This window comes from Pseudomonas sp. Leaf15, assembly GCF_001421425.1.
Lineage (GTDB): Bacteria > Pseudomonadota > Gammaproteobacteria > Pseudomonadales > Pseudomonadaceae > Aquipseudomonas > Aquipseudomonas salomonii.
The window spans coordinates 1-55683 of record NZ_LMKI01000037.1; the positions used below are offsets into that span (position 1 = coordinate 1).

General features: G+C 57.2%; 59 protein-coding genes, 4 tRNA genes and 1 rRNA gene (1 of these 64 only partly in view). 57 read left to right on the forward strand and 7 right to left on the reverse strand.

The window, feature by feature from the left end; genetic code table 11:
* Positions 1-77: 77 nt before the first annotated feature.
* The 50 genes from rrf (at position 78) to bfr (ending at position 35904) form a co-directional block, all read left to right on the forward strand.
* A 5S ribosomal RNA gene (rrf, locus tag ASE80_RS28670) occupies positions 78-193 on the forward strand.
* Between the two features lie 286 nt (positions 194-479).
* A complete protein-coding gene (gene birA, locus ASE80_RS28675; protein ID WP_056861889.1) occupies positions 480-1439 on the forward strand; it encodes a bifunctional biotin--[acetyl-CoA-carboxylase] ligase/biotin operon repressor BirA in 960 nt (319 codons plus the stop codon).
* A complete protein-coding gene (locus ASE80_RS28680) occupies positions 1429-2178 on the forward strand; it encodes a pantothenate kinase (RefSeq protein ID WP_056861890.1) in 750 nt (249 codons plus the stop codon). The genes birA and ASE80_RS28680 overlap by 11 nt, the downstream gene beginning before the upstream one ends.
* Positions 2179-2185: 7 nt before the next feature.
* Positions 2186-2632 (forward strand): hypothetical protein, encoded by a 447-nt coding sequence (locus ASE80_RS28685; RefSeq protein WP_056861891.1) that lies wholly within the window; start codon positions 2186-2188, stop codon positions 2630-2632.
* 142 nt (positions 2633-2774) lie between these two features.
* Positions 2775-2859: transfer RNA gene (locus ASE80_RS28690), tRNA-Tyr, on the forward strand.
* 24 nt (positions 2860-2883) lie between these two features.
* Positions 2884-2957: transfer RNA gene (locus ASE80_RS28695), tRNA-Gly, on the forward strand.
* A 26-nt stretch (positions 2958-2983) separates the two neighbouring features.
* Positions 2984-3059: transfer RNA gene (locus ASE80_RS28700), tRNA-Thr, on the forward strand.
* A 161-nt stretch (positions 3060-3220) separates the two neighbouring features.
* Positions 3221-3296, forward strand: a tRNA-Trp gene (locus tag ASE80_RS28705).
* A gap of 45 nt (positions 3297-3341) precedes the next feature.
* A complete protein-coding gene (secE, locus tag ASE80_RS28710) occupies positions 3342-3710 on the forward strand; it encodes a preprotein translocase subunit SecE (RefSeq protein WP_056861892.1) in 369 nt (122 codons plus the stop codon).
* Between the two features lie 9 nt (positions 3711-3719).
* A complete protein-coding gene (nusG, locus tag ASE80_RS28715; RefSeq protein WP_003176436.1) occupies positions 3720-4253 on the forward strand; it encodes a transcription termination/antitermination protein NusG in 534 nt (177 codons plus the stop codon).
* 117 nt (positions 4254-4370) lie between these two features.
* Positions 4371-4802 carry a 50S ribosomal protein L11 gene (gene rplK / locus ASE80_RS28720; RefSeq protein ID WP_003176435.1) on the forward strand — a complete coding sequence of 144 codons (432 nt, stop codon included), beginning with the start codon at positions 4371-4373 and terminating at the stop codon, positions 4800-4802.
* Positions 4802-5497 (forward strand): 50S ribosomal protein L1, encoded by a 696-nt coding sequence (gene rplA, locus ASE80_RS28725; RefSeq protein ID WP_003232403.1) that lies wholly within the window; start codon positions 4802-4804, stop codon positions 5495-5497. Before rplK ends, rplA begins: the two co-directional genes overlap by 1 nt.
* A gap of 199 nt (positions 5498-5696) precedes the next feature.
* The gene (gene rplJ / locus ASE80_RS28730; RefSeq protein ID WP_056861893.1) at positions 5697-6197 is read left to right on the forward strand and encodes a 50S ribosomal protein L10; all 501 of its coding nucleotides are present in this window, start codon (positions 5697-5699) and stop codon (positions 6195-6197) included.
* A gap of 78 nt (positions 6198-6275) precedes the next feature.
* Positions 6276-6641 (forward strand): 50S ribosomal protein L7/L12, encoded by a 366-nt coding sequence (gene rplL / locus ASE80_RS28735; protein ID WP_010566858.1) that lies wholly within the window; start codon positions 6276-6278, stop codon positions 6639-6641.
* A gap of 219 nt (positions 6642-6860) precedes the next feature.
* Positions 6861-10934 (forward strand): DNA-directed RNA polymerase subunit beta, encoded by a 4074-nt coding sequence (rpoB, locus tag ASE80_RS28740; protein ID WP_017135961.1) that lies wholly within the window; start codon positions 6861-6863, stop codon positions 10932-10934.
* Positions 10935-10998: 64 nt separating this feature from the next.
* Positions 10999-15198, forward strand: a complete 4200-nt coding sequence (rpoC, locus tag ASE80_RS28745) for a DNA-directed RNA polymerase subunit beta' (protein ID WP_017135962.1) — start codon at positions 10999-11001, stop codon at positions 15196-15198.
* A 217-nt stretch (positions 15199-15415) separates the two neighbouring features.
* Entirely contained in the window at positions 15416-15787 is a 372-nt protein-coding gene (gene rpsL / locus ASE80_RS28750; protein ID WP_002555494.1) for a 30S ribosomal protein S12, read from the forward strand.
* 118 nt (positions 15788-15905) lie between these two features.
* Positions 15906-16376, forward strand: a complete 471-nt coding sequence (gene rpsG, locus ASE80_RS28755; RefSeq protein ID WP_002555493.1) for a 30S ribosomal protein S7 — start codon at positions 15906-15908, stop codon at positions 16374-16376.
* 30 nt (positions 16377-16406) lie between these two features.
* Entirely contained in the window at positions 16407-18512 is a 2106-nt protein-coding gene (gene fusA / locus ASE80_RS28760) for an elongation factor G (RefSeq protein WP_015886136.1), read from the forward strand.
* A 30-nt stretch (positions 18513-18542) separates the two neighbouring features.
* Entirely contained in the window at positions 18543-19736 is a 1194-nt protein-coding gene (gene tuf, locus ASE80_RS28765; protein ID WP_003176426.1) for an elongation factor Tu, read from the forward strand.
* A 159-nt stretch (positions 19737-19895) separates the two neighbouring features.
* Complete coding sequence (rpsJ, locus tag ASE80_RS28770; RefSeq protein ID WP_003186070.1) at positions 19896-20207, forward strand: 30S ribosomal protein S10; 312 nt, start codon at positions 19896-19898, stop codon at positions 20205-20207.
* 81 nt (positions 20208-20288) lie between these two features.
* A complete protein-coding gene (gene rplC, locus ASE80_RS28775) occupies positions 20289-20924 on the forward strand; it encodes a 50S ribosomal protein L3 (RefSeq protein WP_003194649.1) in 636 nt (211 codons plus the stop codon).
* 12 nt (positions 20925-20936) lie between these two features.
* Positions 20937-21539 (forward strand): 50S ribosomal protein L4, encoded by a 603-nt coding sequence (gene rplD, locus ASE80_RS28780; protein ID WP_017135963.1) that lies wholly within the window; start codon positions 20937-20939, stop codon positions 21537-21539.
* Entirely contained in the window at positions 21536-21835 is a 300-nt protein-coding gene (rplW, locus tag ASE80_RS28785) for a 50S ribosomal protein L23 (protein WP_002555488.1), read from the forward strand. The genes rplD and rplW overlap by 4 nt, the downstream gene beginning before the upstream one ends.
* Positions 21836-21849: 14 nt before the next feature.
* Positions 21850-22674 carry a 50S ribosomal protein L2 gene (rplB, locus tag ASE80_RS28790; RefSeq protein ID WP_003176423.1) on the forward strand — a complete coding sequence of 275 codons (825 nt, stop codon included), beginning with the start codon at positions 21850-21852 and terminating at the stop codon, positions 22672-22674.
* 16 nt (positions 22675-22690) lie between these two features.
* Entirely contained in the window at positions 22691-22966 is a 276-nt protein-coding gene (rpsS, locus tag ASE80_RS28795; protein WP_002555486.1) for a 30S ribosomal protein S19, read from the forward strand.
* An 11-nt stretch (positions 22967-22977) separates the two neighbouring features.
* A complete protein-coding gene (gene rplV, locus ASE80_RS28800) occupies positions 22978-23310 on the forward strand; it encodes a 50S ribosomal protein L22 (RefSeq protein ID WP_003103908.1) in 333 nt (110 codons plus the stop codon).
* Between the two features lie 13 nt (positions 23311-23323).
* Positions 23324-24010 carry a 30S ribosomal protein S3 gene (rpsC, locus tag ASE80_RS28805; protein WP_003176422.1) on the forward strand — a complete coding sequence of 229 codons (687 nt, stop codon included), beginning with the start codon at positions 23324-23326 and terminating at the stop codon, positions 24008-24010.
* A gap of 12 nt (positions 24011-24022) precedes the next feature.
* A complete protein-coding gene (rplP, locus tag ASE80_RS28810; protein WP_003232424.1) occupies positions 24023-24436 on the forward strand; it encodes a 50S ribosomal protein L16 in 414 nt (137 codons plus the stop codon).
* Positions 24436-24627, forward strand: a complete 192-nt coding sequence (gene rpmC, locus ASE80_RS28815; RefSeq protein WP_002555481.1) for a 50S ribosomal protein L29 — start codon at positions 24436-24438, stop codon at positions 24625-24627. Before rplP ends, rpmC begins: the two co-directional genes overlap by 1 nt.
* 2 nt (positions 24628-24629) lie before the next feature.
* Positions 24630-24896, forward strand: coding sequence for a 30S ribosomal protein S17 (rpsQ, locus tag ASE80_RS28820; protein WP_003176419.1), 267 nt, complete (start codon positions 24630-24632; stop codon positions 24894-24896).
* Between the two features lie 23 nt (positions 24897-24919).
* Positions 24920-25288, forward strand: coding sequence for a 50S ribosomal protein L14 (rplN, locus tag ASE80_RS28825; protein WP_002555479.1), 369 nt, complete (start codon positions 24920-24922; stop codon positions 25286-25288).
* 11 nt (positions 25289-25299) lie between these two features.
* Positions 25300-25614: a 50S ribosomal protein L24 gene (gene rplX / locus ASE80_RS28830; protein WP_003176416.1), complete on the forward strand. Its 315-nt coding sequence runs from the start codon at positions 25300-25302 to the stop codon at positions 25612-25614.
* 20 nt (positions 25615-25634) lie between these two features.
* Positions 25635-26174, forward strand: a complete 540-nt coding sequence (rplE, locus tag ASE80_RS28835) for a 50S ribosomal protein L5 (protein ID WP_003176415.1) — start codon at positions 25635-25637, stop codon at positions 26172-26174.
* Positions 26175-26187: 13 nt separating this feature from the next.
* Positions 26188-26493, forward strand: coding sequence for a 30S ribosomal protein S14 (gene rpsN, locus ASE80_RS28840; RefSeq protein ID WP_003176414.1), 306 nt, complete (start codon positions 26188-26190; stop codon positions 26491-26493).
* Positions 26494-26701: 208 nt separating this feature from the next.
* A complete protein-coding gene (gene rpsH / locus ASE80_RS28845) occupies positions 26702-27094 on the forward strand; it encodes a 30S ribosomal protein S8 (protein WP_010566853.1) in 393 nt (130 codons plus the stop codon).
* 12 nt (positions 27095-27106) lie between these two features.
* On the forward strand, positions 27107-27640 hold the full coding sequence (rplF, locus tag ASE80_RS28850; protein WP_003176412.1) for a 50S ribosomal protein L6: 534 nt from the start codon (positions 27107-27109) through the stop codon (positions 27638-27640).
* Positions 27641-27650: 10 nt separating this feature from the next.
* A complete protein-coding gene (rplR, locus tag ASE80_RS28855; protein ID WP_017135964.1) occupies positions 27651-28001 on the forward strand; it encodes a 50S ribosomal protein L18 in 351 nt (116 codons plus the stop codon).
* Between the two features lie 3 nt (positions 28002-28004).
* On the forward strand, positions 28005-28505 hold the full coding sequence (gene rpsE / locus ASE80_RS28860) for a 30S ribosomal protein S5 (RefSeq protein WP_003176409.1): 501 nt from the start codon (positions 28005-28007) through the stop codon (positions 28503-28505).
* A gap of 2 nt (positions 28506-28507) precedes the next feature.
* Entirely contained in the window at positions 28508-28684 is a 177-nt protein-coding gene (gene rpmD / locus ASE80_RS28865; protein WP_003176408.1) for a 50S ribosomal protein L30, read from the forward strand.
* A gap of 3 nt (positions 28685-28687) precedes the next feature.
* On the forward strand, positions 28688-29125 hold the full coding sequence (gene rplO / locus ASE80_RS28870) for a 50S ribosomal protein L15 (RefSeq protein ID WP_003176407.1): 438 nt from the start codon (positions 28688-28690) through the stop codon (positions 29123-29125).
* Positions 29126-30454, forward strand: coding sequence for a preprotein translocase subunit SecY (secY, locus tag ASE80_RS28875; RefSeq protein WP_016969470.1), 1329 nt, complete (start codon positions 29126-29128; stop codon positions 30452-30454). It begins immediately after the preceding gene.
* 28 nt (positions 30455-30482) lie between these two features.
* Positions 30483-30599: a 50S ribosomal protein L36 gene (rpmJ, locus tag ASE80_RS30565; protein WP_002555468.1), complete on the forward strand. Its 117-nt coding sequence runs from the start codon at positions 30483-30485 to the stop codon at positions 30597-30599.
* Between the two features lie 129 nt (positions 30600-30728).
* Positions 30729-31085 carry a 30S ribosomal protein S13 gene (gene rpsM, locus ASE80_RS28880; RefSeq protein WP_003210063.1) on the forward strand — a complete coding sequence of 119 codons (357 nt, stop codon included), beginning with the start codon at positions 30729-30731 and terminating at the stop codon, positions 31083-31085.
* 30 nt (positions 31086-31115) lie between these two features.
* Positions 31116-31505 (forward strand): 30S ribosomal protein S11, encoded by a 390-nt coding sequence (gene rpsK, locus ASE80_RS28885; RefSeq protein ID WP_002555466.1) that lies wholly within the window; start codon positions 31116-31118, stop codon positions 31503-31505.
* An 18-nt stretch (positions 31506-31523) separates the two neighbouring features.
* The gene (rpsD, locus tag ASE80_RS28890) at positions 31524-32144 is read left to right on the forward strand and encodes a 30S ribosomal protein S4 (protein WP_003210056.1); all 621 of its coding nucleotides are present in this window, start codon (positions 31524-31526) and stop codon (positions 32142-32144) included.
* A gap of 22 nt (positions 32145-32166) precedes the next feature.
* A complete protein-coding gene (locus ASE80_RS28895; protein ID WP_003176403.1) occupies positions 32167-33168 on the forward strand; it encodes a DNA-directed RNA polymerase subunit alpha in 1002 nt (333 codons plus the stop codon).
* Between the two features lie 41 nt (positions 33169-33209).
* Entirely contained in the window at positions 33210-33596 is a 387-nt protein-coding gene (gene rplQ / locus ASE80_RS28900; protein WP_007918448.1) for a 50S ribosomal protein L17, read from the forward strand.
* A 248-nt stretch (positions 33597-33844) separates the two neighbouring features.
* Positions 33845-35284 carry a catalase gene (locus tag ASE80_RS28905; RefSeq protein WP_371920518.1) on the forward strand — a complete coding sequence of 480 codons (1440 nt, stop codon included), beginning with the start codon at positions 33845-33847 and terminating at the stop codon, positions 35282-35284.
* Between the two features lie 155 nt (positions 35285-35439).
* A complete protein-coding gene (bfr, locus tag ASE80_RS28910) occupies positions 35440-35904 on the forward strand; it encodes a bacterioferritin (RefSeq protein ID WP_015886133.1) in 465 nt (154 codons plus the stop codon).
* 65 nt (positions 35905-35969) lie between these two features.
* Here bfr and uvrA read toward each other — a convergent pair whose 3' ends face one another.
* The gene (uvrA, locus tag ASE80_RS28915) at positions 35970-38804 is read right to left on the reverse strand and encodes an excinuclease ABC subunit UvrA (RefSeq protein ID WP_056861895.1); all 2835 of its coding nucleotides are present in this window, start codon (positions 38802-38804) and stop codon (positions 35970-35972) included.
* 178 nt (positions 38805-38982) lie between these two features.
* Here uvrA and ASE80_RS28920 point away from each other — a divergent pair, with 178 nt between their 5' ends.
* Together ASE80_RS28920 and ASE80_RS28925 are read left to right on the forward strand one after the other, a co-directional pair.
* A complete protein-coding gene (locus ASE80_RS28920; protein WP_056861896.1) occupies positions 38983-40377 on the forward strand; it encodes an MFS transporter in 1395 nt (464 codons plus the stop codon).
* Between the two features lie 9 nt (positions 40378-40386).
* Positions 40387-40914 (forward strand): single-stranded DNA-binding protein, encoded by a 528-nt coding sequence (locus ASE80_RS28925; protein WP_056861897.1) that lies wholly within the window; start codon positions 40387-40389, stop codon positions 40912-40914.
* Positions 40915-40981: 67 nt separating this feature from the next.
* Here ASE80_RS28925 and ASE80_RS28930 read toward each other — a convergent pair whose 3' ends face one another.
* Entirely contained in the window at positions 40982-41890 is a 909-nt protein-coding gene (locus ASE80_RS28930) for a LysR family transcriptional regulator (RefSeq protein ID WP_056861898.1), read from the reverse strand.
* 102 nt (positions 41891-41992) lie between these two features.
* Between ASE80_RS28930 and tam the strand changes: the two genes are divergently transcribed.
* Positions 41993-42754 (forward strand): trans-aconitate 2-methyltransferase, encoded by a 762-nt coding sequence (gene tam / locus ASE80_RS28935; RefSeq protein WP_056861899.1) that lies wholly within the window; start codon positions 41993-41995, stop codon positions 42752-42754.
* A 17-nt stretch (positions 42755-42771) separates the two neighbouring features.
* Here the strand turns inward: tam and ASE80_RS28940 are convergent, their stop codons facing one another.
* Entirely contained in the window at positions 42772-43335 is a 564-nt protein-coding gene (locus ASE80_RS28940; protein WP_056861900.1) for a cysteine hydrolase family protein, read from the reverse strand.
* Between the two features lie 248 nt (positions 43336-43583).
* Here ASE80_RS28940 and ASE80_RS28945 point away from each other — a divergent pair, with 248 nt between their 5' ends.
* Both ASE80_RS28945 and ASE80_RS28950 read left to right on the forward strand, forming a co-directional pair.
* A complete protein-coding gene (locus tag ASE80_RS28945) occupies positions 43584-44693 on the forward strand; it encodes a DUF3182 family protein (RefSeq protein WP_056861901.1) in 1110 nt (369 codons plus the stop codon).
* The gene (locus ASE80_RS28950; protein ID WP_017135976.1) at positions 44683-45438 is read left to right on the forward strand and encodes an alpha/beta hydrolase family protein; all 756 of its coding nucleotides are present in this window, start codon (positions 44683-44685) and stop codon (positions 45436-45438) included. Before ASE80_RS28945 ends, ASE80_RS28950 begins: the two co-directional genes overlap by 11 nt.
* Positions 45439-45550: 112 nt before the next feature.
* On the opposite strand, the gene ASE80_RS28955 is transcribed toward ASE80_RS28950, so the two are convergent.
* The 3 genes from ASE80_RS28955 to ASE80_RS28965 are packed head-to-tail and all read right to left on the reverse strand — an operon-like array spanning position 45551 to position 48535.
* The gene (locus ASE80_RS28955; RefSeq protein WP_056861902.1) at positions 45551-46507 is read right to left on the reverse strand and encodes a lysylphosphatidylglycerol synthase domain-containing protein; all 957 of its coding nucleotides are present in this window, start codon (positions 46505-46507) and stop codon (positions 45551-45553) included.
* Complete coding sequence (gene clsB / locus ASE80_RS28960; RefSeq protein ID WP_056861903.1) at positions 46497-47759, reverse strand: cardiolipin synthase ClsB; 1263 nt, start codon at positions 47757-47759, stop codon at positions 46497-46499. Before clsB ends, ASE80_RS28955 begins: the two co-directional genes overlap by 11 nt.
* Positions 47756-48535 (reverse strand): endonuclease/exonuclease/phosphatase family protein, encoded by a 780-nt coding sequence (locus ASE80_RS28965; protein ID WP_056861904.1) that lies wholly within the window; start codon positions 48533-48535, stop codon positions 47756-47758. The genes clsB and ASE80_RS28965 overlap by 4 nt, the downstream gene beginning before the upstream one ends.
* Before the next feature lie 240 nt (positions 48536-48775).
* Here ASE80_RS28965 and ASE80_RS28970 point away from each other — a divergent pair, with 240 nt between their 5' ends.
* A complete protein-coding gene (locus ASE80_RS28970) occupies positions 48776-50884 on the forward strand; it encodes a mechanosensitive ion channel family protein (RefSeq protein ID WP_056861905.1) in 2109 nt (702 codons plus the stop codon).
* A gap of 112 nt (positions 50885-50996) precedes the next feature.
* Here the strand turns inward: ASE80_RS28970 and ASE80_RS28975 are convergent, their stop codons facing one another.
* Positions 50997-55244: a DEAD/DEAH box helicase gene (locus ASE80_RS28975; RefSeq protein ID WP_056861906.1), complete on the reverse strand. Its 4248-nt coding sequence runs from the start codon at positions 55242-55244 to the stop codon at positions 50997-50999.
* A 167-nt stretch (positions 55245-55411) separates the two neighbouring features.
* Between ASE80_RS28975 and ASE80_RS28980 the strand changes: the two genes are divergently transcribed.
* Positions 55412-55683, forward strand: partial view of a sugar nucleotide-binding protein gene (locus ASE80_RS28980; protein ID WP_017135982.1) — the 5' end (the start) only. It continues 613 nt past the right edge of the window; only the first 272 of its 885 coding nucleotides appear in the window; its start codon is at positions 55412-55414; its stop codon lies off the right edge, out of view.

A 55683-nucleotide genomic window follows, 5' to 3' on the forward strand; every position in this document is an offset into this window, starting at 1 on the left:
TCACAAAACACCGAAAGCTGTCACATACCCAATTTGCTGAAGCGAAGCCAACTGGCTACGACTCAGTACCCGAATTTCTTGACGACCATAGAGCATTGGAACCACCTGATCCCATCCCGAACTCAGTAGTGAAACGATGCATCGCCGATGGTAGTGTGGGGTTTCCCCATGTGAGAGTAGGTCATCGTCAAGATTAAATTCCGAAACCCCGCCGATGGTAGTGTGGGGTTTCCCCATGTGAGAGTAGGTCATCGTCAAGATTAAATTCCGAAACCCCTGATTGCTAACGCAATCAGGGGTTTTGTTTTGGGCGGTCGAAAAGCGGGCAAAGCTTGCTCATGTTTAGTGTTAATCACAACGCGCCCAGGCTGAGAGGCCGCGAACGCTTTCGTGCCACCGCCCGTGCTAAATCCCGTCCTTTCTATGCAATGACCTTGCGCATGGCTATCATGCGTGCCTCATTGTGAGGCGATGCTTGCATGCTGACGTTGTTAACACTTCTCAAAGATGGTCGATTCCACTCCGGAGAGGCGCTGGGTGCTGCCCTGGGTGTCAGCCGCAGTGCTGTTTGGAAGCAACTCCAGCATCTGGAGTCCGAATTGAACCTGCCCATCCATAAAGTTCGTGGCAGGGGGTATCAGCTGGCATCTCCATTGGTGTTCTTGAATGCTGAAGAAATTCAAGGGCACGCTCCAGCTTTGACGTGGCCTGTTTACATCTCGGATTCCATAGACTCCACCAATGCGGAGGCCTTGCGCCTCGTCGACGCCGGTTGCGCGGCGCCATTTCTGGTGCTTGCGGAGCAGCAGACGGCAGGAAGGGGTAGGCGGGGTCGTAAGTGGGTCAGCCCGTTCGCTCAAAACCTGTATTACAGCCTCGTATTGCGCATTGACGGAGGGTTAAGGCAGTTGGAGGGGCTTAGTCTTGTCGTGGGATTGGCGGTCATGCAGGCGCTGCGTGAGCTGGGTGTCCAGGCTGCTGCATTGAAATGGCCGAACGACGTCCTGGTTGGGCAGAAAAAAATTGCCGGCATCTTGCTGGAATTGGTAGGGGATCCCGCTGATGTTTGCCACGTTGTGCTCGGTGTAGGGATCAACGTAAATATGCAGAAGGCCGCAGAGGTCGATCAGCAGTGGACGTCGGCGCAGCTGGAGACAGGTTCCCCTGTCGACCGTAATCACTTGGTCGCACGGCTTGGGCTGCAACTGCAAAGTCACCTGGAGCGACACAAGGCTTCGGGCTTTGCTGCGCTCCAGGAAGAGTGGGAGCGAAATCATTTGTGGCAGGGTAAGGCCGTATCTCTTATCGCGGGTGTTAACCAGATTGATGGTGTGGTGCTGGGTGTTGATCACCAGGGCGCGCTTCGGCTGAGTGTCGAGGGTGCCGAGAAAATATACAGCGGCGGTGAGCTAAGCCTGAGGTTGCGTGATGATTCTTGAGCTCGACTGTGGGAATAGCTTTATCAAATGGCGTGTGCTCGATTCGCCTACGGCCAGGGCGTCCGCAGAGGGTGTTGTCGGCTCGGACCTTGAATTGATCGAGGGCCTGAAGGCAATCCCGGGACTGTCATTGACGCGTTGCCGCCTGGTGAGTGTTCGGGCCGCTGAGGAGACCGGGCAGCTGGTTGAGGCTTTGCAGGGGGCATTTGGGGTTGCTGTGTCTTGTGCTGCTTCGGCGAGAGAAATGGCGGGTGTACGTAATGGTTACGAAGAGTTCGAGCGTCTTGGGCTAGATCGTTGGTTGGCAATGCTCGGTGGTTTCAAGCTGGCACCAGGTGCCTGCCTGGTGCTTGATTTCGGTACCGCCGCCACTGCGGACTTTATTGCTGCCGATGGTGAACATCTTGGCGGTTTCATTTGCCCGGGAATGCCCCTTATGCGCAGCCAGTTGCGAACGCACACGCGCAAGATCCGCTACGACGATATTGCGGCGGAGCAGGCCCTGGCGCGCCTCTCGCCAGGTCGCACGACTGTTGAAGCCGTTGAGCGGGGTTGTACGCTGATGCTCAGAGGGTTTGTTTTGACCCAGCTTGAGTTGGCTCGAAGTTATTGGGGAGATGACTTCACGGTTTTTCTGACTGGCGGGGATGCTGACCTGGTCTCCGATGCCGTGCCTCACGCTCGTTTTGTTCCTGATCTGGTTTTTGTTGGTCTGGCGATGGCGTGTCCTTTGTCCTGAGGTATTTATGCGTTGGCTGTTTTTGCTTTTGCTCGTTCTCAATGCCTTCTATTACATCTGGCATCAACAGGAAGCCCCGTTGCGCGCTAAAGATGTAACGCCTCTGAGCCTTTATAAGGGCTCTCAGCAGGATATTCGCCTATTGAGTGAATCCTCTGACCCCATGATTCGACGCGATCGAGTAAAAGCGCCTGACGCACAAAATACCTGCCTATACATTGGTGGCTTTGCTGATCAGCGTCAGGCTCAGTCGGTCGAGCAGCGCCTCATAAGCCTGGATATAAAGGTCAAAGTGCTTCTCCTCCATACGCCTGATGCCTCCGGTTATTGGCTGCGTGTGGCCCCTGAAAGCAGGAGGCTGGCTGACGATCTGCCGTTTGAAAACCTTGCTAAGGAATTCAATGAGTTAAAACATAAAATAATGTTGTGCGAAGGCGTTGCAACTGTCGAATAGTTTGCATAGAATGGCGCCCGCTTCGCAGTGAAGACCTTTACGGTCTACAAGGTGAAGTGAAGGTCAACGCAGCTAACCTCATATTTTTAATGAGAAAATGCTTGACAGAAGGCCGGCGTGATGTAGAATGCCGGCTCGCTTAGGAGGGGTTCCCGAGCGGCCAAAGGGATCAGACTGTAAATCTGACGTCTACGACTTCGAAGGTTCGAATCCTTCCCCCTCCACCATTTTTAGCGTGAGCTGCAAGCTCCGCGGGTATAGTTTAGTGGTAGAACCTCAGCCTTCCAAGCTGATGATGCGGGTTCGATTCCCGCTACCCGCTCCAAGTTTGCAGGTTGTGCGATGTGTTTTGCTCTTGTAGCTCAGTTGGTAGAGCACACCCTTGGTAAGGGTGAGGTCAGCGGTTCAAATCCGCTCAAGAGCTCCATATAACAAGGCAGATATGAAAATATCTGCCTTTGTTTTAACAGCTGCCTCGGCTTGTTGGTGTCGCATTTGGCTTTATGGCTAAGTGATTTCAGGTCTAGTGGGGTTGGTTGTTGTAAAGTCTTTTTCAGGCCTGCATAATGGTCGGCCTGATTTTGTTTTAGGTCAGTAGCTCAATTGGCAGAGCGACGGTCTCCAAAACCGTAGGTTGGGGGTTCGATTCCCTCCTGACCTGCCAGATTCACGTGGTGTGTCTGGCTTTCTTTTCACAGGATCTTCATAGATGACTCCTAAGGCTGAAGCTCAAAGCTCTCGTTTCGATCTCGTCAAGTGGCTCGTGGTAGTCGCATTGGTGGTCGTAGGCGTTGTTGGCAATCAGTGCTACTCTGCTTCGCCGATCCTGTACCGCGTACTCGCTTTGCTCGCTCTTGCTGCTGTAGCTGCCTTTGTAGGCCTGCAGACTTCCAAAGGCAAGTCTTTCGCGGTCCTGGTAAAGGAAGCTCGCACCGAAATTCGTAAAGTCGTTTGGCCGACTCGCCAAGAAACCACGCAGACCACGTTGATTGTTGTGGCTGTTGTTCTGGTTATGGCGTTGCTGTTGTGGGGGCTTGATTCCCTGCTCGGCTGGCTTGTTTCCTTGATTGTTGGCTAAGGGTGTCCCGTGGCTAAGCGTTGGTACGTTGTGCATGCTTACTCGGGTTACGAGAAGCATGTTATGCGCTCTTTGCTAGAGCGCGTAAAGCTCGCAGGCATGGAAGATGGCTTCGGCGAAATTCTGGTTCCCACTGAAGAAGTGGTTGAAATGCGGAATGGGCAGAAGCGCAAAAGCGAACGCAAGTTCTTCCCTGGCTACGTGCTGGTTCAGATGGACATGAATGAAGGTACTTGGCACTTGGTCAAGGACACTCCTCGTGTCATGGGTTTCATCGGCGGTACTGCTGATAAGCCTGCTCCGATCACCGACAAAGAGGCAGAAGCAATTCTGCGTCGCGTTGCTGACGGTAGCGACAAGCCTAAGCCGAAGACGTTGTTCGAGCCGGGTGAGGTTGTTCGTGTCACAGATGGTCCGTTTGCTGATTTCAACGGCACCGTCGAAGAAGTTAACTACGAAAAGAGCCGGATCCAGGTCGCAGTGCTCATTTTCGGTCGCTCTACTCCGGTAGAGTTGGAGTTCAGCCAGGTCGAGAAGGTCTAGCTGAGCAAGCATCCCAACCCCGCAGCCTTAGGCTGTGGGGTTTTGTCGTCACTGGGATAAACGCGCAAGTAACCGGGGAGCCTTTCGAGGCGTTTGAACCCGTAATTGGAGTGCCTCATGGCCAAGAAGATTACCGCTTACATCAAGCTGCAAGTGAAGGCCGCTCAGGCCAACCCAAGTCCACCTGTCGGCCCGGCTCTGGGTCAGCACGGCGTGAATATCATGGAATTCTGCAAGGCCTTCAACGCCCGTACTCAGGGTCTTGAGCCAGGTCTGCCGACTCCAGTGATCATCACTGTATACAGCGACCGTAGCTTCACTTTTGAAACCAAGTCGACCCCGGCTTCGGTTCTGCTGAAGAAAGCTGCCGGTCTGACTAGCGGTTCCGCTCGTCCTAACACCGTTAAGGTTGGCACCGTAACTCGTGCTCAGCTGGAAGAAATCGCGAAAACCAAAAACGCGGATCTGACTGCAGCTGATATGGATGCAGCCGTGCGTACCATCGCCGGTTCTGCTCGTAGCATGGGCCTTAACGTGGAGGGTGTGTAATGGCTAAGCTGACCAAGCGCCAAAAGGCTATCGCCGGCAAAATCGAAGCAGGCAAGGCCTACAACTTTGTAGACGCCGCTGCCCTGCTGACCGAGCTGTCGACTGTCAAGTTCAGCGAGTCCGTTGACGTTGCTGTAAACCTGGGCGTTGACCCACGTAAATCCGACCAGGTCGTTCGTAGCGCTACTGTGCTGCCACACGGTACTGGCAAGACTGTACGTGTTGCTGTCTTCACCCAAGGCCCGGCAGCTGAAGCTGCTCTGGCCGCCGGCGCTGATCGCGTTGGCATGGACGACCTGGCTGCCGAAATGAAAGGCGGCGACCTGAACTACGACGTAGTAATTGCTTCCCCGGATGCAATGCGCGTTGTAGGTCAGTTGGGTCAGATCCTCGGTCCACGTGGTCTGATGCCTAACCCTAAAGTCGGCACCGTAACCCCAGACGTAGCTACCGCGGTTAAAAACGCCAAGGCTGGTCAGGTTCGTTATCGCACCGACAAAAACGGCATCATCCACACCTCCGTTGGCAAAGTCGGCTTTGATGCCGTCAAGCTGAAGGAAAACGTTGAAGCCCTGATCGCTGATCTGAAGCGTATCAAGCCAGCTTCTTCGAAAGGTATCTACGTCAAGCGCGTTACCCTGAGCACCACTATGGGCCCAGGTCTGGTCATCGACCAAGGCTCGCTGGACGTATAAGAAACACATTGGCGCGAGAGATCGCGTCAATTGAAAAAATTGGGGTCCCTGCCTGGCGGGGGCTATCCAAGACCGTAGGCGGCGCAAGCCTTAAACCTCAAGCCTACGCAGATGGTGCTCCCGGTTCCTTACCGAATCAGACACCAAAACGACATCCGGCTTCGGCCAGATGAAACGGTAACAAGCAGGAGTTAAACCCGTGGCAATTAATCTCGAAGACAAGAAGGCCATCGTCGCTGAAGTCAACGAGGCTGCCAAAGCTGCTCTGTCCGCTGTCGTGGCTGATGCCCGTGGTGTGACAGTAAGCGCTATGACCGGACTCCGTAAAGAGGCTCGTGAAGCTGGCGTATACGTACGTGTTGTACGTAACACCCTGCTCAAGCGCGCTGTTGCTGACACTGAATACAGTGTCCTCAACGACGTGTTCACCGGCCCGACTCTGATCGCGTTCTCCAAGGATCACCCGGGTGCTGCTGCCCGTTTGTTCAAGGAATTCGCCAAGAGTCAGGATAAGTTCGAGATCAAGGCAGCTGCGTTCGAGGGCAAGTTCCTCGCAGCTAACCAAATCGACGTACTGGCAACACTGCCGACCCGTAACGAAGCTATTTCTCAGCTGATGAGCGTGATTCAAGGCGCTACCAGCAAGTTGGCTCGTACTCTGGCCGCAGTTCGCGAGCAAAAAGAAGCTGCCGCAGCCTAAGGCTGAGCACCTCCTTTCGCGTATTTTTGTTTATTTCGATGGCCGCGTAGGCCGTCCCCCAATTCAGGAAATACAGTAATGTCTATCTCCCAAGAAGATATCCTCAACGCCGTAGCTGAAATGTCGGTTCTGCAGGTTGTTGAGCTGATCAAAGCTTTCGAAGAAAAATTCGGCGTTTCTGCTGCCGCTGCTTCCGCTGGCCCAGCTGTTGCTGCTGTTGCTGCTGAAGAGCAAACCGAATTCAACGTCATGCTGCTGGAAGCTGGCGAGAAGAAAGTAAACGTGATCAAGGCAGTTCGTGAACTGACCGGTCTGGGCCTGAAAGAAGCCAAGGCTGTAGTTGACGGCGCTCCTGCCCAGGTTCTGGAAGCAGTGTCGAAAGACGCCGCTGACAAAGCTAAAGCAGTGCTGGAAGAAGCAGGCGCTAAAGTCGAGCTGAAGTAAGCATCGACCTTGCGTCTCCAGCCCAAGCGTTAAGCTGAAGGCTGATGGCTGGTGGCTCTTGCCACCGGCCTTTTTCCGTTCTTGGCTGTCGACTCGGTCGCCGCCAATTACGCGCTGTAACCACCCGATGCGGTGGTGCAAACCATGGGGTTTGCAAGATTTTCTGGCTGCTCCCGTCGGAGGGGCCAAACAAGCAGGTGACCAAGCTGGGGAACGCTGATGGCTTACTCATATACTGAGAAAAAACGTATCCGCAAGGACTTTAGCAAGTTGCCGGACGTCATGGATGTCCCGTACCTTCTGGCTATCCAGCTGGATTCGTATCGTGAATTCTTGCAGGCGGGAGCGACCAAAGATCAGTTCCGCGACGTGGGCCTGCATGCGGCCTTCAAATCCGTTTTCCCGATCATCAGCTACTCCGGCAATGCTGCGCTGGAGTACGTGGGTTATCGCCTGGGCGAACCGGCATTTGATGTCAAAGAATGCGTGTTGCGCGGTGTTACGTACGCCGTACCTTTGCGGGTAAAAGTCCGCCTGATCATTTTCGACAAAGAATCGTCGAACAAAGCGATCAAGGACATCAAAGAGCAAGAAGTCTACATGGGCGAAATCCCACTGATGACTGAAAACGGTACCTTCGTAATCAACGGTACCGAGCGTGTTATTGTTTCCCAGCTGCACCGTTCCCCGGGCGTGTTCTTCGACCACGACCGCGGCAAGACGCACAGCTCCGGTAAACTCCTGTACTCCGCGCGGATCATTCCGTACCGCGGTTCGTGGTTGGACTTCGAGTTCGACCCGAAAGACTGCGTGTTCGTGCGTATCGACCGTCGTCGCAAGCTGCCGGCCTCGGTACTGCTGCGCGCGCTCGGTTACACCACTGAGCAGGTGCTGGACGCTTTCTACACCACCAACGTGTTCAGCCTGAAGGATGAAACCCTCAGCCTGGAGCTGATTGCTTCGCGTCTGCGTGGTGAAATTGCCGTTCTGGACATTCAGGACGAAAACGGCAAAGTGATCGTTGAAGCGGGTCGTCGTATTACTGCGCGCCACATCAACCAGATCGAAAAAGCCGGCATCAAGTCGCTGGAAGTGCCTCTGGACTACGTCCTGGGTCGCACCACCGCCAAGGTTATCGTTCACCCGGCTACAGGCGAAATCCTGGCTGAGTGCAACACCGAGCTGAACACCGAAATCCTGGCAAAAATCGCCAAGGCCCAGGTTGTTCGCATCGAGACCCTGTACACCAACGACATCGACTGCGGTCCGTTCATCTCCGACACGCTGAAGATCGACTCCACCAGCAACCAATTGGAAGCGCTGGTCGAGATCTATCGCATGATGCGTCCTGGTGAGCCACCAACCAAAGACGCTGCCGAGACCCTGTTCAACAACCTGTTCTTCAGCCCTGAGCGTTATGACCTGTCTGCGGTCGGCCGGATGAAGTTCAACCGTCGTATCGGTCGTACCGAGATCGAAGGTTCGGGCGTGCTGTGCAAGGAAGACATCGTCGCGGTACTGAAGACTCTGGTCGACATCCGTAACGGTAAAGGCATCGTCGATGACATCGACCACCTGGGTAACCGTCGTGTTCGCTGCGTAGGCGAAATGGCCGAAAACCAGTTCCGCGTTGGCCTTGTGCGTGTTGAGCGTGCGGTCAAAGAGCGTCTGTCGATGGCTGAAAGCGAAGGCCTGATGCCGCAAGACCTGATCAACGCCAAGCCAGTGGCTGCGGCGGTGAAAGAGTTCTTCGGTTCCAGCCAGCTTTCCCAGTTCATGGACCAGAACAACCCGCTCTCCGAGATCACCCACAAGCGCCGTGTTTCCGCACTGGGCCCGGGCGGTCTGACCCGTGAGCGTGCAGGCTTTGAAGTTCGTGACGTACACCCGACGCACTACGGTCGTGTTTGCCCGATCGAAACGCCGGAAGGTCCGAACATCGGTCTGATCAACTCCCTGGCCGCTTATGCGCGCACCAACCAGTACGGCTTCCTCGAGAGCCCGTACCGCGTGGTGAAAGACGCTCTGGTCACCGACGAGATCGTATTCCTGTCCGCCATCGAAGAAGCTGATCACGTGATCGCTCAGGCTTCGGCCACGATGAACGACAAGAAAGTCCTGATCGACGAGCTGGTAGCTGTTCGTCACTTGAACGAGTTCACCGTCAAGGCGCCGGAAGACGTCACCTTGATGGACGTTTCGCCGAAGCAGGTAGTTTCGGTTGCAGCGTCGCTGATCCCGTTCCTGGAACACGATGACGCCAACCGTGCGTTGATGGGTTCCAACATGCAGCGTCAAGCTGTACCAACCCTGCGTGCTGACAAGCCGCTGGTAGGTACCGGCATGGAGCGTAACGTAGCCCGTGACTCCGGCGTTTGCGTCGTGGCTCGTCGTGGCGGCGTGATCGACTCCGTTGATGCCAGCCGTATCGTGGTTCGTGTTGCCGATGATGAAGTTGAAACTGGCGAAGCTGGTGTCGACATCTACAACCTGACCAAATACACCCGCTCGAACCAGAACACCTGCATCAACCAGCGTCCGCTGGTGAGCAAGGGTGATCGCGTTCAGCGTAGCGACATCATGGCCGACGGCCCGTCCACCGACATGGGTGAACTGGCACTGGGTCAGAACATGCGCATCGCGTTCATGGCATGGAACGGCTTCAACTTCGAAGACTCCATCTGCCTGTCCGAGCGTGTTGTTCAAGAAGACCGTTTCACCACGATCCACATTCAGGAACTGACCTGTGTGGCACGTGATACCAAGCTTGGGCCAGAGGAAATCACTGCAGACATCCCGAACGTGGGTGAAGCTGCGCTGAACAAGCTGGACGAAGCCGGTATCGTTTACGTAGGTGCTGAAGTTGGCGCAGGCGACATCCTGGTAGGTAAGGTCACTCCGAAAGGCGAGACCCAACTGACTCCGGAAGAGAAGCTGCTGCGTGCCATCTTCGGTGAAAAAGCCAGCGACGTTAAAGACACCTCCCTGCGTGTACCTACCGGTACCAAGGGTACTGTCATCGACGTACAGGTCTTCACCCGTGACGGCGTTGAGCGTGATGCTCGTGCGCTGTCCATCGAGAAGACTCAACTCGACGAGATCCGCAAGGACCTGAACGAAGAGTTCCGTATCGTTGAAGGCGCGACCTTCGAACGTCTGCGTTCCGCTCTGGTAGGCCACAAGGCTGAAGGCGGCGCAGGTCTGAAGAAAGGTCAGGACATCACCGACGAAGTACTCGACGGTCTTGAGCACGGCCAGTGGTTCAAACTGCGCATGGCTGAAGATGCTCTGAACGAGCAGCTCGAGAAGGCTCAGGCCTATATCGTTGATCGCCGCCGTCTGCTGGACGACAAGTTCGAAGACAAGAAGCGCAAACTGCAGCAGGGCGATGACCTGGCTCCAGGCGTGCTGAAAATCGTCAAGGTTTACCTGGCAATCCGTCGCCGCATCCAGCCGGGCGACAAGATGGCCGGTCGTCACGGTAACAAAGGTGTGGTCTCCGTGATCATGCCGGTTGAAGACATGCCGCACGATGCCAATGGCACCCCGGTCGACGTCGTCCTCAACCCGTTGGGCGTACCTTCGCGTATGAACGTTGGTCAGATCCTCGAAACCCACCTGGGCCTCGCGGCCAAAGGTCTGGGCGAGAAGATCAACCGTATGATCGAAGAGCAGCGCAAGGTTGCTGACCTGCGCAAGTTCCTGCACGAGATCTACAACGAGATCGGCGGTCGCAACGAAGAGCTGGACACCTTCTCCGACCAGGAAATCCTGGATCTGGCGAAGAACCTGCGCGGCGGCGTTCCAATGGCTACCCCGGTATTCGACGGTGCCAAGGAAAGCGAAATCAAGGCCATGCTGAAACTGGCAGACCTGCCGGAAAGCGGCCAGATGCAGCTGTTCGACGGCCGTACCGGCAACAAGTTTGAGCGCCCGGTTACTGTTGGCTACATGTACATGCTGAAGCTGAACCACTTGGTAGACGACAAGATGCACGCTCGTTCTACCGGTTCGTACAGCCTGGTTACCCAGCAGCCGCTGGGTGGTAAGGCTCAGTTCGGTGGTCAGCGTTTCGGGGAGATGGAGGTCTGGGCACTGGAAGCATACGGTGCTGCATACACTCTGCAAGAAATGCTCACAGTGAAGTCGGACGATGTGAACGGTCGGACCAAGATGTACAAAAACATCGTGGACGGCGATCACCGTATGGAGCCGGGCATGCCCGAGTCTTTCAACGTGTTGATCAAAGAAATTCGTTCCCTCGGCATCGATATCGATCTGGAAACCGAATAACACGTGACGCGAATCGAGAGCGGGGCCGTTTGGCCCGCTCTCTGCTCCGCCAGGAGGAAAGGCCTTGAAAGACCTACTGAATTTGCTGAAAAACCAGGGTCAAGTCGAAGAGTTCGACGCCATCCGTATTGGGTTGGCATCGCCTGAGATGATCCGTTCGTGGTCGTTCGGTGAAGTTAAAAAGCCGGAAACCATTAACTACCGTACGTTCAAACCAGAACGTGACGGCCTGTTCTGCGCCAAGATCTTTGGCCCGGTAAAGGATTACGAGTGCCTGTGCGGTAAGTACAAGCGCTTGAAGCACCGTGGTGTGATCTGCGAGAAGTGCGGCGTAGAAGTTGCGCTGGCTAAAGTTCGTCGTGAGCGCATGGCGCACATCGAACTGGCTTCGCCGGTTGCCCACATCTGGTTCCTGAAATCGCTGCCGTCCCGTATCGGCTTGCTGATGGACATGACCCTGCGTGATATCGAACGCGTTCTCTACTTCGAGAGCTATGTCGTTATCGATCCAGGCATGACCACCCTTGAAAAAGGTCAGCTGCTGAACGACGAGCAGTACTTCGAAGCGCTGGAAGAGTTCGGCGACGACTTTGATGCCCGTATGGGTGCCGAAGCTGTCCGCGAGCTGCTGCACGCTATCGACCTGGAGCACGAGATTGGCCGTCTGCGCGAAGAAATTCCGCAAACCAACTCGGAAACCAAGATCAAGAAGCTGTCCAAGCGTCTGAAGTTGATGGAAGCCTTCCAGGGTTCCGGCAACTTGCCAGAGTGGATGGTGCTGACCGTTCTGCCGGTTCTGCCGCCAGACCTGCGTCCGCTGGTACCGTTGGACGGTGGTCGTTTCGCGACGTCCGACCTCAACGACCTGTACCGCCGCGTGATCAACCGTAACAACCGCTTGAAGCGCCTGCTTGATCTGTCCGCTCCGGACATCATCGTGCGCAACGAAAAGCGTATGTTGCAAGAAGCTGTCGATGCCTTGCTCGACAACGGCCGTCGTGGCCGCGCTATCACCGGTTCCAACAAGCGTCCTCTGAAATCCTTGGCTGACATGATCAAGGGTAAGCAAGGTCGTTTCCGTCAGAACTTGCTCGGTAAGCGTGTTGACTACTCCGGTCGTTCGGTAATTACCGTAGGCCCGACCCTGCGTCTGCACCAGTGCGGTCTGCCCAAGAAGATGGCACTTGAGCTGTTCAAGCCATTCATCTTCGGCAAGCTGGAAATGCGCGGTCTCGCGACCACCATCAAAGCGGCCAAGAAAATGGTCGAGCGCGAACTGCCAGAGGTTTGGGACGTTCTCGCTGAAGTGATTCGCGAACACCCGGTTCTCCTCAACCGTGCACCGACCCTTCACCGTCTGGGTATCCAGGCGTTTGAACCGGTACTGATCGAAGGTAAGGCTATCCAGCTGCACCCTCTGGTCTGTGCTGCGTACAACGCCGACTTCGACGGCGACCAAATGGCCGTGCACGTACCGCTGACACTGGAAGCCCAGTTGGAAGCGCGTGCGTTGATGATGTCGACCAACAACATTCTGTCGCCAGCCAACGGTGAGCCAATCATCGTTCCGTCGCAGGACGTTGTATTGGGCCTGTACTACATGACTCGTGAGGCGATCAACGCCAAAGGCGAAGGTCGTGTGTTCGCTGACCTGCAAGAAGTTGACCGTGTGTTCCGTGCCGGCGAAGCCGCACTGCACGCTAAGGTCAAAGTGCGGATCAACGAAACCGTCAACGACCGTGATGGCGGCAGCGTGAGCGGCACCCGTATTGTCGACACCACTGTCGGCCGTGCGCTGCTGTATCAAGTTGTGCCAAAAGGCCTGTCGTACGACGTCGTCAACTTGCCGATGAAGAAAAAAGCGATCTCCAAGCTGATCAACCAGTGCTACCGCGTGGTTGGTTTGAAAGAGACCGTGATCTTCGCTGACCAATTGATGTACACCGGCTTTGCTTATTCGACCATTTCCGGCGTTTCCATCGGTGTTAACGACTTCGTTATCCCGGATGAAAAAGCCCAGATCATCAATGCTGCAACTGATGAAGTGAAAGAAATCGAAAGCCAGTACGCCTCCGGCCTGGTAACCCAGGGCGAGAAGTACAACAAAGTGATCGACCTTTGGTCCAAGGCCAACGACGAAGTGTCGAAGGCGATGATGGCGAACCTCTCGAAAGAGAAGGTTATCGACCGTCATGGCGTAGAAGTCGATCAAGAGTCGTTCAACTCGATGTACATGATGGCCGACTCGGGCGCACGGGGTTCTGCTGCGCAGATCCGTCAGCTCGCCGGTATGCGTGGCCTGATGGCCAAGCCGGACGGTTCCATCATCGAAACGCCGATTACTGCGAACTTCCGTGAAGGTTTGAGCGTACTTCAGTACTTCATCTCCACTCACGGTGCTCGTAAGGGTCTTGCGGATACCGCGTTGAAAACGGCTAACTCCGGTTACCTGACTCGTCGTCTGGTAGACGTTGCACAAGACTTGGTTGTGACTGAAGTCGACTGCGGCACCGAACACGGTCTGCTGATGACTCCGCACATCGAAGGCGGCGACGTTGTAGAGCCGTTGGGTGAGCGCGTACTGGGTCGAGTAATCGCCCGTGACGTATTCAAGCCAGGTACCGAGGAAGTTATCGTTCCTGCCGGCACCCTGGTAGATGAAAAGTGGGTCGAGTTCATCGAACTCAACAGCATCGACGAAGTGATTGTTCGCTCGCCGATCAGCTGCGAAACCCGCTACGGCATTTGTGCCAAGTGCTACGGCCGTGACTTGGCTCGTGGTCACCAGGTGAACATCGGTGAAGCGGTCGGCGTAATCGCTGCCCAGTCCATCGGTGAGCCGGGTACCCAGCTGACCATGCGTACGTTCCACATCGGTGGTGCGGCAAGCCGGACCTCCGCAGCCGACAGCGTTCAGGTCAAGAACGGCGGTACCGTCCGTCTGCACAACCTGAAACACGTTGAGCGAGTGGATGGTTGCCTGGTTGCTGTGTCCCGTTCCGGTGAGCTGGCAATCGCTGATGACTACGGTCGTGAGCGTGAGCGTTACAAGCTGCCGTACGGTGCTGTGATCTCGGTTAAAGAAGGTGACAAGGTCGACGCTGGCGCAATCGTGGCCAAGTGGGATCCGCACACTCACCCAATCGTTACCGAAATGAAAGGTACCGTGACCTACGTGGGCATGGAAGAAGGCATCACGATCAAGCGTCAGACTGACGAATTGACCGGTATGACCAACATTGAAGTACTCGACGCGAAAGATCGTCCAGCTGCCGGTAAAGACATCCGTCCTGCCGTTAAGATGGTCGACGACAACGGCAAAGACTTGTTGCTGCCAGGCACTGACGTAATCGCTCAGTACTTCCTGCCAGCCAACGCCCTGGTCGGTGTAGCGGATGGTGCGAAGATCGCGATCGGTGATGTTATCGCGCGTATCCCGCAAGAAACTTCGAAGACCCGCGACATCACCGGTGGTCTGCCGCGTGTTGCCGACTTGTTCGAAGCTCGTCGTCCGAAAGAAGCGTCGATTCTGGCTGAAGTCAGCGGCACCATCGCGTTCGGTAAAGAGACCAAAGGCAAGCGCCGTCTGGTTATTACCCCGAACGATGGTACTGATCCGTACGAAGAGCTGATTCCGAAGTGGCGTCACCTGAACGTCTTCGAAGGCGAACAGGTAAACCGCGGCGAAGTTATCTCCGACGGCCCGAGCGATCCACACGACATCCTGCGTCTGCTGGGTGTGAGTGCGCTGGCCAAGTACATCGTTAACGAGATCCAGGACGTTTACCGTCTGCAAGGCGTGAAGATCAACGATAAGCACATCGAGACCATCCTGCGTCAGATGCTGCGTAAAGTTGAAATCGCTGAATCCGGCGATTCCAGTTTCATCAAGGGCGACCAGATGGAACTGACTCACGTACTGGTAGAAAACGAACGTCTGGGCGCGGAAGACAAATTTGTCTCCAAGTTCACTCGTGTGTTGCTGGGTATCACCAAGGCGTCGCTGTCCACTGAGTCGTTCATCTCGGCGGCCTCCTTCCAGGAGACCACTCGCGTACTGACCGAAGCAGCGGTAACCGGCAAGCGCGATTACCTGCGCGGCCTGAAAGAAAACGTAGTCGTGGGTCGTCTGATCCCGGCAGGTACCGGTTTGGCTTACCACAGCGAGCGCAAGCGCCGCCGTGATGCTGACAAGCCGCTGCGCGTAAGCGCCAGTGAAGTGGAAGCTGCACTGACCGAAGCGCTGAACTCAAGCGGTAACTGAGTTCTGCGATAAATGAGTCTGGGCCCTGGCAGCCCCCATTCGTCGGATCGAGGCATTTTTGTCCCGGTTCGATGAGAGGGGAGGTCGGGGCCTTGCCTTGACTGGGGGCAAGATCCTCTTTAGACTCTTGTACCCCTAAATTTGGCGGGAATTCGTTCCTGCCATTTTGCTTTTCTTGCAAGACAATAGCGTCGCAAGACAACAGTGGAGCTAGTAGATGGCAACTATCAACCAGCTGGTACGTCAGCCGCGTAAGCGTATCGTCGAGAAATCCGACGTACCTGCGCTGCAGAACTGCCCGCAACGTCGTGGCGTATGCACTCGTGTGTATACCACCACGCCGAAAAAACCTAACTCGGCACTGCGTAAAGTATGCCGTGTGCGTCTGACCAACGGTTTCGAGGTTTCCTCGTACATCGGCGGTGAAGGCCACAACCTGCAAGAGCACAGCGTGGTACTGATCCGCGGCGGTCGTGTAAAAGACTTGCCAGGTGTTCGTTACCACACCGTACGCGGCTCCTTGGATACTTCCGGCGTTAAAGGTCGTAACCAGGGTCGTTCGAAGTACGGTACCAAGAAGCCTAAGTAGTAGCGGCTTTTTGTAAAACTGAATCATCTTATTTTCTGAGTCGATAAGAGTAAGGTCGGAGGCGTCCCGAAAGGGCACCGATTCCGAACGAACCTGAAGACCGTTTGAGGGCTTATCCATGCCAAGAAGACGCGTAGCAGCCAAGCGCGAAGTGCTTGACGATCCAAAATACGGAAGCCAAATTCTGGCCAAGTTCATGAACCACGTGATGGAAAGCGGCAAGAAAGCCGTTGCCGAGCGTATCGTTTATGGCGCGCTGGAAAAGGTTAAAGAACGCAAGAACAGCGACCCCCTGGAAATCTTCGAGAAAGCTCTCGACGCCATCGCTCCGCTGGTCGAAGTGAAGTCGCGCCGTGTAGGCGGTGCTACTTACCAGGTTCCGGTCGAAGTTCGTCCGTCCCGTCGTAACGCTCTGGCAATGCGCTGGTTGGTAGATTTCGCCCGTAAGCGCGGCGAGAAGTCTATGGCTCTGCGTTTGGCCGGCGAGCTGTTGGACGCTGCTGAAGGTAAAGGTGCTGCTGTTAAGAAGCGTGAAGACGTGCACCGTATGGCTGAAGCTAACAAAGCTTTCTCGCACTACCGCTTCTAATCTTAGCTTCACTAATTTTGCGAGGGCTTTATGGCTCGTACTACTCCGATTAGCCGCTACCGTAACATCGGTATCGTTGCTCACGTGGATGCTGGTAAAACCACCACCACCGAGCGCGTACTGTTTTACACCGGCAAAAGTCACAAGATGGGCGAGGTGCATGACGGCGCCGCGACCACAGACTGGATGGTTCAGGAGCAGGAGCGTGGTATTACCATTACTTCTGCTGCTATTACCGCCTTCTGGAAAGGTTCCGAGAAGCAGTACAAAGATGAGCACCGCTTCAACGTAATCGATACCCCGGGCCACGTAGACTTCACCATTGAAGTTGAACGTTCCCTGCGCGTACTCGACGGCGCTGTCGTTGTGTTCTGCGGTACCTCGGGTGTTGAGCCTCAGTCGGAAACCGTATGGCGTCAAGCCAACAAATACGGTGTTCCACGTCTTGTTTACGTCAACAAGATGGACCGTGCTGGTGCCAACTTCCTGCGCGTGATCGGTCAGATCAAGCAGCGTCTGGGTCACACCCCGGTGCCAATCCAGTTGGCTATCGGTTCCGAAGACAACTTCCAGGGCCAGATCGATCTGCTGACCATGGAAGCTGTTTACTGGAACGATGCTGACAAAGGTATGGTTCCTGTTCGCAAGCCTATCCCTGCTGAACTGCAGGAACTGGCTGACGAATGGCGCAACAACATGGTTGAAGCTGCGGCCGAAGCCAACGAAGAGCTGATGAACAAGTACCTCGAAGGTGAAGAACTCACCAACGTGGAAATCAAGGCTGCTCTGCGTCAGCGTACTATCGCTGGTGAGATCGTCTTGGCTGTTTGCGGTTCCTCGTTCAAGAACAAGGGCGTTCCCCTGGTTCTCGATGCTGTGATCGACTACCTGCCGGCACCAGTGGATATTCCTGCCATCAAGGGTACTGACCCGGATGACGAGACTATCGAGCTGGAGCGTCATGCAGACGACGCAGAACCGTTCTCCGCTCTGGCATTTAAAATTGCCACTGACCCATTCGTGGGTACCTTGACCTTCGTCCGTGTTTACTCGGGCGTGTTGAACTCCGGCGACGGCGTGATCAACTCGGTTAAAGGCAAGAAAGAGCGCGTGGGTCGTATGGTGCAAATGCACGCAAACGCCCGCGAAGAGATCAAGGAAGTACGCGCTGGTGACATCGCGGCCTTGATCGGCATGAAGGACGTCACCACTGGTGAAACCTTGTGCAACGCTGACAAGCCAATCATCCTGGTTCGTATGGACTTCCCGGAGCCGGTTATTTCGGTTGCCGTAGAGCCTAAGACCAAGGATGACCAGGAAAAAATGGGTATTGCTCTGGGCAAACTTGCTCAGGAAGATCCATCTTTCCGCGTCAAGACTGATGAAGAGACTGGTCAAACGATCATCTCCGGCATGGGCGAGCTGCACCTGGACATCCTGGTTGACCGGATGCGCCGTGAGTTCAACGTCGAAGCCAACATCGGTAAGCCTCAGGTTTCCTATCGTGAGCGCATCACGAAGAACTGTGAAATCGAAGGCAAGTTCGTTCGTCAGTCCGGCGGTCGTGGTCAGTTCGGTCACTGCTGGATCCGTTTTGCTCCTGCTGACGAAGGTCAGGAAGGTCTGCAATTCGTGAACGAAGTAGTTGGTGGTGTTGTTCCTAAGGAATACATCCCGGCTATCCAGAAGGGTATCGAAGAGCAGATGAAGAACGGTGTTGTTGCCGGCTATCCGCTGATCGGCCTGAAAGCAACCGTTTTTGACGGTTCTTACCACGACGTCGACTCCAACGAGATGGCGTTTAAGGTGGCTGCTTCCATGGCAACCAAGCAACTGGCCCAGAAGGGCGGTGGTGAGTTGCTTGAGCCAATCATGGCGGTAGAAGTTGTTACACCTGAAGACTATATGGGTGATGTCATGGGCGACCTTAACCGTCGTCGCGGCATGATCTTGGGTATGGAAGACACGGTTTCCGGCAAAGTGATTCGCGCCGAGGTTCCGTTGGGTGAGATGTTCGGTTATGCGACCGACGTTCGCTCCATGTCCCAGGGTCGCGCAAGCTACTCTATGGAATTCAAAAAATACAACACAGCTCCGGCGCACATCGCTGAAACTGTATCCAAAAAACAAGGCTGATTCAGTCCTTTAGGCAAGGAGTTAATTGTCGTGGCTAAAGAAAAATTTGATCGTTCCCTACCGCACGTCAACGTTGGCACCATCGGTCACGTTGACCACGGTAAAACCACTCTGACTGCTGCTCTGACTCGCGTTTGCTCCGAAGTATTCGGTTCCGCAATCGTTGATTTCGATAAAATCGACAGCGCACCAGAAGAAAAAGCTCGTGGTATCACCATCAACACCGCGCACGTTGAATACAACTCGCTGATCCGTCACTACGCTCACGTTGACTGCCCAGGTCACGCTGACTATGTGAAGAACATGATCACCGGTGCTGCCCAGATGGACGGCGCGATCCTGGTTTGCTCGGCCGCTGATGGTCCGATGCCACAAACCCGTGAGCACATCCTGCTGTCCCGCCAGGTTGGCGTTCCGTACATCGTGGTTTACCTGAACAAGGCTGACCTGGTAGACGACGCTGAGCTGCTGGAACTGGTTGAGATGGAAGTGCGCGATCTGCTGAGCACTTACGACTTCCCAGGCGACGACACTCCGATCATCATCGGTTCTGCTCGTATGGCTCTGGAAGGCAAAGACGATAACGAAATGGGCACCACGTCCGTTCGTAAACTGGTTGAGACTCTGGACAGCTACATCCCAGATCCAGTTCGTGTTATCGACAAGCCGTTCCTGATGCCAATCGAAGACGTATTCTCGATCTCCGGTCGCGGTACTGTTGTAACTGGTCGTATCGAGCGCGGTATCGTCAAGGTTCAAGATCCACTGGAAATCGTTGGTCTGCGTGACACTACCGTCACCACCTGCACCGGTGTTGAAATGTTCCGTAAGCTGCTCGACGAAGGTCGTGCTGGCGAGAACTGCGGCGTTCTGCTGCGTGGTACCAAGCGTGACGACGTTGAGCGTGGCCAGGTTCTGGTTAAGCCAGGTTCGGTTAAGCCGCACACCAAGTTCGAAGCTGAAGTGTACGTGCTGAGCAAAGAAGAAGGCGGCCGTCACACTCCGTTCTTCAAAGGCTACCGTCCACAGTTCTACTTCCGTACTACCGACGTAACCGGTAACTGCGAACTGCCGGAAGGCGTAGAAATGGTAATGCCAGGCGACAACATCAAAATGGTTGTCACCCTGATCAAAACCATCGCTATGGAAGACGGTCTGCGTTTCGCAATCCGTGAAGGCGGCCGTACCGTTGGTGCTGGCGTTGTAGCTAAAATCATCGAGTAATTATCTCTTCTGAGATAGCTCTGATGTTTTGAAAAGGCCCCCGCTCAGCGGGGGCCTTTTTTATTGGGTTGACACCTATCAGGGCCGTCTATAGAATTGCGCCTCCTTTTAACGGGCGTATTGCGCTCGCTGGGAATAGCAGCCGGAGTCTGAAATCCAATGCAAAATCAGCAAATCCGTATCAGGTTGAAGGCTTTTGACCATCGCCTGATCGACCAATCCACCCAGGAAATCGTGGAAACCGCGAAACGTACTGGTGCTCAAGTGCGTGGTCCAATTCCACTGCCTACCCGTAAAGAGCGGTTCACCGTTCTGGTCTCCCCGCACGTCAACAAAGACGCGCGTGACCAGTACGAGATCCGTACTCATAAGCGCGTACTGGACATCGTCCAGCCAACGGATAAAACCGTTGATGCACTTATGAAGCTTGATCTGGCGGCCGGTGTGGAAGTACAGATCAGCCTCGGCTAAGACTTGGGTCTTAGTCGTGTAACGCTCTGAAATGGGCGGCCATAGCGGGTGAAAGCCCCGTACACTCATGAGGTTTACAACATGACTATTGGTGTAGTCGGTCGTAAATGCGGTATGACCCGTATTTTCACCGAAGAAGGTGTCTCCATTCCGGTCACGGTCATTGAGATCGAGCCGAATCGCGTCACCCAGTTCAAAACTGAAGAAACCGATGGCTATCGTGCAGTGCAAGTCACTGTCGGCGAGCGTCGTGCTTCGCGCGTGACTGCTGCTCAAGCAGGTCACTTCGCTAAAGCAAACGTTGCAGCTGGTCGCACTGTTATGGAGTTCCGTCTCGAAGACGGCGACTACCAGGCTGGCGATCTGATCAACGCTGAAATCTTCGCCGCTGGTCAACTGGTTGATGTAACCGGTCAGTCCAAGGGTAAAGGCTTCCAGGGTACGATCAAGCGTTGGAATTTCCGTGGCCAAGACAACACTCACGGTAACTCCGTTTCCCACCGCGTCCCGGGCTCTATTGGCCAGTGCCAGACTCCTGGTCGTGTATTCAAGGGCAAAAAAATGTCCGGTCATATGGGCGCTGAGCGCGTGACCGTGCAGTCCCTCGAAGTAGTGCGCGTCGACGCTGAACGCAATCTGTTGTTGGTCAAGGGTGCTGTTCCTGGCGCTACTGGCGGCAACCTGGTTGTACGTCCAGCGGCCAAGGCTCGCGGTTAAGGGGAAGCTGACATGCAATTAAATGTAAATGACGCTCAAGCGATCGAAGTTTCCGAACTGACATTTGGCGGCGAATTCAACGAGACGCTGGTTCACCAAGCAGTCGTGGCCTACATGGCCGGCGGCCGTCAAGGTAGCAAGCAGCAAAAGACCCGTTCCGACGTACGTGGTGGCGGTAAGCGCCCTTGGCGTCAGAAAGGTACTGGCCGTGCTCGTGCCGGTACTATCCGTAGCCCAATCTGGCGTGGCGGCGGTACCACTTTCGCAGCTCGTCCACAGGATCACACTCAGAAGCTCAACAAGAAGATGTATCGCGCAGCACTGCGCTCCATCCTTGCTGAACTCGTGCGTACTGATCGTCTGGTCGTGGTTCAAGACTTCGCTGTTGAAAGTCCAAAAACCAAAGATCTGCTGGGCAAACTGAACAACATGAGCCTGACCGACGTTTTGATCGTGTCGGAAGCTGTTGATCAGAACCTGTACCTGGCTGCTCGCAACCTGCCACACGTTGATGTACGTGACGTGCAAGGTTCCGATCCAGTTAGTCTGATCGCATACGACAAGGTGTTGATCACCGTGTCGGCCGTGAAGAAATTCGAGGAGCTGCTGGGATGAACCAGGAACGCGTATTTAAAGTTCTGCTTGGCCCGCACGTTTCCGAAAAGGCTACGGTTCTGGCTGACAAGAAAGGCCAGTTCGTTTTCAAGGTTGCAACTGACGCAACCAAGCTGGAAATCAAGAAGGCCGTCGAAAGCCTGTTCAGCGTGAAAGTAGAGCGTGTTACTACCCTGAATGTTCTGGGTAAGAGCAAGCGCACTGCTCGCGGTCTGGGCAAGCGTAATGACTGGAAGAAGGCAGTTATCTCCCTTCAGCCAGGCCAAGATCTCGATTTCAGCAGCAGTGCTGAGTAAGGAAGGGGTGCATCATGGCAATCGTTAAATGCAAACCGACTTCCCCTGGCCGCCGTTTTGTGGTCAAGGTGGTCAACCAGGAGCTGCATAAAGGCGCTCCTCACGCACCGCTGCTCGAGAAAAAATCGAAGACTGGTGGTCGTAACAACAATGGTCGTATTACCACTCGTCACATCGGTGGTGGCCATAAGCAGCATTATCGTCTGGTCGATTTCCGTCGCAACGACAAAGATGGCATCTCTGCCACTGTCGAGCGTATCGAATACGATCCAAACCGTACTGCTCACATCGCTCTGCTGCTGTACGCAGATGGCGAGCGTCGCTACATCATCGCCCCTAAAGGCGTGAGTGCTGGTGACCAGCTGATCGCAGGTGCTTTGGCACCGATCAAGCCGGGCAACGCTCTGCAACTGCGTAACATTCCAGTTGGTAGCACCGTACACGGCATCGAATTGAAGCCAGGTAAAGGCGCGCAAATCGCTCGTTCCGCTGGTGCTTCGGCTCAGCTGATCGCTCGTGAAGGTGTCTACGTGACCCTGCGTCTGCGTTCTGGTGAGATGCGTAAAGTGCTGGCTGAATGCCGCGCGACCCTGGGTGAAGTCTCGAACTCCGAGCACAGCCTGCGTTCGCTGGGTAAAGCTGGTGCCAAACGCTGGCGTGGCGTTCGCCCAACCGTTCGTGGTGTTGCCATGAACCCGGTTGACCACCCACACGGTGGTGGTGAAGGTCGTACCTCTGGTGGTCGTCATCCGGTATCGCCATGGGGCTTCCCGACTAAGGGCGCGAAGACTCGTGGTAATAAGCGTACCGACAAAATGATCGTCCGTCGTCGCAAGTAAATAGAGGGATACGACAGTGCCACGTTCTCTGAAAAAAGGTCCTTTTATTGATCTTCACCTACTGAAGAAGATCGAAGTGGCGGCGGAAAAGAACGATCGCAAACCAGTTAAAACCTGGTCGCGTCGTTCGATGATCCTGCCACAAATGGTCGGTCTGACCATCGCAGTACACAACGGTCGTCAACACGTCCCAGTTCTCGTTAACGAAGACATGGTCGGCCACAAACTGGGCGAGTTTGCCGGTACCCGCACTTATCGTGGGCACGTGGCAGACAAGAAAGCCAAGCGTTAAGGGGTTAGGAAATGGAAGTAGCCGCTAAGTTGTCGGGCGCTCGAATCTCCGCCCAGAAAGCCCGCTTGGTCGCCGACCAGATCCGCGGGAAGAAGGTGGGCGAAGCGCTCAACCTGTTGGCTTTCAGCAGTAAGAAAGCCGCCGAGATCATGAAGAAAGTGCTGGAGTCGGCCGTAGCCAACGCCGAGCATAACGAAGGCGCAGACGTTGATGACCTTAAGGTCAGCACCGTTTTCGTCAACGAAGGGCGTTCGCTGAAGCGCATCATGCCACGTGCCAAAGGCCGTGCTGATCGCATCGTCAAGCGGTCTTGCCATATCACTGTCAAGGTTGCTGACAAGTAACGGAGTCGAAGAGATGGGTCAGAAAGTACATCCCATTGGCATTCGCCTGGGAATCGTCAAGGAGCACACCTCCGTCTGGTACGCAGACGGTCGGACTTATGCGGACTATTTGTTCGCTGATCTGAAGGTGCGTGAGTATCTCCAAGACAAACTAAAAAGCGCGTCCGTAAGCCGTATCGATATCCATCGTCCGGCACAAACTGCACGTATCACCATCCACACCGCTCGTCCAGGTATCGTTATCGGGAAGAAAGGTGAAGATGTTGAGAAACTGCGTCAGGACCTGACCAAGCAAATGGGTGTGCCTGTGCACATCAATATCGAAGAGATCCGTAAGCCGGAGCTCGACGGTATGCTGGTTGCGCAGAGCGTAGCTCAGCAGCTGGAGCGTCGTGTAATGTTCCGTCGCGCTATGAAGCGCGCTGTACAGAACGCCATGCGCATTGGTGCCAAAGGCATCAAAATCCAAGTGAGCGGTCGTCTCGGCGGTGCTGAAATCGCACGTACTGAATGGTATCGCGAAGGTCGTGTGCCACTGCACACCCTGCGTGCCGACATCGACTATGCCAACTACGAAGCTCACACCACTTACGGTGTGATCGGTGTAAAGGTTTGGATCTTCAAGGGCGAAGTAATTGGTGGTCGCCAAGAAGAACTGAAACCACAAGCACCAGCGCCTCGTAAAAAAGCTGCTAAGTAAGGGGTACGCCAAATGTTGCAACCTAAGCGTACGAAGTTCCGCAAGCAGATGACAGGCCACAACCGTGGTCTGGCTCAGCGCGGTAGCAAAGTCAGCTTCGGCGAGTTCGCGCTGAAGTCTGTAGCTCGTGGTCGTCTCACCGCTCGTCAGATCGAGTCAGCGCGTCGTGCACTGACCCGTCACGTTAAACGTGGCGGCAAGATCTGGATCCGTGTATTCCCGGACAAGCCGATCTCCAAAAAACCTCTCGAGGTTCGGATGGGTAAAGGTAAGGGTAACGTGGAATACTGGGTAGCCCAGATTCAGCCAGGCAAAGTCCTGTATGAAATCGAGGGTGTAACTGAAGAGCTGGCGCGTGAGGCTTTTGCCCTGGCTGCTGCAAAGCTGCCGCTCGCCACCGCCTTTGTTAAACGGACGGTGATGTGATGAAAGCGAATGAACTTCGTGAAAAATCCGCACAGCAGCTGAACGAGCAACTGCTCGGCCTGCTGCGCGACCAGTTCAATCTGCGTATGCAGAAAGCAACTGGCCAGTTGGGGCAGTCTCATCTGCTCTCGCAAGTTAAGCGTGACATCGCTCGCGTGAAGACTGTGCTCAACCAGCAGGCAGGTAAGTGATCATGGCTGAAGCCGAAAAGACTGTCCGTACGCTGACTGGCCGTGTTGTCAGCGACAAGATGGACAAAACCATCACCGTACTGATCGAGCGTCGCGTCAAGCACCCGATCTACGGTAAATATGTTAAGCGTTCGACTAAGCTGCACGCGCACGACGAAACCAACCAGTGCCACATCGGCGACAAAGTCACTATTCGTGAAACTCGTCCGCTGGCCAAGACCAAGTCTTGGGCACTGGTTGATGTTCTCGAACGCGCTGTGGAAGTCTAAGGACTAGGGGTCGGAGAAATTATATGATTCAGACTCAATCCATGCTCGATGTGGCCGATAACAGCGGCGCTCGCCGTGTTATGTGCATCAAGGTGCTGGGTGGCTCCCATCGTCGTTACGCTGGTATCGGTGACATCATCAAAGTTACCGTGAAGGAAGCAATTCCTCGCGGTAAAGTGAAAAAAGGCCAAGTGATGACTGCTGTTGTAGTCCGCACTCGTCACGGCGTACGCCGTGCTGATGGCTCCATTATCCGCTTTGATGGCAACGCTGCTGTTCTTCTGAACAACAAGCAGGAGCCGATCGGCACCCGTATCTTTGGGCCAGTGACCCGTGAACTTCGTACTGAGAAGTTCATGAAGATCGTCTCGCTCGCCCCAGAAGTGCTGTAAGGAGATCCGACATGCAAAAGATTCGTCGTGACGACGAGATCATCGTGATCGCCGGCAAAGACAAAGGTAAGCGCGGTAAGGTGCTTAAGGTTCTCGCTAATAACCGTCTGGTTATCGGCGGTCTGAACCTGGTTAAGCGTCATACCAAGCCTAACCCGATGTCGGGCGTACAAGGCGGTATCGTCGAAAAAGAAGCTCCACTGGACGCTTCTAACGTCGCCATTTTCAACGGCGAAACCAACAAGGCTGACCGCGTTGGTTTCAAAGTAGAAGACGGCAAGAAAATTCGTGTCTTCAAGTCGACCCAAAAAGCGGTTGATGCTTGAACACTGCTAGGTAGAAGACCATGGCACGACTAAAAGAGATTTACTGGAAAGAAATCGCACCGAAGCTTAAGGAAGAACTTAAGCTTTCGAACGTGATGGAAGTTCCACGCGTTACCAAAATCACCCTGAACATGGGTTTGGGCGAAGCGGTCGGTGACAAAAAAGTCATCGAGCACGCTGTTGCTGACCTGGAAAAGATCACCGGTCAAAAAGTCGTTGTGACTTACGCTCGGAAATCCATCGCTGGCTTTAAAGTCCGTGAAGGTTGGCCGATCGGCGTCAAAGTGACTCTGCGCCGTGAGCGTATGTATGAATTCCTGGATCGTCTGCTGTCGATCTCCCTGCCTCGGGTTCGCGACTTCCGCGGCCTGAATGCCAAGTCCTTCGATGGTCGTGGTAACTACAGCATGGGCGTGAAAGAGCAGATCATCTTCCCGGAAATCGACTACGACAAGATCGATGCTCTCCGCGGTCTGGACATCACCCTGACCACCACTGCCAAGAACGATGATGAAGGTCGCGCCCTGTTGCGTGCTTTCAAATTCCCGTTCCGCAACTGATTGGAGTAGGACCATGGCCAAGATGAGCATGAAAAACCGCGAGCTGAAGCGTCAGCTCACGGTTGCCAAGTACGCCAAGAAGCGTGCAGCACTGAAAGCAATCATCGTTGATCTGAACGCAAGTCCAGAAGCACGTTGGGAAGCTACAGTTGCTCTGCAGAAGCAGCCACGTGACGCAAGCGCTTCGCGCATGCGTAACCGCTGCCGCCTGACCGGTCGTCCACACGGCGTTTACCGCAAGTTCGGCCTCGGCCGTAACAAACTGCGTGAAGCGGCAATGCGTGGTGACGTACCAGGTCTGGTTAAAGCCAGCTGGTAAGTACTTTCAACGTCCAGGCGGGCAGAATCGCAAGATACTGACCGCCGGTGACCTTGAATCTGGATCAAGCCCCTTTTGGGGCTTGTTTCATTTCCGGAGTGTGTCTAAAATACGCGGCTCGCCTGAGCCCGTGTTTTTTATGGCCGGAGATTCTCGGCGACATATGTAGCCGCAAGGCTAATTTTTTTGTATTAGGAGCGTCTAGCCCATGAGTATGCAGGACCCGTTAGCGGACATGCTAACTCGTATCCGTAATGCCCAGATGGCTGAAAAGTCCGTCGTAAGCATGCCATCTTCCAAGTTGAAGGTAGCTGTTGCCAAAGTCCTGAAAGACGAAGGCTACATTGCGGGTTATCAGATCAGCAGCGAAACCAAGCCACTGCTGTCCATCGAGCTGAAGTACTTCGAAGGCCGTTCGGTCATTGAAGAAGTGAAGCGCGTTAGCCGTCCAGGCCTGCGTCAGTACAAGTCCGCTGAAGATCTGCCGAAAGTTCGTGGCGGTCTGGGCGTGTCTATCGTCTCCACCAACAAAGGTGTGATGACGGATCGTGCTGCGCGCGCTGCCGGTGTCGGCGGCGAAGTTCTTTGCACTGTGTTCTAAGGGGGGATAAGCATGTCTCGCGTCGCTAAGAACCCCGTTAAGCTGCCAGCCGGTGTCGAAGTAAAATTCGCAGGCCAACAGCTTTCGGTGAAGGGTGCCAAGGGCACTCTTGAACTGAACATCCATTCGTCCGTTGAGATCGTTGAAGAAGCTGGTGAGCTGCGTTTCGCTGCTCGCAATGGCGATCAACAAACTCGCGCAATGGCCGGTACCACGCGTGCGTTGGTAAACAACATGGTCCAAGGCGTAAGCCAAGGCTTCGAGCGTAAGCTCCAGCTGGTCGGTGTTGGTTACAAAGCGCAAGCAAAAGGCACGGTTTTGAACCTGGCCCTTGGCTTCTCGCACCCAGTGGATTACGAACTGCCGGAAGGCATCACCGCTGAGACCCCTAGCCAAACCGATATCCTGATCAAGGGTATTGATAAGCAGCTGGTAGGTCAGGTGGCCGCTGAGATCCGCGACTTCCGTCCACCAGAGCCGTACAAAGGCAAAGGTGTGCGCTACGCGGACGAAGTCGTCCGTCGTAAAGAAGCCAAGAAGAAGTAGGGCATAGCAAATGACCGACAAAAAAGTTACTCGACTGCGTCGCGCTCGCAAAGCACGCCTGAAAATGCACGAACTCGAAGTCGTGCGTCTCTGCGTGTACCGCTCGTCGCAGCACATCTACGCCCAGGTCATCTCGGCCGACGGCAACAAAGTCCTGGCCAGCGCCTCGACTTTGGATAAAGAACTGCGTGATGGTGCCACCGGCAACATCGACGCGGCCACAAAGGTTGGCCAGCTGGTCGCTACACGTGCTAAGGCCGTGGGCGTCTCGCAAGTGGCTTTCGACCGCTCTGGCTTCAAGTACCACGGTCGCGTGAAAGCGCTGGCTGATGCTGCTCGTGAAGCTGGGCTGGAGTTCTAAGTTATGTCAAATAACGACCAAAAGCGCGACGAAGGCTACATTGAGAAGCTGGTTCAAGTTAACCGCGTAGCCAAAACCGTTAAAGGCGGCCGTATCTTCACTTTCACCGCGTTGACCGTGGTGGGTGATGGTAAAGGGCGTGTTGGCTTCGGCCGTGGCAAGTCACGTGAAGTGCCTGCTGCGATCCAGAAGGCAATGGAAGCTGCTCGTCGCAACATGATCCAAGTTGATCTGAACGGCACCACGCTGCAGTACGCAATGAAGTCCGCTCACGGCGCTTCGAAGGTGTACATGCAGCCTGCTTCTGAAGGTACCGGTATCATCGCTGGCGGCGCTATGCGTGCTGTCCTCGAAGTTGCTGGCGTCCAGAACGTTCTGGCCAAGTGCTACGGCTCGACTAACCCGGTAAACGTGGTTCACGCCACTTTCAAAGGTTTGAAAGCTATGCAATCTCCTGAGTCCATCGCTGCCAAGCGTGGTCTGACTGTCAAGGAGATCTTCTGATCATGGCTACCGTTAAAGTAACGCTGATCAAAAGCATGACCGGCCGCATTCCTAACCACAAACTGTGCGTTAAAGGTTTGGGTCTGCGTCGCATCGGTCACACTGTAGAAGTCCAGGATACTCCCGAGAATCGCGGGATGATCAACAAGGCTTACTACATGCTGCGTGTAGAGGGTTAATCGATGAAACTCAATGATCTGAGTCCAGCGCCGGGTTCCCGTCGCGAAAAGCATCGTCCGGGCCGTGGTATCGGTAGCGGTTTGGGTAAGACTGGTGGCCGTGGCCACAAAGGTCAAACCTCCCGCTCCGGTGGCACCATTGCTCCTGGCTTTGAAGGCGGTCAACAGCCGCTGCATCGTCGCCTGCCTAAGTTCGGTTTCGTATCCCTGAAAGCCATGGACCGCGCAGAAGTGCGTCTGTCCGAGCTGGCTAAAGTGGAAGGCGATATCGTTACTGTGCAGACCCTGAAAGATGCCAACGTGATCAACGTCAACGTACAGCGTGTGAAAATCATGCTGTCCGGTGAAGTGACTCGCGCTGTCACTATCGGCAAGGGAATCGGCGCCACCAAAGGTGCGCGTTCGGCTATCGAAGCAGCTGGCGGCAAGTTCGAGGAATAAATGGCTAAGCAAGGTGCTCTCTCAGCGCTCGGCAAAGGCGGTATGTCTGAACTTTGGGCTCGTCTGCGTTTTCTGTTCCTGGCGATTATCGTCTACCGAATAGGCGCACACATCCCGGTTCCAGGTATCAACCCGGACCGACTCGCAGACCTGTTTCGACAGAATGAGGGGACCATTCTTAGCTTGTTCAACATGTTTTCCGGCGGCGCGCTGGAACGGATGAGCATCTTTGCACTGGGGATCATGCCGTACATTTCGGCATCGATCATCATGCAGTTGATGACCGCCGTGAGCCCGCAGCTGGAGCAGTTGAAGAAGGAAGGTGAAGCTGGCCGTCGCAAGATTAGCCAGTACACCCGCTACGGCACTGTCGTTCTCGCCCTGGTTCAAGCTATCGGCATGTCCGTTGGCCTGGCGGGGCAGGGCGTTGCGTTCACTGGTGACTTTGGCTTCTATTTCGTCGCGGTATCCACGTTTGTGGCTGGTGCGATGTTCATGATGTGGCTGGGTGAGCAGATTACTGAGCGTGGTGTTGGTAACGGTATCTCGATGTTGATTTTCGCAGGTATCGTCGCCGGTCTTCCGAGAGCAATTGGGCAGTCTTTCGAGTCTGCACGTCAGGGTGATATCAATATCTTCGCCTTGGTTGCCATCGGTTTGCTGGCAGTAGCGATTATCGGTTTTGTGGTGTTCATTGAGCGTGGCCAGCGTCGTATTGCTGTTCACTACGCCAAGCGTCAGCAGGGCCGCAAGGTCTTCGCTGCGCAGACCAGCCACTTGCCGCTGAAAGTGAATATGGCCGGTGTTATTCCGGCAATTTTCGCGAGCAGCATTTTGCTGTTTCCGGCTTCGTTGGGTACCTGGTTTGGTCAGTCTGAAAATATGGGCTGGCTGCAGGACCTCTCTCAGTCGATCGCTCCTGGTCAGCCGTTGAATATTCTGCTGTTTAGTGCAGGGATTATTTTCTTCTGCTTCTTCTATACGGCGTTGATGTTCAATCCGAAAGACGTAGCGGAAAACCTGAAGAAGTCCGGTGCCTTTATTCCGGGTATCCGTCCAGGTGAGCAGTCGGCACGCTACATTGATGGCGTTCTGACTCGTTTGACCCTGTTCGGTGCTCTATATATGACGGCCGTGTGCTTGCTTCCCCAGTTCCTGGTGGTTGCAGCAAACGTTCCGTTCTACCTTGGCGGGACCTCGTTGCTGATCGTGGTCGTGGTTGTGATGGACTTCATGTCCCAAGTACAATCGCACCTCGTTTCGCACCAGTACGAATCCCTGATGAAGAAAGCCAACCTGAAGGGCTACGGCAGCGGCATGTTGCGCTGAGTACCCCATAAGGTTCGAGGAGTTGGTGATGAAAGTTCGTGCATCGGTGAAAAAGCTGTGCCGTAACTGCAAGATTATTCGCCGCGAAGGTGTTGTTCGAGTAATTTGCAGCGCGGAACCGCGTCACAAACAGCGCCAAGGCTGAGTGTGATCCGCTTGAAGCCCGGCAGCTAGTGCGCTGCCGGGTTGATTATTTGTTATTACAGCGATATTATCTCGCGCCCTATTTCTTGGCTTCCGGGGCGTAGGTAGCTGTCAATTGGAGTCCCACTGAATGGCCCGTATTGCAGGCGTTAACATTCCAGATAACAAGCACACTGTTATCTCGCTGACCTACATCTATGGTGTTGGTCGCACTACTGCGCAGAAAATTTGCGCAGACACTGGGGTAAACCCAGCCGCAAAGATCAAGGATCTGAGCGACGAGCAGATTGAGCTGTTGCGTGGCGAAGTGGCGAAGTTCACCACTGAAGGTGACCTGCGTCGCGAAATCAACATGAAAATCAAGCGTTTGATGGACCTCGGTTGCTACCGTGGTCTGCGTCATCGTCGTGGTCTTCCAGTACGCGGTCAGCGTACCAAGACTAACGCGCGTACCCGTAAAGGTCCGCGTAAGCCGATCCGCAAGTAATCGCCCACGCGAATCGACAGGAAAATTATCATGGCAAAACCTGCTGCTCGTCCTCGTAAAAAAGTTAAAAAGACAGTGGTTGATGGCATCGCCCACATCCATGCATCTTTTAACAACACCATCGTGACCATCACCGACCGTCAAGGTAACGCGCTGTCTTGGGCTACCTCTGGTGGTTCGGGTTTCCGCGGTTCCCGCAAGTCCACCCCGTTTGCTGCTCAAGTAGCTGCTGAACGTGCTGGTCAAGCTGCGCTGGAATACGGCCTGAAAAACCTCGACGTTAACGTCAAAGGTCCAGGTCCAGGTCGTGAGTCTGCTGTCCGTGCTTTGAACGGCTGTGGCTATAAGATCGCCAGCATCACCGACGTGACGCCAATCCCGCACAACGGGTGCCGTCCGCCGAAGAAGCGCCGCGTGTAATCCAGGAGATTGTAAAGAATGGCTCGTTACATTGGTCCAAAATGCAAACTCGCTCGTCGCGAAGGCACCGATCTCTTCTTGAAGAGCGGCGTGCGCGCGATCGAATCGAAGTGCAACATTGAAGCAGCACCTGGTATCCACGGCCAACGCCGCGGTCGCCAGTCCGATTACGGCACCCAACTGCGTGAAAAGCAGAAGGTCCGTCGTATCTACGGCGTTCTCGAGCGTCAGTTCAGCGGCTACTACAAAGAAGCTGCTGGCAAGAAAGGTGCAACCGGTGAAAACCTGCTGCAACTGCTCGAATGCCGTCTGGACAACGTTGTATACCGTATGGGCTTTGGTTCGACTCGTGCCGAATCCCGTCAGCTGGTATCGCACAAATCCGTCAGCGTAAACGGCCAAACCGTTAACGTTCCGTCCTACCAGGTTCGTGCTGGTGACGTGGTCGCGATTCGCGAGAAAGCAAAAAACCAACTTCGCATTGTCCAAGCTCTCGATCTGTGTGCCCAACGTGGCCGCGTAGAATGGGTAGAAGTAGACACTGAGAAGAAGTCGGGCGTTTTCAAGAACGTTCCTGCTCGCAGTGATCTGTCCGCCGACATCAACGAAAGCCTGATTGTCGAGCTCTACTCCAAGTAAGGGCTAGAAAATAGGTGCATCCATGCAGATTTCGGTAAATGAGTTCCTGACACCCCGCCACATTGATGTGCAGGTTGTCAGTCCAACCCGCGCCAAGATCACTCTCGAGCCTCTCGAGCGTGGTTTTGGCCACACCCTGGGCAACGCGCTGCGCCGCATCCTGTTGTCCTCAATGCCCGGCTGTGCAGTAGTCGAGGCCGAGATTGACGGTGTGCTCCACGAGTACAGCGCCATCGAAGGTGTACAGGAAGACGTAATTGAAATCCTGTTGAACCTTAAAGGTCTGGCTATCAAGCTGCACGGCCGTGACGAAGTTACGCTGACCTTGTCGAAGAAGGGTTCGGGGGTGGTTACCGCTGCCGATATTCAGCTGGATCATGATGTCGAGATCGTTAATCCCGATCACGTAATCGCTAACCTGGCGTCTAACGGCGCCCTGAACATGAAGCTCACCGTAGCTCGTGGTCGTGGTTATGAACCGGCCGACTCGCGTCAGAGCGATGAAGACGAAAGCCGCAGCATTGGTCGCTTGCAGCTTGACTCTTCGTTCAGCCCGGTTCGCCGTATCGCATACGTGGTGGAAAACGCCCGTGTCGAACAGCGTACTAACCTGGACAAGCTGGTTATTGATCTGGAAACCAACGGTACTCTGGATCCTGAAGAGGCTATCCGCCGCGCTGCAACCATTCTGCAACAGCAGTTGGCTGCGTTCGTCGACCTCAAAGGTGACAGCGAACCAGTGGTAATCGAGCAGGAAGACGAGATCGATCCGATCCTGCTTCGCCCGGTTGACGATCTGGAACTGACTGTACGTTCGGCTAACTGCCTTAAGGCGGAAAACATTTACTACATCGGCGACCTGATTCAGCGTACCGAAGTAGAACTGTTGAAGACTCCGAACCTGGGCAAGAAATCCTTGACTGAAATCAAGGACGTTCTGGCCTCCCGCGGTCTGTCCCTCGGCATGCGCCTCGACAACTGGCCGCCTGCAAGTCTTAAGAAGGACGACAAGGCGACTGCCTGATCGTCGTAATCACCGAACGTGAGTTTGGTAAGGAATGAACCATGCGTCATCGTAAAAGTGGTCGTCACCTGAGCCGTACCAGCTCGCACCGCAAGGCCATGTTTCAAAACATGGCGGTGTCGCTGTTCGAGCACGAGCTGATCAAAACTACACTGCCGAAAGCTAAAGAACTGCGTCGCGTTGCTGAGCCGCTGATCACTTTGGCCAAGACAGACAGCCTGGCTAACCGCCGTTTGGCTTTCGACCGTACCCGTTCGAAAGCTATCGTTGGTAAGCTCTTCAACGACCTGGGCAAGCGTTACGCTACCCGTGAGGGTGGCTACCTGCGCATCCTCAAGTGCGGCTTCCGCACTGGCGACAACGCGCCAATGGCGTACGTCGAGTTGGTTGATCGTGCTACTGCTGGCGAAGCTGTAAGCGCCGAGTAAGACGACACGCTGTAACGAAAAACCGGGCCTAGTGCCCGGTTTTTTGTGGGCGATAGAAAAGCCGTCTATATTTCTCAGGTCGCTGCCGGTTCTCTTATTAATCCAAACTCTATTCGCCCTGACGGGTTGTTAGTTATTTTCTATCAAAGTCCATGATTTAATGCATTTGATGGTGTCATCTTGATGGTCAATACTCCCTCCAAGCCGATTAGCCGGCAGTTCTAAGCCTGACCTGAGGAAGATTGAGCATGAGTACAATTCTGACTACCGCCAGCGGCGCTCCAGTCGCTGATAACCAGAACTCCCGCACGGCGGGCCCGCGTGGCCCATTGCTGCTCGATGACTTTCACCTCATCGAGAAGCTTGCGCACTTCAACCGTGAGAACATCCCTGAGCGTCGTGTGCACGCCAAAGGTTCAGGTGCGCACGGTACGTTTACCGTCACTCGGGACATCACCCAATACACCCGTGCCAAACTTTTTGAGTCCGTAGGCAAGCAGACCCCTACGTTTTTGCGTTTCTCTACGGTAGGTGGCGAGCGTGGCTCGGCAGATACTGCGCGTGACCCGCGCGGCTTTGCCTTGAAGTTTTACACCGAGGAAGGTAACTGGGACATCGTTGGCAACAACACCCCGGTGTTCTTCATTCGCGACCCGCTCAAGTTTCCGGATTTTATCCACACCCAGAAACGCTTGCCCCAAACCAACCTCAAAAGTGCCCAAATGGTCTGGGACTTCTGGTCATTGTCCCCAGAGGCGCTGCACCAGATCACAATTTTGTTCTCGGATCGTGGTACTCCAGACGGCTATCGTCACATGCACGGCTTTGGGAGTCATACCTACAGCCTTATCAACGCTAAAGGCGAGCGCCATTGGGTCAAGTGGCACTATAAAACCAAGCAAGGGATCAAGAACCTGACACCCGAGGAGGCAACACGTATCGCCGGTACCGATCCTGACTACGCGCAGCGTGACCTGTTTGCTGCAATTGAGCGCGGTGACTTTCCAAAGTGGAGCGTCAACATCCAGATCATGACCGAGGCTCAGGCAGCTGCTCACTACGAGAACCCGTTCGATGTGACCAAAACCTGGTCGCAGCAGGAGTTTCCGTTGATCGAGGTGGGTGAACTGGAGCTGAACCGTAATCCAGTGAATTACTTTGCTGAAGTCGAGCAGGCATGCTTCGGTCCAAGCAATATGGTTCCGGGTGTTGGGCTGTCGCCAGACCGTATGCTTCAAGGTCGCGTTTTCGCCTATGCGGATGCCCACCGCTATCGCGTTGGCACCAACCATCAGCAGCTGCCGATCAACTCCCCATTGAGTCCGGTCAATAACAACCAGCGCGATGGTTCCATGTCCTTTGGTTACGGTGGTGCGGCTCCTAACTATGAGCCCAACAGCTTTGCGGATACACCAAAGCAGGCGCCACAGTACGCTGAGCCGCCTCTGGCGCTGAGCGGTGCTGCTGACCGTTATGATCAACGTGAAGACACTGACTACTACAGCCACGCCGGTGCGTTGTTCCGCCTGCAGGACGACGCTCAGAAAACACTGCTGATTAACAACATAGCCGGCGCGATGGCCGGCGTTAGCAGTGATGTGGTTCAACGTCAGCTCCAGCACTTTTTCAAGGCTGATCCAGCTTATGGCCAAGGCATTGCAACTGCATTGGGCGTAACGCTTAGCTGACTCTAAACGAGAAGCAGAACCGCCCTCATTTGGGCGGTTTTTGCGTTATTTCCGCTACTTTTCTCTGAATGTCTTCGCTTTTCTGCCGTTTGTCCCGTGACCTTCGAGTCAGCATGGTTCAAACTACAGACTTTCAAGCAGGGAGATGTAGGGCGATGCAAGGTCACCCCGACGTAATCGATTACCTCAACACGTTGCTGACGGGCGAACTGGCAGCTCGTGACCAATATTTCATCCATTCGCGTATGTACGAAGACTGGGGCTTTACCGAGCTCTACGAGCGTATCAACCATGAAATGGAAGAAGAGGCACAGCACGCCGACGCGCTGATGCGCCGTATCCTGATGCTCGAAGGCACGCCGCGCATGCGTCCCGACGACCTGGACGTGGGCACCACGGTGCCTGACATGCTCGCTGCCGACCTTCGTCTCGAGTACAAGGTGCGTGCCGCGCTCTGCAAGGGCATCGAGCTTTGCGAGCAGCACAACGACTATGTCACTCGCGAGATCCTGCGCGTGCAGTTGAATGACACCGAAGAAGATCACACCTACTGGCTTGAAAAGCAGTTGGGGCTGATCAAGTTGGTCGGTCTGGAGAATTACCTGCAATCGCAGTTCTGATTTCCAGCTACAAAAAAGCCCCTGTCACCGCAACGTGACAGGGGCTTTTTCATGCGCCCGATCAATCAGGCTTTGTCGCGCGCCAACAGTGGCTTCAAGTAGTAACCCGTATGCGACTGTGGCATCTCGGAGACCTGCTCCGGCGTGCCCACCGCAATGATCTGGCCACCCTTGGAGCCGCCTTCCGGCCCCAGGTCTACCAGCCAGTCGGCGGTCTTGATCACATCGAGGTTGTGCTCGATCACCACGACTGTATTGCCGTGGTCACGCAAGCGGTGCAATACGTCGAGCAATTGCTGAATATCCGCAAAGTGCAGGCCCGTAGTCGGCTCATCAAGGATATACAGGGTCTTGCCCGTATCGCGCTTGGACAATTCACGGGACAACTTCACCCGCTGCGCCTCACCGCCTGACAACGTAGTCGCCGACTGCCCCAGCTTGATGTACGACAGGCCCACATCCATCAACGTCTGCAGCTTGCGCGCCAATGCCGGAACCGCGTCGAAGAACACCCGCGCTTCCTCGATGGTCATCTCCAGGGTTTCGTGGATGTTCTTGCCCTTGTACTTGATCTCCAGTGTCTCGCGGTTGTAGCGCTTGCTCTTGCACACATCGCACGGCACGTAGATGTCCGGCAGGAAGTGCATCTCCACTTTGATCAGGCCATCGCCCTGGCAAGCTTCGCAGCGGCCACCCTTGACGTTGAACGAGAACCGGCCAGGCCCATAGCCCCGTGAGCGAGACTCTGGCACGCCGGCAAACAGTTCGCGTATCGGCGTGAACAACCCGGTATAGGTCGCAGGGTTCGAGCGGGGTGTGCGGCCAATCGGGCTTTGGTCGATATCGACCACCTTGTCCAAGTGCTCCAGGCCCTTGATGCTGTCGTGTGCAGCCGCTTCCAGGGTGGTCGCGCCGTTCAGGGCGGTGGCACTCAGGGGGAACAGCGTGTTGTTGATCAGCGTCGATTTGCCCGAGCCGGAAACACCGGTCACGCAGGTCAGCAGGCCCAGCGGAATCTCCAGGTCGACATTGCGCAGGTTGTTGCCGCGCGCGCCCTTGAGGTGCAACGCCATTTTTTTGTTACGCGGCGTACGTTTGGCTGGCACTGCGATTTTCACGCGACCGGACAGGTACTTGCCAGTCAACGAGTCCGGGTGAGCCATCACTTCGGCAGGCGTGCCCTCGGCGACAATATGCCCGCCATGCACACCCGCACCTGGGCCGATGTCGACCACATAATCGGCCAGGCGAATCGCGTCTTCATCGTGCTCAACCACGATCACCGTGTTGCCGATATCGCGCAGGTGTTTGAGCGTACCCAGCAGGCGATCATTGTCGCGTTGGTGCAGGCCGATCGACGGCTCGTCGAGGATGTACAGAACGCCCACCAGGCCGGCACCAATCTGGCTGGCCAGGCGAATCCGCTGGGCCTCACCACCGGACAAGGTATCCGCGCTGCGATCCAGCGACAGGTAGTCCAGGCCGACATTGACCAGGAACTGCAAGCGCTCACGAATTTCCTTGAGAATCTTGTCGGCAATTTCCCCACGTCGACCGGTCAGCTTGAGTACACCGAAATATTCACAGGCATCGCCGATCGGCAGGTTGGTGACCGCCGGCAGTGTTTTTTCACCGACCCATACGTGTCGCGCCTCACGACGCAGGCGCGTGCCACGGCAGTCCGGGCAAGGTTGGGTGCTGAGAAATTTCGCCAGCTCTTCGCGCACGCTGGCCGACTCGGTCTCGCGGTAGCGACGCTCCAGGTTCGGCACGATGCCTTCGAACGGGTGGGAACGCTTAACGATATCGCCACGGTCGTTCAGGTACTTGAAGTCGACGTTCTGCGAACCACTGCCGTGCAGGATGACTTTCTGCTGCTCGGCCGGCAGTTGATTGAACGGCACTTCCAGGCTGAATTTATAGTGCGACGCCAACGACCCCAGCATCTGGAAGTAATAGACGTTGCGCCTGTCCCAGCCGCGTATGGCACCCTCCGCCAACGTCAGGTCACCATTGACCAGGCGCTTGATGTCGAAGAACTGCTTCACGCCCAGGCCATCGCATGTCGGGCAGGCGCCAGCCGGGTTGTTGAAGGAAAACAGCTTGGGTTCCAGCTCGCTGATCGCATGGCCGCAGATCGGGCAAGCAAAACGTGCGGAGAAGATGATCTCTTCGCCCGGTTCGTCATCCATTGGTGCGACCAGGGCAATGCCATCGGCCAGCTTCAGCGCGGTCTCGAACGATTCCGCCAAACGCTGCTGCAAATCGGCACGTACTTTAAAGCGGTCGACCACCACATCAATCGAATGCTTCTTCTGCTTGTCGAGTTTCGGCGCTTCATCCAGCTCATACAGCTTGCCGTTGATGCGCGCCCGCACAAAGCCCTGGGCACGCAGCTCTTCGAAGACCGACAGGTGCTCACCCTTGCGCTCACGGATCACCGGCGCCAGCAGCATCAGCTTGGCGCCTTCCGGCTGGGCCAGTACCAGGTCGACCATCTGGCTGACGGTCTGGGCTTCCAACGGAATGTCGTGATCCGGGCAACGGGGAATACCCACGCGGGCATACAGCAGACGCAGGTAGTCGTAGATCTCGGTGATGGTGCCCACGGTGGAACGCGGGTTATGGGAGGTCGACTTCTGTTCGATGGAAATCGCCGGCGACAGGCCTTCGATGGTGTCGACGTCGGGTTTTTCCATCATCGACAGGAACTGCCGGGCATAGGCCGACAGCGATTCAACATAGCGGCGCTGGCCCTCGGCATACAGCGTGTCGAACGCCAGGGACGATTTGCCCGAGCCGGACAAGCCGGTGATGACGATCAGTTTGTCCCGGGGCAGGGTCAGGTCGATGTTCTTCAGGTTGTGGGTTCTAGCCCCACGAATCAGGATCTTGTCCAAGATGGCCTCGCACGGCGGGCGTAAATAATGCCGGAGTATACGGCTAAAGACTGGATGAATATACACTGTCAAAGTGCCGGGTGCAGCCTTAGATGAAAGCTGCGCGGCAAAGCGCCGCATATACCCTCTCAATCGATGGGACTGGTAGAATCGCCGCCGGTTCACACGAGGTTTTTCCATGCACGATCCCCACAGCGAACGCATGAGTAGCGGCGAGACCCGAGCAGCAAGCGGTCTGGCCCTGGTGTTCGCGTTCCGTATGCTAGGCATGTTTATGGTGTTGCCGGTGCTGGCGACCTATGGAATGGATCTCGCAGGAGCGACCCCCGCACTGATCGGCCTGGCGATTGGCGCCTATGGCCTGACCCAGGCACTTTTTCAGATTCCGTTCGGGATCATTTCCGACCGTATCGGCCGTCGTCCCGTCATCTACCTGGGGCTGATCGTGTTCGCCCTCGGCAGTGTGCTCGCGGCGCAATCCGATTCGATCTGGGGTGTGATTGCCGGGCGCGTCCTACAGGGCGCCGGGGCGATTTCTGCGGCAGTGATGGCGCTGCTCTCGGACCTGACCCGCGAACAGCACCGCACCAAGGCCATGGCCATGATCGGCATGACCATCGGCCTGTCCTTTGCCGTTGCGATGGTGGTTGGCCCCTTGCTGACCCGCGCCTTCGGTTTGCACGGGCTGTTCCTCGCCACCGGCGGCATGGCGTTGTTCGGCATCGTGATCGTGGCCTTTATGGTGCCGCGCTCTACCGGCACGCTGGCGCACCGTGAGTCGGGCGTTGCACGCAAGGCGTTACTGCCGACGCTCAAACACCCGGACCTGCTGCGCCTGGATTTAGGTATCTTCGTGTTGCACGCAATGCTGATGTGCAGCTTCGTTGCGTTGCCCCTGGCACTGGTCGAAAAAGCCGGTTTGCCCAAGGAACAGCACTGGTGGGTGTACCTCACCGCACTGCTGATTTCGTTTTTCGCCATGATCCCGTTCATCATCTACGGCGAGAAGAAACGCAAAATGAAACGAGTTTTGCTCGGCGCCGTCGCGACGCTGATGCTCACTGAGCTATTCTTCTGGCAGTTCGGCGACAGCCTGCGGGCACTGGTAACGGGTACGGTGGTGTTTTTCACCGCGTTCAACCTGCTGGAGGCATCATTGCCTTCGCTGATCAGTAAAGTTTCACCGGCCGGCGGCAAGGGCACGGCGATGGGGGTGTATTCCACCAGCCAGTTCCTGGGTTCTGCGCTTGGCGGCATCATGGGCGGCTGGATGTTCCAGCATGGCGGTTTGTCGGTTGTGTTCCTGGGATGCGCCGGGCTGGCTGCACTTTGGCTGGCCTTTGCTGTTACCATGCGCGAACCTCCCTACGTCACAAGTCTGCGTTTGCCGCTATCGCCCGAGGCGATCCGTGAAAGCGGCCTGGTAGAGCGCCTAAAGGCCGTCGTAGGAGTAACAGATGCAGTGGTGGTTGCTGAAGAGGCGGCCATTTACATCAAATTGGACACCGAATTATTGGATCGCGCGACGCTTGAGCAACTGGTCAATCCAGTGCCGACAGCGCGCCCAGCCTAGGAGAACGTTATGGCCCGTGGGGTTAACAAAGTCATATTGGTCGGTACTTGCGGCCAGGATCCCGAAGTTCGCTACTTGCCTAACGGTAACGCCGTGACCAACCTGAGTCTGGCGACCAGCGAACAGTGGACCGACAAGCAGACCAACGAGCGCAAAGAGAAAACCGAGTGGCACCGCGTGTCGTTGTTCGGCAAGGTTGCAGAGATCGCTGGTGAGTACCTGCGCAAAGGTTCGCAGGTCTACATCGAAGGCAAGCTGCAAACCCGCGAGTGGGAAAAAGACGGCATCAAGCGTTACACCACTGAAATCGTAGTCGACATGCAAGGCACCATGCAGTTGCTGGGCGGCCGTCCACAGCAGGGCGACCAACAAGGCGGGGGCAATAACTACCAGCAGTCCGCTCCGGCCCCACGCCAGCAGGCTCCGCGCCCACAGCAATCGGCTCCGCAACAGTCGCGCCAGGCACCGCCTCCACAGCAGGCCGCTCCACAGCCGGCTCCGGATTTCGACAGCTTTGATGACGATATCCCGTTCTAAGGTCCCAGGCCCGGAACGAGCAAAACCCCCGCAGGCGAAAGCCTCGGGGGTTTTTTAATGCCTGCAATCAGGCGTCCGTCGCGGCCGCTGTGACCACCATCTCCTTGAACCTGCGCAAGACCGCCGAGCCGTCACCAATACGCGTGGCCAAATGCAACGGCGCCACCAGGCTCTGGCACTCGATCAGCTCGCGATAAACAATGCCATCGCCGCGCAGCCGCTGCATGGAGGCGGGCACGATGGAGACCCCAAGCCCTGCAGCCACAAGACTCAAGGTCGCCGTCATGCGGGGCGCTTCCTGCACCACCTGTGGGCTGAACCCGGCTTCACGGCAGGCCACCAGGATGGCGTCATACAAACCCAACCCCACGCGCCGGCGATAGAGCACAAAAGCCTCATCAGCCAAGGCTGCCAAGGGTAACGGCTGCCCCGCATCGAGTGCCAAGGGATGATCGGTCGGCAGGGCCAGCAGCATGGGCTCCACCAGGATAGGTTCGTCCTGCAGCAGCTGCGTGCCACTGAGCGGGGAGCGGATAAACGCGGCATCCAGTTTTTCCTGCACCAGCGCGTCCAGCAGCTCGCCGGTTCCTGCTTCCTCCAGTATCACCGAGACACCCACAAAGGCCTCGCGAAACCGCCGCAGCACGCTGGGCACAAACGGGTGCAATGCCGCCGAGCTGGTAAAGCCAATGGCGAGTCGGCCTCGCTCACCCCGGGCGGCACGGCGTACCACGTCGGTAATACCTTCGGCTCGGGCCAAAATATCTCGGGCCTCATCCAACAATGCCAGGCCCGCCGTGGTTGGGCGCACACCTCGGGGCAGGCGCTCCATCAGCACCACGCCCAATTGCGTTTCAAGACTTTGTAGCAAGCGCGTCAAGGGTGGTTGCTGCATGCCCAGGCGTTCCGCGGCGCGGGTGATGTAGCCTTCCTCGGCAATGGCCACGAAGGCTCTAAGCTGGCGAAGCTCCAACATAAGGATACTTTCAAGGTATGGGAGGTTGCCAATCCTGGCATTTGTTCTCATGGTTCACAAGATTTAGGCTGTGGCCACCTCTAACAAAGAAGGAAAGCCGCGATGACCTGGTCTGCCAAGCAATACACGATGTTTGAACAGCAACGCACCCGTCCGGTCCGTGACTTGGTTGCGGCTATTGCGAATGGCGAGGTCCGTAGCGCCGTCGACCTGGGATGCGGCCCCGGCAATTCAACCGAAGTGTTGGCCGATCGTTTCCCGCAGGCGCACATTACGGGTATTGACAGCTCTGACGACATGCTGGTCGACGCCCGCAAGCGCCTGCCGCAACTGAATTTCGAGCTGGCAGACATCGGCGCCTGGAGCCCGTCGCAGAAATACGATGTGATCCTCGCCAACGCCTCTCTGCAATGGCTGCCGGACCACGCCACGCTCTACCCGCATCTGGTCGACCAGTTGACACCTGGCGGCACCTTCGCCGTACAAACCCCGGACAACCTTGACGAACCGGCCCATCGGCTGGCCCGCGAAGTGGCGGCAGATGGCCCGTGGGCGGCCAAGATCGGTGCGGTCAAACATAACGAGCGGCACACCGCGAGTTACTACTACGAGTTGCTGAGCAAACATTGCAGCACTGTCGACGTATGGCGCACCACCTATCAACACCCGCTGGCCGATCACGCGGCGGTGGTGGAGTGGTTCAAGGCGTCGGCATTGCGGCCGTTTCTTGCGCCGTTAACCGACAGCGAAAAAGCCGCATTCCTGCAGCAATACCAGGCACGTATCACCCAGGCTTACCCAGCCCTGGCTGATGGCACTGTGTTGTTGCCTTTTCCACGCCTGTTCATCATCGCAACGCGCTGAAGGCCAGCAAGCGCAGGTCATCGTGCCGCCGCTTGCGCCTTCAAGTACTCATCCGTCGACACCACGCTGGCATACCCGAAAGCCAGCGAGGCCATATAAGCGCCATGCACCTGCGCGGCCGCAATCACCTGGCCATTGAATGCCTGGTCGCGGGTTGCGCAGGCGTCGTGAATCAGCGTGACCTTGTAGCCCAGGTCCGCCGCAGCCCGCACCACGGCGTCGATGCACATATGGCTCATGTTGCCGACCACCACCACGTCAGTGATGGCGCGTTGTTCCAGCACGCTGCGCAGGTTAGTCCCGCGAAACGCGTTCACAAAGTGTTTAAGCACCACCGGCTCGTTGCCCTCGTTGAGTACCTTGGCATGCAGGTGTGCGCCCTCGGAGCCTGGCGTGAAGAAGGGCGCGTCTTCGCTGGTGAATTCATGGCGCACATGGATGACGGCGTCGCCCGCCTGGCGAAATGCCTGCAGCACCTGCACAGCCTTGTCCGCCGCGGCTTCCACGCCATCGAGCTGCCACTTGCCTTCGGGGAAGTAATCGTTCTGGATATCGATGAGGATGAGCGCTTGCTTGGCCATGGGTGTCCTTATGAGGTTCGCAGTGCCTTGCATCTTAGCTGGCCCGTCGCCATCCACGCAGCTGCTTTGATGGCGGCGTCGTGCAGAACACCGTCCGTTTAAACCCCTGTCGTGCAGAATAAAACAGGCCTAGTGCCATCTCTGTGTCAGTAACTGTTTGATTTAACGGCCATCCTCCCCAGCCTTGCCTTGGCGTGATCCATGCAACCTTCCTTGCACACACATGGCAGGATCGCCAAGGGGGATGCATGACCCCGATTCAACGCAAAAAACGCGTAGTCGCCCACTCCACCCGACAAGGGGCGCCGCAGCATGAAGTCGAAACCAATCGCGCCCTCGCGCGCTGGCTGGCGCAGATCCTTGGGCTAAAATTCGGCGGCAGCTATGACCCGCGGCTACATGATGGCCTCGACTTATATGTCTTGCCCACCCAAACCCTGGTCGGCCCCGCTCAAGCGCAGCCGCTCAATATCAAAGGGCCGGAAGATCTGTGGGGCGGTTATGTCGATCACGCGTTCATCTGTACCAAAGCGATCACCCACGGCCTGCTAAGTCCTGACGCCACGGCGCCTGAAGGCTGGTCGCCAGCGTTCTGTGAACGTGTGCGCACGGTTGTTCTCGACGGGCTCAGCGTGTTTGCCCTTGAAGACGCATTGCCTGCCGCCACGCGCTTGCTCTACAGCGGGCCGATTCGCATGAAACCGGTGCATGCCTGTGCTGGACGCGGCCAGGAGGTTATCCACAGCCTCGACGCATTCGAGGCTTTGCTGGCGCGACCCGAAGCGGCGCAGCTGTTCAACGATGGCGTAGTGCTGGAGCAGGATCTGCACGACGTCACCACCCACAGTGTGGGCCAGAGCTTTATCGGCGATCACGTGATCAGCTACTGCGGCGAGCAATTTCTCACCCAGGACGGGCACGGCGAAGAGGTTTACGGCGGCTCGACCTTGCTGGTGGTGCCCGGTGGCTATGAAGATCTGCTTGAGCTCGATTTGCCCGACGATGTGCGCGAAGCCATCCAACAAGCCCAGGTCTTCGACAGTGCCGCCGATGAGGCCTACCCTGGTTTCTATGCCTCGCGGCGCAATTACGACATTGCCCAAGGCCTGGACAGTGACGGCCAACGCCGTAGTGGCGTGCTCGAACAATCCTGGCGCATGGGTGGGGCCAGCAGCGCGGAAGTCGCGGCGCTGCAAAGCTTAATCAATAACCCCGGCCTGCGGGCGATTCATGTGTCCTCGGTAGAGACCTATGTGGACCAACCGCTGCCGGCGCACGCTATTGAGGTGTATCGCGGCCCGGCCGAAAACAGCGACTTTCTTCTCAAGTATGTGACGGTTAAATCTTATGACGGCTAGAAGCGAAAGCATTGCGATCGATATTGACGACGAACAGATGAGCGGCACCTTCCTGAGCCCAAAATCCAAAGTCCCCGGCGTTTTGTTTGTGCACGGCTGGGGCGGCAGCCAGGAACGCGACCTGGAGCGCGCCAAAGGCATCGCGGGCTTAGGCTGCGTGTGCCTGACCTTCGACCTGCGCGGCCACGCCGGCACCGGCATTCCCTTGTCCCGCGTCACCCGTGAAGACAACCTGCGCGATTTGCTGGCGGCCTATGATCGGCTGCTCTCACACCCCGCCATCGACACCTCGGCCGTGGCCGTGGTGGGCACCAGTTATGGCGGCTATCTGGCGGCGATTCTCACCTCATTGCGCCCGGTACGCTGGTTGGCGCTGCGCGTGCCGGCGTTGTATCGCGACCAGGAGTGGCTCAAGCCCAAGCGCGACCTGGATAAGGCCGACCTGATGGATTACCGCAGCACCCTGGTACACGCCGAGACCAATCGCGCCCTGCATGCCTGCGCCAAGTTCAGCGGTGATGTGCTGATCGTCGAGTCGGAAACCGACGACCACGTGCCCCATGCCACCATCATGAGTTACCGCGCGGCCTGCCAGAACACCCATTCGCTGACCCATCGGATCATCGATGGCGCCGATCATTCGTTGAGCGACCCGGTGTCGCAGCAGGCCTACACCTCGATCCTGGTGGACTGGATTACCGAGATGGTGGTGGGGGAGCGGTTGAGCATTATTCAGTCACGATAGTGGGGTGCCCTTTAGGGCCTCATCGCGGGCAAGCCCGGCTCCCACACTTGGAATGTATTGCAACCTGTGGGAGCGGGCTTGCCCGCGATGGCGATCGAACTGCCGACACCGTTCACGCCGGTGTTTTCTTGACCCGCAACGCCTTGGCCTTTGCCTCCACCGCCAAATACATCACCAACGCCACCAACAGCGGCAAAATAAAGTAGATCGCCCGGTAGGCAATCAGCCCTGCAAGCAAACTTCCCCGCGACGCCTCATGCTGCATCAGCCCGATAAACACTGCTTCCAGCACACCGAGCCCGGCGGGGATATGGGTGATCACCCCGGCAATCGCGCTGATCAGCAGCACGCCCAATACCAGCGGGTAGTCCAGCTTGGCCGGCAGTAAAGTAAAGATCACCGCCGCCATCAACGACCAGTTCAACGCACCCAGCGCCAGCTGCAAACAGGCCATGCGCAACGACGGCAAGTTGATCTCGATACCCTTGACCGACCACGCGCGTTTCTTGGCAAACTGGCACGCCGCCAAGTAACCCAGGCTGGCCAGCACCAGCAGCATGCCAATGCCTTGCAACGCGCCGCTGCTGACCTTCCAACCCGGCGGCATGGTCACCAACCCACTGCTGAACACCACACCGGCCACGGCCATATAGCCAAACCAGTTGGTGGCCAGGCTCAGCCCAAGAATCTTGGCGATATTGCTGGTGCTCACCCCGAGCCGCGAATACAGCCGATAGCGCATGGCAATGCCGCCGACCCACGCGCTCAGGTTGAGGTTGAAGGCATAGCTGATGATCCCCACCGGCAGGATCTGCTTCCAGCGCAAATCCTGGCGAATGTAAGTGCGGCCGATCAGGTCGAAGCTGGCGTAGACAAGAAAGCTGCAAAGCGTCAGCCCACCGGCGATCAACAGCGTGCGCAGCTTGAAGTCCGCCAGCGTCTGCAGCACTTCGCTCCAGTCGATGCGCCGCGCTAGCAGGGTGAACAGCACAATCAGCAGCAGAAAGAACGCGATCGTCAGCGGTTTCTTCCAGCGCTTGAACCGCGAGCCGCCGCTTTCAGTGGTCATGGGCCTGGCTCTCGAATGGCTTGAGGCGCGGTTTGTGTGCCGGCAGCCAACCCGTCAGGGCGGGGAAGTGCCGCATGACATGGAACACCAAAAAGCCCACGGTCAATCGCCATAACCACAGGCGCGGCTTGCGCTTTTCCGGCATGGTCTGGCAGTGATTGCGCGCCAGTGTTTCCAGGCTTTCGTACAGCTGTTGATTGAACGCGCGGTCACGAATCAGCACGTTGGCTTCCAGGTTCAGCGACAGGCTCAATGGGTCCAGGTTGCTCGAACCCACAGTGCTCCAGTCGTCATCCACCAAGGCCACTTTGCCATGCAACGGGCGCTGGCAATACTCGTGAATCACTACGCCATCCTTGAGCAAATAGTCATACAGCATGCGCGCGGCGAGCTTGGCCAGCAGCACATCGGGTTGGCCCTGCATGATCAGTTGCACCTGTACGCCACGTCGCGCGGCATTGCGGATTTCACGCAGCAGGCGATAGCCTGGGAAGAAGTAGGCGTTGGCAATCACCACGCGTTTTTGCGCCTTGCTCAAGGCGTGTATATAGGCCTCTTCGATATCATCGCGGTGTTGCAGGTTATCGCGATAAATCAGGCGCACCAGGCCGTCGTCGGTGTGCGTCGGCCACAGCGATGGCCGTTGCTGGCGCCGTCGCCAGCCGCGTCGCGTGCGCACCTGGCGGCCACTTTGGGCGAGGGCGAAATGATGCAGGTCCGCCACGGCCGGGCCGCTTACCTGCACGGCATAATCCTGCTTGGCTTCGGGGCCGAAATCACCCAAGTGGTCGGCAGAAAAATTGATCCCGCCGATAAACGCCACGGCGGCGTCCACCACCACAATCTTGCGGTGCAGGCGACGGAACCAGTTGGTGCGAATGCCCACTATCTTCGCTGCCGGGTCAAACATTTGCACCGTCACCCCGGCCTCGGCCAGCTCACCGAGAAAGGCAGGGCTCAGCTCGCCGCAGCCAAAGCCATCGAGGCTGACGATCACCTTTACGCCGCGCTGCGCCGCCTCAATCAGGATGCCTTGCAGTTCATGGCCAACCTTGTCTTCGAACAGAATAAAGGTTTCCAGCAGGATCTCCCGCTGCGCCTGGCGCATGGCCTCGAAGACGGCGGGAAAGTACGCCTCGCCGTTCTCCAGCAGCTCAATGCGGTTGCCCGGTTGCCAGCCGTAATCCAGGTCGCGGGCCTTGGCATCATCCGGTGGCTGGTCGGTGGCAATGTGTTCCACGGCGACATTCATAGTTCGATCTCCACCGACAGCGGCACGTGGTCTGACAGGTGAGACCAGGGCCGCGTCGTCAGCGCCCTGGGGTTATGCACCTTCAGGTTACGCACATAGATGCGATCCAAAGGCAGCAATGGCAGGCGCGCCGGAAAGGTGCGCGCCGGTTTGCCATGGGCTTCGATAAACACTTCCCTGAGCCCGCTTTGGCTCAGGTCGGCCTTGTGGCGCCAGTCATTGAAATCACCGGCGACGATCAGCGCCGCGTCAGCCGGAATCTCGGCAATGCGCTGCTCCAGCAAACGCAATTGCTGCTGGCGATGCACCTCGCGCAGGCCCAGGTGCATGCAGATCGCATGCACCTCTTGGCCGCTGCCCGGCAAGCGCAGCACGCAATGCAGCAGGCCACGGCTTTCATGCCCGCTCAGGGAGATATCGAGGTTGTCGTAGCGGATGATCTGGAATTTGGACAGCAGCGCGTTGCCGTGGTCGCCATGCGGGTAGACCGCGTTGCGGCCGTAGGCGAACTGCGGCCAGATGCTGTCGGCGAGGAACTCATACTGCGGCATCTTCGGCCAGTCGCTGTAACGCTGCGGGTGCCGCTCATGGGTGCCGTGGATTTCCTGCAGGAACACCATGTCGGCGCCCACGCTGCGCACCGCCTCACGCAACTCGGGCAGGATGAAGCGTCGGTTCAACGCGGTGAAACCCTTGTGGATATTGACCGTCAGCACGGTGAAGCGGGTGATGGCGGTGCTGGGCGTAACGGGCACCCAGTCGGCAATCGCAGCCATGATCGCTCCTGTGGATAGGTAAAGGGTGAGCCTGTTTTATTGGCTGATGTTATTGGCTGACTGCGGGTGTTGACGGAAAGTTTCGAGTGACCTACAGGCGGTGCTGTTAACCGATCGTTCCCACGCCCCGCGTGGTAACGCAGCCCGGGACGCTCCGCGTCCCATGGACGCAGAGCGTGGGAACGATCAGCGCTCAAACCCGTCAGTTCCTTACAGACCCTGCTGAAGGAGCCCGGTGTTTTGCTGAATCTAAAGACTGCATTACTGCTCGTCGCGCTGTTGGTGTGTGGCAATGGCGCGCTGCAAGCCGCGGCCGCGGCGCCTGCGGCAGCTGAGGCTCCCGCCAAGCCGGAGTTGCTGGTCGAAGGTGGCTTGCTCGGCGCCATCAGCTCCAGCATTGACGATGTGCAAGACAAACTCGACCTCAACCAGAACCTCATCGACGCCTGGCGCCTGCGCGCCGACCGTGCGGCGGATGAAGTCGGGCGGCTGGTCGATCAAACCGCCCAACGTTCGCCGTGGAGCGTGGCCGGGGACTTCCTGCTGCTGTCCGGGGTGTGGGTCGGCGCCTTTGCGGCGCTCACACTGCTGGGGCGCTTTAGCGTGCAACGCCTGGGTCGGCGGCGTTTCGTTGCACAGCGCGGGCGTCTGCAGGGCGTTCTTGGCTACGTGGTGCCCTACACGATTCCAGCCGTGATCTGCCTGCCGCTGACGCTTTACGTCAGCCACTTTTTACCCAGCTCCGTAGGCCGTGCGCTGGCGCTGTGTTTTGCCTATGCCACCAGCAGCGGCATCTTCTCCACGTCGATGCTGTTGTGCGTCATCGTCATGTTCAACGTCGGCCATAAACGCCCGGCCGTGCAGATTATTCGCAACTATTGCCCCAAGCCGCTGTTCCTGATCGGCTTTCTCGCCGCCCTCAGCGATGCCCTGACCAGCCCGCAGATCGCGCGCCAGTTGGGTGGCAATATCACCAGCAGCATCGCGGTGTTTACCGGCCTGTTCGCGGCGGTGATTTTCGGCGTGCTGGTGGTGCGCCTGCGCCGTCCGGTCGCGCATCTGATCCGCAATCGGCCGCTGGCCCAGCGCCTCAAACACCCGGCGCTGCAGCAATCGCTGCGAGTGTTTTCCGGGCTGTGGTATTGGCCGATTCTGTTGATGGTGCTGGTCTCGGCGATCAACCTGATCGGTGCCGGCGACGATAACCAGAAAGCTTTGCGTTGCGCGCTGTTCACCACGATTCTGTTGATCGGCACAGTGTTTCTCAGCACGGTGTTGCAACACCTGTTCAAGTCCCGCAGCCAGGTGGCGATCCAGCGCAGCAGCGCCTACAAAGAGCGCTTCCTCAGCCTGCTGCACGCAATACTGCGCATCGCCATGGCCATCGCGTTTATCGAAATTCTCGGGCGTATCTGGGGTGTATCGCTGTTCGAATTTGCCCAGCGTAACTCGGTAGGCCGGGCGATCAGCGATTCCCTCAGCAGCATTGGCCTGATCCTGCTGGTGACCTGGCTGTTCTGGGTGGTGCTCGACACGGCGATCCAGGAAGCCTTGAAGCCGCCGGTCAACAAGCGCTCCAGTCGCCAGCCCAGCACGCGAGTCAAAACCATCCTGCCGTTGTTGCGCAATGCGGTGAAGATCGTGCTGGTGGTGATCTGCGCGATCACCACCATGGCTAACCTGGGCATCAATGTCGCACCTCTGCTGGCCGGTGCCGGTGTGGTCGGTCTGGCCATCGGTTTTGGCTCCCAGCAGTTGGTGCAGGACGTGATCACCGGCCTGTTCATCATCATTGAAGACACGCTGTCGATCGGCGATTGGGTAGTGCTCGACTCCGGCCATGCCGGCACCGTGGAAGGCCTGACCATCCGCACCCTGCGTCTGCGAGACGGCAAGGGGTTTGTGCACTCGGTGCCGTTCGGGCAGATCAAGGCGGTCACCAACCAGTCGCGGCAGTTTGCCTATGCGTTCTTCTCGGTGCAGTTCACCTACGACACCGACGTGGACAAGGCTGTGGAGCTGATCCGTGAGGCGGGGCAGTCGATCCGCGACGATGTGTTCCTCAAGTACAACCTGCAAGGTCCGCTGGAAGTGTTCGGGGTCGACAAGATGGACCTCAACGGCGTGGTGCTGACGGCGCAGTTCCGTACCGTGTCGGGCGGGCAATATGCTGTGAGCCGCGCGTTTAACCAACGCCTGAAAAAACTTGTGGATAACTGTGATGAGGTGCACTTCGCGCAAACTTATCCACAGCAGGTTTGGCTGCCCAAGCGTTCGGCGCATGTGGATGAGGCGGGTGAGGAGGTGCCGGGTGCGGTGGTGGTGACCGAGCAGCACAGGCCTCAATGATGTAATGAATGTTCCGGCCTCATCGCAGGCAAGCCAGCTCCCACCGTTGGAATGCATTCCCCTGTGGGAGCCGGGCTTGCCCGCGATGAGGCCGGCAAGGTCAACAGAGGGTTCAGCGCCTGATTAACTTCTCCTGCACCGCCTGCAAGTCCTCCTCCAGCAACACCTGCTGCTTACCCGCGACCATCACCGCCGCCGGCAAGCCATCGCGATACACAATCCGGTTACCACTCACCGCAGGCACTTTGCTGCCCGGTAGCAAGGTGCCCACCAGGTTCAACGGGTCCGCCCCGCACACCGCAATCAAACTGCCGTCATGCGGCCGACGTCTGACCTCACGTAGCAACGGGATCGCCTCCGGCAGCGCAAACTGTTCCCCCGCCAAACCACTCACAAACCGTCCGCCGCGAATCTCGCCCCGCGCCTCCAGGCGATGGAAGGTGCGCAGCAATTCGCGCCAGCTAGGCAGCCAGTCGGCTTCGCGCTCCAGCAACCGCCAGAACACCACGCCATAACGGCGCAGCAGGGTCATGGCCACATGCTCCAGGGTCTCGGCCGAATGCGGGCCAGCGGCGGTGGGGGAGCGGCGCACCAGGGCCCAGCGCCCGGCGTCGTCCATGCCGCCGATAAATGCTCCGCGACCCCGCCGGCTGCTGCGCGCCTGGCGTTTGCTGGCGGGCGTGGTCAAGGCCCGCAGCCCGGCGAAACTGTCGGCATTCACCAGCCCTGCGCCCACCAGTTCCTGCAAGGCGGTTTCCAGTTCGCTGCGCAGCAGATGGGCTTCGTGCACCAGTTCGTCGAAGAACAGCGCGCCGTGTTCACGCAGCGCCAGGTGGACCTTTTGCGCTTTGGGCGACAACGTGGTGCTGTCGGTCGGTTCGGTCAGCCCGCTCCACAACGGCACCTGGCTGCGTGGCAGCAGTACCACCGGCGTACTGCGCAATGCCAGGGCGCCGGCCTTGTGGCTCAGGCGCGTCCACACCAGTTTGCCGCTGCGGCACAGCTCGTCGAGCCAGGTGGAGGAATAGTCCTTGAGCCGCGCACTGAGCAAGTCGCTGTCCCAGGCCGAGGTGGCGGCGGCGTAGCCTTCGAACTGCCCGACAATTTGCGGCAACATTGCGCTGCCCTGGCCACGGGTGCCGTCGGACAGGTGCTGCCAATCGAACAGAAAGCGCATGAAATCCTGCAGCGCCACCGGCTCGATTTCCCGGCGCAGGCGCTTGACGGTGTAGCGATGGATACGCGCGAGCAAATGCCGCTCGCACCATTGTTCCTGGCTGGCGCCGGGGCTGAAATGGCCGCGCAGCACGTAGCCTTCCTGCTCCAGACGCGCGAGTGCCTGGCTGATATCCGCGACCGGCAGGGCCAACGGCGTGGCGATCTCGGCCAGGCTCAACGGGCCGAAACCGCCGAGGCGCGCGCGCAGCACTTCAGCCAGCGCATCGTCAAAGGCCCACGGTTCATCGAAGCCTGGCAACAACGGCAAGTCATTCGGATAGATCGCTTGTATGCAACTCAAGCGTTCCACCGCCACCCACAGGCCATTGTCCAGTTGATAGGCGCGCCCACCTTTGGCCAAGGCGTGCAACCACTCGGCCCATTGCGGCGTGACTTCGTTGCCGGCGATACAGGCCAGGCTCATCAGCGCTTCATGCATTTCATCCAGGCCATTGGGCGCGGGCCAGGCTTCTTCACGCACGCCGGCAATGGCCTCGGCGTCCAGCGCGCCGAGGTCGTCGGTACTCTGCGGGTCGCTCCAGCGACGGTTGAGCACGGCCTGGGTACGGCGCTCTTCCAATGGTGCGTCGTCGAGAAAGGTGTAGGGCCGCGCGCTGAGAATTTCGGCGGCCATGGGCGAGGGCGCAGGCAGGTCGCGGCTGATCAGGCGCACTTCGCCGCGCTCCATGCGCCGCAACAGCGTCAGCCAACCTTCGCTGTCCATGGCTTCGTGCAGGCAGTCGTCGAGGGTTTGCTCAACCAGCGGGTGTTCGGGGACTTCGCGCTCGCCGGCAAGGTTTTCCAGGCAGGCAATCTGGTCGGGAAACACGCTGGCGATCAGGTCTTCGCTTTTCATGCGCTGGATCTGCGGCGCCACCTTGCGCCCGCCGGTGTAGCGCGGCAACGCCAGGGCCACACTCGCATTCCAGCGCCAGCGTACGCCAAACAGCGGCGCATCCAGTACGGCCTGGATCAGCAGGTGCTCGGCGCTGTGGCTGTTCACATAGCGCCACACCTCATCCAGCTCAAAACTGTGGCTGGTGGACAGCGACAGCACGATTGCATTTTCACTGGCGGCCGCCTGCAATTCAAAGTTGAACGTGCGGCAAAAACGCTTGCGCAGTGCCAGGCCCCACGCACGGTTGATGCGGCTGCCGAACGGCGTGTGGATGATCAGTTGAGTGCCGCCGGACTCGTCGAAAAACCTCTCCATGATCAAGGTGTCCTGGGACGGTAAAGCGCTCAGCGCCAGGCGCGCACGGGCCAGGTAATCGAGGACCTGTTCGGCGCTGGCGCGGTTCAGGCCAAGGCTGGCGGTGAGCCAGTCTTGCGCGGGGTGCAGGTCACCGGGTGTGGTGGCGAGCAGGGCGTCCAACTGCCCCTGAAAGCGCGCGACGGCCGCCGACAACTCGTTGCTGCGCCCCGGCGCTTCACCCAGCCAGAACGGGATGGTCGGCGGCTGGCCGTGGGCATCTTCGACACGCACTTTGCCGCTTTCTACCCGCAGGATTCTGTAGGACGTATTACCGAGCTGGAAGATATCCCCGGCGATGCTTTCCACCGCGAAGTCTTCGTTGACGCTGCCGATGTTCAGGCTCTGAGGCTCCAGCAATACGCTGTAGTCGGCATTGTCGGGGATGGTGCCGCCGCTGGTCACGGCGGTCAGTTTGGCGCCACGGCGGGCGCGCAGGGTGTGGGTCACGGCGTCACGGTGCAGGTAGGCGCTGCGGATGCCCTGGCGGCCGTTGTAGCCGTCGGCGAGCATGTGCAGCAGCGCCTGGTAGTGGCGTTCATCGAGTGCGGCGTAGGGTGAGGCGCGGCGGATGAGGGCCAGCAACGCCTGTTCCGGCCATTCGCGGGCGCTGACTTCGGCGATGATCTGTTGGGCCAGCACGTCCAGCGGGGCGATGGGGATGTGCAAGATGTCCAGTTCGCCGCGCCGCACGCAGTCGAGCAGGGCGGCGCATTCGATCAAGTCATCGCGGGTGGTGGCGAACAGCCGTCCCTTGGGCGTGCCACCGACCTGGTGGCCGGAACGCCCGACCCTTTGCAGAAAACCGTTGATGGAACCGGGTGAGCCGATCTGGCACACCAGGTCGACCTCACCGATATCAATCCCCAACTCCAGCGACGCGGTGGCGATCAGCACTTGCAGCTCACCGGCCTTGAGCCGTTGCTCGGCGTCCAGGCGCAGCTCTTTGGCCAGGCTGCCGTGGTGCGCGGCCACGACAGTCTTGCCCAAACGCTCGCTCAAGTGTCGGGCCAGGCGTTCGGCCAGGCGCCGAGTGTTGACGAACACCAGCGTCGTGCGGTGTTCGCGGGCCAGTGTGGCAAGGCGGTCGTAGACCAATTCCCACACATCGTTGGCCATCACCGCCGAGAGCGGCACCGGTGGTACTTCGATATTCAGGTCGCGGGGGCGTGCGTGGCCGATATCGACGATGGCGCACTCACGCCCGCTGCCGACTAAAAAGCGCGACACCGCCTCGATAGGCTTTTGCGTGGCCGACAGGCCGACGCGGGTCAACGGCTCGCTGCATAAACCTTGCAGGCGCTCCAGGCTCAGGGCCAGGTGGCTGCCGCGTTTACCGGCGGCGATCGCATGGATTTCGTCGACGATCACCGTGCGCGTGCTGGAAAGCATTTGCCGACCGGAGTCCGAGCCCAGCAGCACGTAGAGTGATTCCGGCGTGGTGACGAGGATATGCGGCGGCCGTTTGCGCATTTGTGCGCGGTCTTTTTGCGGGGTGTCGCCGGTGCGCACGGCGGTGCGGATAGTCAGCGGCGGCAAGCCCTGCGCCTGTAATTGCGCGGTGATGCCGGCCAGCGGGTTTTGCAGGTTGATCTGGATGTCATTGGACAGCGCCTTGAGCGGCGACACGTACACCACCAGCGTTTCGTCCGGCAGTTGCCCACCGTTGGCCAGGCCTTGATGCACCAGGTCATCGAGCACCGCCAGGAACGCAGTCAGGGTTTTGCCGGAGCCTGTGGGCGCGGCGATCAAGGTTGAGCGGCGTTGGCGGATCAGCGGCCACGCCTGGGCCTGGGCGTCGGTCACCGAGGGAAAGGTGTTGCCAAACCAGGCACTGACGGCGGGGTGGAAGCCGTCCAATACCGTGTCGGTTGATTCGGGAAGGTTCATCTATTGATTGATACTGCCCATTCCAACAAGTTGCAATCAGGTACTTTGTCCGTGACGGTTGCGCTACAAACCCGCAAAATGCAACGATTCTGGCAACAACCTACGGCAAGGCGCACACGCCTGCCGATAATAACCATCGTTCCAAACAGACCGGGCCTGCTCAATCTATGCGAATGCGCCTTATGTTACTGGGCGGCGGGAATGCCCTCGGGCAGGCGCTGATTCGCCTCGGTGCAGAGGAAGACATCGGTTTCCTCGCACCTAAACCGCCCCAAGACGGCTGGGATGCCGCGAGCCTCACCCAATTGCTCGACGACACCCGTCCCGATGCGCTGATCAACCTCGCCTACTATTTCGACTGGTTCCAGGCCGAAGCGGTCAGCGAAACACGTTTGGCCGCCCAGGAGTTCGCCATCGAACGCCTGGCCGAACTGTGCCA

Excerpts from the sequence above, each read along its gene's own strand:
- rplE (WP_003176415.1), top strand. The coding sequence starts at position 25,635 with ATGGCACGACTAAAAGAGATTTACTGGAAAGAAATCGCACCGAAGCTT.
- rplO (WP_003176407.1), top strand. The coding sequence starts at position 28,688 with ATGAAACTCAATGATCTGAGTCCAGCGCCGGGTTCCCGTCGCGAAAAG.
- ASE80_RS28945 (WP_056861901.1), top strand. The coding sequence starts at position 43,584 with ATGACCCCGATTCAACGCAAAAAACGCGTAGTCGCCCACTCCACCCGA.
- rplP (WP_003232424.1), top strand. The coding sequence starts at position 24,023 with ATGTTGCAACCTAAGCGTACGAAGTTCCGCAAGCAGATGACAGGCCAC.
- fusA (WP_015886136.1), top strand. The coding sequence starts at position 16,407 with ATGGCTCGTACTACTCCGATTAGCCGCTACCGTAACATCGGTATCGTT.
- rpsJ (WP_003186070.1), top strand. The coding sequence starts at position 19,896 with ATGCAAAATCAGCAAATCCGTATCAGGTTGAAGGCTTTTGACCATCGC.
- ASE80_RS28895 (WP_003176403.1), top strand. The coding sequence starts at position 32,167 with ATGCAGATTTCGGTAAATGAGTTCCTGACACCCCGCCACATTGATGTG.
- ASE80_RS28685 (WP_056861891.1), top strand. The coding sequence starts at position 2,186 with ATGCGTTGGCTGTTTTTGCTTTTGCTCGTTCTCAATGCCTTCTATTAC.
- rpsM (WP_003210063.1), top strand. The coding sequence starts at position 30,729 with ATGGCCCGTATTGCAGGCGTTAACATTCCAGATAACAAGCACACTGTT.
- secY (WP_016969470.1), top strand. The coding sequence starts at position 29,126 with ATGGCTAAGCAAGGTGCTCTCTCAGCGCTCGGCAAAGGCGGTATGTCT.
- rplW (WP_002555488.1), top strand. The coding sequence starts at position 21,536 with ATGAACCAGGAACGCGTATTTAAAGTTCTGCTTGGCCCGCACGTTTCC.
- rplQ (WP_007918448.1), top strand. The coding sequence starts at position 33,210 with ATGCGTCATCGTAAAAGTGGTCGTCACCTGAGCCGTACCAGCTCGCAC.
- rpsE (WP_003176409.1), top strand. The coding sequence starts at position 28,005 with ATGTCAAATAACGACCAAAAGCGCGACGAAGGCTACATTGAGAAGCTG.
- tam (WP_056861899.1), top strand. The coding sequence starts at position 41,993 with ATGACCTGGTCTGCCAAGCAATACACGATGTTTGAACAGCAACGCACC.
- ASE80_RS28925 (WP_056861897.1), top strand. The coding sequence starts at position 40,387 with ATGGCCCGTGGGGTTAACAAAGTCATATTGGTCGGTACTTGCGGCCAG.
- ASE80_RS28940 (WP_056861900.1), bottom strand. The coding sequence starts at position 43,335 with ATGGCCAAGCAAGCGCTCATCCTCATCGATATCCAGAACGATTACTTC.
- rplK (WP_003176435.1), top strand. The coding sequence starts at position 4,371 with ATGGCCAAGAAGATTACCGCTTACATCAAGCTGCAAGTGAAGGCCGCT.
- ASE80_RS28905 (WP_371920518.1), top strand. The coding sequence starts at position 33,845 with ATGAGTACAATTCTGACTACCGCCAGCGGCGCTCCAGTCGCTGATAAC.
- rplX (WP_003176416.1), top strand. The coding sequence starts at position 25,300 with ATGCAAAAGATTCGTCGTGACGACGAGATCATCGTGATCGCCGGCAAA.
- rpsG (WP_002555493.1), top strand. The coding sequence starts at position 15,906 with ATGCCAAGAAGACGCGTAGCAGCCAAGCGCGAAGTGCTTGACGATCCA.
- rpmJ (WP_002555468.1), top strand. The coding sequence starts at position 30,483 with ATGAAAGTTCGTGCATCGGTGAAAAAGCTGTGCCGTAACTGCAAGATT.
- rpsL (WP_002555494.1), top strand. The coding sequence starts at position 15,416 with ATGGCAACTATCAACCAGCTGGTACGTCAGCCGCGTAAGCGTATCGTC.
- ASE80_RS28680 (WP_056861890.1), top strand. The coding sequence starts at position 1,429 with ATGATTCTTGAGCTCGACTGTGGGAATAGCTTTATCAAATGGCGTGTG.
- ASE80_RS28930 (WP_056861898.1), bottom strand. The coding sequence starts at position 41,890 with ATGTTGGAGCTTCGCCAGCTTAGAGCCTTCGTGGCCATTGCCGAGGAA.
- bfr (WP_015886133.1), top strand. The coding sequence starts at position 35,440 with ATGCAAGGTCACCCCGACGTAATCGATTACCTCAACACGTTGCTGACG.
- rplB (WP_003176423.1), top strand. The coding sequence starts at position 21,850 with ATGGCAATCGTTAAATGCAAACCGACTTCCCCTGGCCGCCGTTTTGTG.
- ASE80_RS28975 (WP_056861906.1), bottom strand. The coding sequence starts at position 55,244 with ATGAACCTTCCCGAATCAACCGACACGGTATTGGACGGCTTCCACCCC.
- rplN (WP_002555479.1), top strand. The coding sequence starts at position 24,920 with ATGATTCAGACTCAATCCATGCTCGATGTGGCCGATAACAGCGGCGCT.
- rplC (WP_003194649.1), top strand. The coding sequence starts at position 20,289 with ATGACTATTGGTGTAGTCGGTCGTAAATGCGGTATGACCCGTATTTTC.
- rpmC (WP_002555481.1), top strand. The coding sequence starts at position 24,436 with ATGAAAGCGAATGAACTTCGTGAAAAATCCGCACAGCAGCTGAACGAG.
- clsB (WP_056861903.1), bottom strand. The coding sequence starts at position 47,759 with ATGAATGTCGCCGTGGAACACATTGCCACCGACCAGCCACCGGATGAT.
- rplA (WP_003232403.1), top strand. The coding sequence starts at position 4,802 with ATGGCTAAGCTGACCAAGCGCCAAAAGGCTATCGCCGGCAAAATCGAA.
- birA (WP_056861889.1), top strand. The coding sequence starts at position 480 with ATGCTGACGTTGTTAACACTTCTCAAAGATGGTCGATTCCACTCCGGA.
- rpmD (WP_003176408.1), top strand. The coding sequence starts at position 28,508 with ATGGCTACCGTTAAAGTAACGCTGATCAAAAGCATGACCGGCCGCATT.
- rplF (WP_003176412.1), top strand. The coding sequence starts at position 27,107 with ATGTCTCGCGTCGCTAAGAACCCCGTTAAGCTGCCAGCCGGTGTCGAA.
- rpsN (WP_003176414.1), top strand. The coding sequence starts at position 26,188 with ATGGCCAAGATGAGCATGAAAAACCGCGAGCTGAAGCGTCAGCTCACG.
- rplD (WP_017135963.1), top strand. The coding sequence starts at position 20,937 with ATGCAATTAAATGTAAATGACGCTCAAGCGATCGAAGTTTCCGAACTG.
- rpsK (WP_002555466.1), top strand. The coding sequence starts at position 31,116 with ATGGCAAAACCTGCTGCTCGTCCTCGTAAAAAAGTTAAAAAGACAGTG.
- rplR (WP_017135964.1), top strand. The coding sequence starts at position 27,651 with ATGACCGACAAAAAAGTTACTCGACTGCGTCGCGCTCGCAAAGCACGC.
- rpoB (WP_017135961.1), top strand. The coding sequence starts at position 6,861 with ATGGCTTACTCATATACTGAGAAAAAACGTATCCGCAAGGACTTTAGC.
- rpsQ (WP_003176419.1), top strand. The coding sequence starts at position 24,630 with ATGGCTGAAGCCGAAAAGACTGTCCGTACGCTGACTGGCCGTGTTGTC.
- ASE80_RS28920 (WP_056861896.1), top strand. The coding sequence starts at position 38,983 with ATGCACGATCCCCACAGCGAACGCATGAGTAGCGGCGAGACCCGAGCA.
- rpsC (WP_003176422.1), top strand. The coding sequence starts at position 23,324 with ATGGGTCAGAAAGTACATCCCATTGGCATTCGCCTGGGAATCGTCAAG.
- rpsD (WP_003210056.1), top strand. The coding sequence starts at position 31,524 with ATGGCTCGTTACATTGGTCCAAAATGCAAACTCGCTCGTCGCGAAGGC.
- ASE80_RS28950 (WP_017135976.1), top strand. The coding sequence starts at position 44,683 with ATGACGGCTAGAAGCGAAAGCATTGCGATCGATATTGACGACGAACAG.
- rplV (WP_003103908.1), top strand. The coding sequence starts at position 22,978 with ATGGAAGTAGCCGCTAAGTTGTCGGGCGCTCGAATCTCCGCCCAGAAA.
- secE (WP_056861892.1), top strand. The coding sequence starts at position 3,342 with ATGACTCCTAAGGCTGAAGCTCAAAGCTCTCGTTTCGATCTCGTCAAG.
- rpsH (WP_010566853.1), top strand. The coding sequence starts at position 26,702 with ATGAGTATGCAGGACCCGTTAGCGGACATGCTAACTCGTATCCGTAAT.
- rplL (WP_010566858.1), top strand. The coding sequence starts at position 6,276 with ATGTCTATCTCCCAAGAAGATATCCTCAACGCCGTAGCTGAAATGTCG.
- ASE80_RS28955 (WP_056861902.1), bottom strand. The coding sequence starts at position 46,507 with ATGACCACTGAAAGCGGCGGCTCGCGGTTCAAGCGCTGGAAGAAACCG.
- ASE80_RS28965 (WP_056861904.1), bottom strand. The coding sequence starts at position 48,535 with ATGGCTGCGATTGCCGACTGGGTGCCCGTTACGCCCAGCACCGCCATC.